Annotated in this window: 66 protein-coding genes and 1 pseudogene (2 of these 67 cut by a window edge); 43 read left to right on the top strand and 24 right to left on the bottom strand. The window is 40.4% G+C overall.

What is annotated here, in order from left to right:
- Window positions 1–847, bottom strand: partial view of an amino acid permease gene (locus tag ACKA06_RS08390; protein ID WP_411159424.1) — the 5' portion only. Its footprint begins 518 nt before the window's first position; the window shows 847 of its 1,365 coding nt (coding positions 1–847); it begins with the start codon at window positions 845–847; the stop codon falls past the left edge of the window.
- A 21-nt stretch (window positions 848–868) separates the two neighbouring features.
- Entirely contained in the window at window positions 869–2,113 is a 1,245-nt protein-coding gene (locus ACKA06_RS08385) for an MFS transporter (RefSeq protein ID WP_318293691.1), read from the bottom strand.
- A 205-nt stretch (window positions 2,114–2,318) separates the two neighbouring features.
- On the opposite strand from ACKA06_RS08385, the gene ACKA06_RS08380 reads away from it, so the two are divergent.
- On the top strand, window positions 2,319–3,608 hold the full coding sequence (locus ACKA06_RS08380; RefSeq protein WP_411159450.1) for a hemolysin family protein: 1,290 nt from the start codon (window positions 2,319–2,321) through the stop codon (window positions 3,606–3,608).
- A gap of 83 nt (window positions 3,609–3,691) precedes the next feature.
- On the opposite strand, the gene ACKA06_RS08375 is transcribed toward ACKA06_RS08380, so the two are convergent.
- Window positions 3,692–3,871, bottom strand: coding sequence for a hypothetical protein (locus ACKA06_RS08375; protein WP_032088619.1), 180 nt, complete (start codon window positions 3,869–3,871; stop codon window positions 3,692–3,694).
- Window positions 3,872–4,235: 364 nt separating this feature from the next.
- On the opposite strand from ACKA06_RS08375, the gene ACKA06_RS08370 reads away from it, so the two are divergent.
- The 9 genes from ACKA06_RS08370 to ACKA06_RS08330 all read left to right on the top strand — a co-directional run bounded on the left by ACKA06_RS08370 (window position 4,236) and on the right by ACKA06_RS08330 (window position 9,956).
- Window positions 4,236–5,264, top strand: a complete 1,029-nt coding sequence (locus tag ACKA06_RS08370; protein ID WP_214874099.1) for a serine hydrolase domain-containing protein — start codon at window positions 4,236–4,238, stop codon at window positions 5,262–5,264.
- Window positions 5,265–5,266: 2 nt separating this feature from the next.
- A complete protein-coding gene (locus ACKA06_RS08365) occupies window positions 5,267–5,809 on the top strand; it encodes a GNAT family N-acetyltransferase (RefSeq protein WP_411159423.1) in 543 nt (180 codons plus the stop codon).
- A gap of 54 nt (window positions 5,810–5,863) precedes the next feature.
- The gene (locus tag ACKA06_RS08360; RefSeq protein WP_214874101.1) at window positions 5,864–6,403 is read left to right on the top strand and encodes a histidine phosphatase family protein; all 540 of its coding nucleotides are present in this window, start codon (window positions 5,864–5,866) and stop codon (window positions 6,401–6,403) included.
- A gap of 86 nt (window positions 6,404–6,489) precedes the next feature.
- On the top strand, window positions 6,490–6,906 hold the full coding sequence (locus ACKA06_RS08355) for a VOC family protein (RefSeq protein WP_032088615.1): 417 nt from the start codon (window positions 6,490–6,492) through the stop codon (window positions 6,904–6,906).
- Between the two features lie 101 nt (window positions 6,907–7,007).
- Window positions 7,008–7,268 (top strand): hypothetical protein, encoded by a 261-nt coding sequence (locus tag ACKA06_RS08350; RefSeq protein ID WP_411159422.1) that lies wholly within the window; start codon window positions 7,008–7,010, stop codon window positions 7,266–7,268.
- Window positions 7,178–7,510 carry a GNAT family N-acetyltransferase gene (locus ACKA06_RS08345; protein WP_411159449.1) on the top strand — a complete coding sequence of 111 codons (333 nt, stop codon included), beginning with the start codon at window positions 7,178–7,180 and terminating at the stop codon, window positions 7,508–7,510. Before ACKA06_RS08350 ends, ACKA06_RS08345 begins: the two co-directional genes overlap by 91 nt.
- 49 nt (window positions 7,511–7,559) lie before the next feature.
- Complete coding sequence (locus ACKA06_RS08340) at window positions 7,560–8,387, top strand: nucleotidyltransferase domain-containing protein (RefSeq protein WP_232353647.1); 828 nt, start codon at window positions 7,560–7,562, stop codon at window positions 8,385–8,387.
- Window positions 8,388–8,674: 287 nt separating this feature from the next.
- Window positions 8,675–9,514 (top strand): STAS domain-containing protein, encoded by an 840-nt coding sequence (locus ACKA06_RS08335; RefSeq protein WP_198257647.1) that lies wholly within the window; start codon window positions 8,675–8,677, stop codon window positions 9,512–9,514.
- 127 nt (window positions 9,515–9,641) lie between these two features.
- Entirely contained in the window at window positions 9,642–9,956 is a 315-nt protein-coding gene (locus tag ACKA06_RS08330; RefSeq protein WP_058298541.1) for a DUF3892 domain-containing protein, read from the top strand.
- An 86-nt stretch (window positions 9,957–10,042) separates the two neighbouring features.
- On the opposite strand, the gene ACKA06_RS08325 is transcribed toward ACKA06_RS08330, so the two are convergent.
- On the bottom strand, window positions 10,043–10,567 hold the full coding sequence (locus ACKA06_RS08325) for a GNAT family N-acetyltransferase (RefSeq protein WP_214874102.1): 525 nt from the start codon (window positions 10,565–10,567) through the stop codon (window positions 10,043–10,045).
- Window positions 10,568–10,761: 194 nt separating this feature from the next.
- Here ACKA06_RS08325 and ACKA06_RS08320 point away from each other — a divergent pair, with 194 nt between their 5' ends.
- Entirely contained in the window at window positions 10,762–11,424 is a 663-nt protein-coding gene (locus ACKA06_RS08320) for a tubby C-terminal domain-like protein (protein WP_032088609.1), read from the top strand.
- A gap of 44 nt (window positions 11,425–11,468) precedes the next feature.
- Here ACKA06_RS08320 and ACKA06_RS08315 read toward each other — a convergent pair whose 3' ends face one another.
- Together ACKA06_RS08315 and ACKA06_RS08310 are read right to left on the bottom strand one after the other, a co-directional pair.
- Entirely contained in the window at window positions 11,469–12,293 is an 825-nt protein-coding gene (locus ACKA06_RS08315) for an STAS domain-containing protein (RefSeq protein ID WP_052011616.1), read from the bottom strand.
- 109 nt (window positions 12,294–12,402) lie between these two features.
- Window positions 12,403–12,834 carry a hypothetical protein gene (locus ACKA06_RS08310; RefSeq protein WP_032088608.1) on the bottom strand — a complete coding sequence of 144 codons (432 nt, stop codon included), beginning with the start codon at window positions 12,832–12,834 and terminating at the stop codon, window positions 12,403–12,405.
- 222 nt (window positions 12,835–13,056) lie between these two features.
- On the opposite strand from ACKA06_RS08310, the gene ACKA06_RS08305 reads away from it, so the two are divergent.
- From ACKA06_RS08305 to ACKA06_RS08290, 4 genes are all read left to right on the top strand, one after another.
- Window positions 13,057–13,482 (top strand): VOC family protein, encoded by a 426-nt coding sequence (locus tag ACKA06_RS08305; RefSeq protein WP_032088607.1) that lies wholly within the window; start codon window positions 13,057–13,059, stop codon window positions 13,480–13,482.
- 189 nt (window positions 13,483–13,671) lie between these two features.
- Entirely contained in the window at window positions 13,672–16,842 is a 3,171-nt protein-coding gene (locus ACKA06_RS08300) for a DEAD/DEAH box helicase (RefSeq protein ID WP_032088606.1), read from the top strand.
- 162 nt (window positions 16,843–17,004) lie between these two features.
- On the top strand, window positions 17,005–18,177 hold the full coding sequence (locus tag ACKA06_RS08295) for a TraB/GumN family protein (RefSeq protein WP_032088726.1): 1,173 nt from the start codon (window positions 17,005–17,007) through the stop codon (window positions 18,175–18,177).
- A 36-nt stretch (window positions 18,178–18,213) separates the two neighbouring features.
- Entirely contained in the window at window positions 18,214–18,756 is a 543-nt protein-coding gene (locus tag ACKA06_RS08290) for a GNAT family N-acetyltransferase (protein WP_032088605.1), read from the top strand.
- 60 nt (window positions 18,757–18,816) lie between these two features.
- On the opposite strand, the gene ACKA06_RS08285 is transcribed toward ACKA06_RS08290, so the two are convergent.
- Both ACKA06_RS08285 and ACKA06_RS08280 read right to left on the bottom strand, forming a co-directional pair.
- On the bottom strand, window positions 18,817–20,079 hold the full coding sequence (locus ACKA06_RS08285; RefSeq protein WP_411159421.1) for a cytochrome P450: 1,263 nt from the start codon (window positions 20,077–20,079) through the stop codon (window positions 18,817–18,819).
- A 92-nt stretch (window positions 20,080–20,171) separates the two neighbouring features.
- The gene (locus tag ACKA06_RS08280) at window positions 20,172–21,119 is read right to left on the bottom strand and encodes a nucleoside hydrolase (protein ID WP_032088603.1); all 948 of its coding nucleotides are present in this window, start codon (window positions 21,117–21,119) and stop codon (window positions 20,172–20,174) included.
- A 274-nt stretch (window positions 21,120–21,393) separates the two neighbouring features.
- Between ACKA06_RS08280 and ACKA06_RS08275 the strand changes: the two genes are divergently transcribed.
- The 4 genes from ACKA06_RS08275 to ACKA06_RS08260 all read left to right on the top strand — a co-directional run bounded on the left by ACKA06_RS08275 (window position 21,394) and on the right by ACKA06_RS08260 (window position 24,811).
- A complete protein-coding gene (locus ACKA06_RS08275; RefSeq protein WP_214874104.1) occupies window positions 21,394–23,076 on the top strand; it encodes an acyl-CoA dehydrogenase family protein in 1,683 nt (560 codons plus the stop codon).
- Window positions 23,077–23,385: 309 nt separating this feature from the next.
- On the top strand, window positions 23,386–23,526 hold the full coding sequence (locus tag ACKA06_RS08270; protein WP_156416141.1) for a hypothetical protein: 141 nt from the start codon (window positions 23,386–23,388) through the stop codon (window positions 23,524–23,526).
- A 184-nt stretch (window positions 23,527–23,710) separates the two neighbouring features.
- Window positions 23,711–24,382 (top strand): DsbA family protein, encoded by a 672-nt coding sequence (locus ACKA06_RS08265; protein ID WP_411159420.1) that lies wholly within the window; start codon window positions 23,711–23,713, stop codon window positions 24,380–24,382.
- A complete protein-coding gene (locus ACKA06_RS08260) occupies window positions 24,383–24,811 on the top strand; it encodes a disulfide oxidoreductase (protein ID WP_032088600.1) in 429 nt (142 codons plus the stop codon).
- Between the two features lie 35 nt (window positions 24,812–24,846).
- Here ACKA06_RS08260 and ACKA06_RS08255 read toward each other — a convergent pair whose 3' ends face one another.
- Genes ACKA06_RS08255 through ACKA06_RS08240 form a run of 4 tightly spaced genes read right to left on the bottom strand, consistent with a single transcriptional unit; the run spans window position 24,847 to window position 27,567 of the window.
- Window positions 24,847–25,170 carry a YnfA family protein gene (locus ACKA06_RS08255; RefSeq protein WP_032088725.1) on the bottom strand — a complete coding sequence of 108 codons (324 nt, stop codon included), beginning with the start codon at window positions 25,168–25,170 and terminating at the stop codon, window positions 24,847–24,849.
- 56 nt (window positions 25,171–25,226) lie between these two features.
- Window positions 25,227–26,624, bottom strand: a complete 1,398-nt coding sequence (locus ACKA06_RS08250) for a ferrous iron transporter B (protein ID WP_197670876.1) — start codon at window positions 26,622–26,624, stop codon at window positions 25,227–25,229.
- Window positions 26,599–27,327, bottom strand: a complete 729-nt coding sequence (locus ACKA06_RS08245; RefSeq protein ID WP_032088598.1) for a FeoB small GTPase domain-containing protein — start codon at window positions 27,325–27,327, stop codon at window positions 26,599–26,601. The genes ACKA06_RS08250 and ACKA06_RS08245 overlap by 26 nt, the downstream gene beginning before the upstream one ends.
- Entirely contained in the window at window positions 27,328–27,567 is a 240-nt protein-coding gene (locus ACKA06_RS08240) for a FeoA family protein (protein ID WP_032088597.1), read from the bottom strand.
- Window positions 27,568–28,087: 520 nt separating this feature from the next.
- On the opposite strand from ACKA06_RS08240, the gene ACKA06_RS08235 reads away from it, so the two are divergent.
- Window positions 28,088–28,579, top strand: a complete 492-nt coding sequence (locus ACKA06_RS08235) for a GyrI-like domain-containing protein (RefSeq protein WP_214874107.1) — start codon at window positions 28,088–28,090, stop codon at window positions 28,577–28,579.
- A gap of 106 nt (window positions 28,580–28,685) precedes the next feature.
- Here the strand turns inward: ACKA06_RS08235 and ACKA06_RS08230 are convergent, their stop codons facing one another.
- Window positions 28,686–28,880: a hypothetical protein gene (locus ACKA06_RS08230; protein WP_032088595.1), complete on the bottom strand. Its 195-nt coding sequence runs from the start codon at window positions 28,878–28,880 to the stop codon at window positions 28,686–28,688.
- Between the two features lie 242 nt (window positions 28,881–29,122).
- On the bottom strand, window positions 29,123–29,671 hold the full coding sequence (locus tag ACKA06_RS08225) for a GNAT family N-acetyltransferase (RefSeq protein WP_064565672.1): 549 nt from the start codon (window positions 29,669–29,671) through the stop codon (window positions 29,123–29,125).
- A gap of 104 nt (window positions 29,672–29,775) precedes the next feature.
- On the opposite strand from ACKA06_RS08225, the gene ACKA06_RS08220 reads away from it, so the two are divergent.
- The 6 genes from ACKA06_RS08220 (at window position 29,776) to ACKA06_RS08195 (ending at window position 33,424) form a co-directional block, all read left to right on the top strand.
- Window positions 29,776–30,234, top strand: coding sequence for a GNAT family N-acetyltransferase (locus tag ACKA06_RS08220; protein ID WP_411159419.1), 459 nt, complete (start codon window positions 29,776–29,778; stop codon window positions 30,232–30,234).
- 40 nt (window positions 30,235–30,274) lie between these two features.
- On the top strand, window positions 30,275–30,706 hold the full coding sequence (locus tag ACKA06_RS08215) for a GNAT family N-acetyltransferase (RefSeq protein ID WP_411159418.1): 432 nt from the start codon (window positions 30,275–30,277) through the stop codon (window positions 30,704–30,706).
- Complete coding sequence (locus ACKA06_RS08210) at window positions 30,703–31,158, top strand: GNAT family N-acetyltransferase (RefSeq protein ID WP_411159417.1); 456 nt, start codon at window positions 30,703–30,705, stop codon at window positions 31,156–31,158. The genes ACKA06_RS08215 and ACKA06_RS08210 overlap by 4 nt, the downstream gene beginning before the upstream one ends.
- A gap of 15 nt (window positions 31,159–31,173) precedes the next feature.
- Window positions 31,174–31,791, top strand: a complete 618-nt coding sequence (locus ACKA06_RS08205; RefSeq protein WP_411159416.1) for an HAD family hydrolase — start codon at window positions 31,174–31,176, stop codon at window positions 31,789–31,791.
- Between the two features lie 78 nt (window positions 31,792–31,869).
- Window positions 31,870–32,823 (top strand): glutaminase A, encoded by a 954-nt coding sequence (gene glsA, locus ACKA06_RS08200; RefSeq protein ID WP_058298561.1) that lies wholly within the window; start codon window positions 31,870–31,872, stop codon window positions 32,821–32,823.
- Between the two features lie 67 nt (window positions 32,824–32,890).
- Window positions 32,891–33,424: an AAA family ATPase gene (locus ACKA06_RS08195; protein ID WP_321203340.1), complete on the top strand. Its 534-nt coding sequence runs from the start codon at window positions 32,891–32,893 to the stop codon at window positions 33,422–33,424.
- A gap of 42 nt (window positions 33,425–33,466) precedes the next feature.
- Here ACKA06_RS08195 and ACKA06_RS08190 read toward each other — a convergent pair whose 3' ends face one another.
- Together ACKA06_RS08190 and ACKA06_RS08185 are read right to left on the bottom strand one after the other, a co-directional pair.
- A complete protein-coding gene (locus tag ACKA06_RS08190) occupies window positions 33,467–33,853 on the bottom strand; it encodes a sporulation protein (protein ID WP_032088568.1) in 387 nt (128 codons plus the stop codon).
- A complete protein-coding gene (locus ACKA06_RS08185) occupies window positions 33,854–33,985 on the bottom strand; it encodes an FbpB family small basic protein (RefSeq protein WP_411159415.1) in 132 nt (43 codons plus the stop codon).
- Between the two features lie 381 nt (window positions 33,986–34,366).
- Between ACKA06_RS08185 and ACKA06_RS08180 the strand changes: the two genes are divergently transcribed.
- On the top strand, window positions 34,367–34,993 hold the full coding sequence (locus ACKA06_RS08180; RefSeq protein ID WP_411159414.1) for an ArsR/SmtB family transcription factor: 627 nt from the start codon (window positions 34,367–34,369) through the stop codon (window positions 34,991–34,993).
- Window positions 34,994–35,110: 117 nt separating this feature from the next.
- Window positions 35,111–36,138 (top strand): annotated as a pseudogene (locus ACKA06_RS08175) (MFS transporter).
- 19 nt (window positions 36,139–36,157) lie between these two features.
- Here the strand turns inward: ACKA06_RS08175 and ACKA06_RS08170 are convergent.
- Complete coding sequence (locus ACKA06_RS08170) at window positions 36,158–36,484, bottom strand: YqzG/YhdC family protein (protein ID WP_052011615.1); 327 nt, start codon at window positions 36,482–36,484, stop codon at window positions 36,158–36,160.
- 152 nt (window positions 36,485–36,636) lie between these two features.
- Between ACKA06_RS08170 and ACKA06_RS08165 the strand changes: the two genes are divergently transcribed.
- The 3 genes from ACKA06_RS08165 (at window position 36,637) to ACKA06_RS08155 (ending at window position 39,574) form a co-directional block, all read left to right on the top strand.
- Entirely contained in the window at window positions 36,637–37,329 is a 693-nt protein-coding gene (locus ACKA06_RS08165) for a Dph6-related ATP pyrophosphatase (protein WP_198257637.1), read from the top strand.
- Between the two features lie 161 nt (window positions 37,330–37,490).
- Complete coding sequence (locus tag ACKA06_RS08160; protein ID WP_032088565.1) at window positions 37,491–38,108, top strand: TetR/AcrR family transcriptional regulator; 618 nt, start codon at window positions 37,491–37,493, stop codon at window positions 38,106–38,108.
- Between the two features lie 44 nt (window positions 38,109–38,152).
- Window positions 38,153–39,574 (top strand): MDR family MFS transporter, encoded by a 1,422-nt coding sequence (locus ACKA06_RS08155; RefSeq protein WP_411159413.1) that lies wholly within the window; start codon window positions 38,153–38,155, stop codon window positions 39,572–39,574.
- 87 nt (window positions 39,575–39,661) lie between these two features.
- On the opposite strand, the gene ACKA06_RS08150 is transcribed toward ACKA06_RS08155, so the two are convergent.
- A complete protein-coding gene (locus tag ACKA06_RS08150) occupies window positions 39,662–41,098 on the bottom strand; it encodes an MDR family MFS transporter (protein WP_197670891.1) in 1,437 nt (478 codons plus the stop codon).
- Window positions 41,099–41,151: 53 nt separating this feature from the next.
- Window positions 41,152–41,340, bottom strand: a complete 189-nt coding sequence (locus ACKA06_RS08145; protein ID WP_411159412.1) for a DUF4083 domain-containing protein — start codon at window positions 41,338–41,340, stop codon at window positions 41,152–41,154.
- 105 nt (window positions 41,341–41,445) lie between these two features.
- Between ACKA06_RS08145 and ACKA06_RS08140 the strand changes: the two genes are divergently transcribed.
- The 5 genes from ACKA06_RS08140 (at window position 41,446) to ACKA06_RS08120 (ending at window position 45,900) form a co-directional block, all read left to right on the top strand.
- The gene (locus ACKA06_RS08140; protein WP_411159411.1) at window positions 41,446–42,177 is read left to right on the top strand and encodes a class I SAM-dependent methyltransferase; all 732 of its coding nucleotides are present in this window, start codon (window positions 41,446–41,448) and stop codon (window positions 42,175–42,177) included.
- Window positions 42,178–42,421: 244 nt separating this feature from the next.
- A complete protein-coding gene (locus ACKA06_RS08135) occupies window positions 42,422–43,057 on the top strand; it encodes an FMN-dependent NADH-azoreductase (RefSeq protein WP_198257633.1) in 636 nt (211 codons plus the stop codon).
- Window positions 43,058–43,162: 105 nt separating this feature from the next.
- Window positions 43,163–43,825, top strand: coding sequence for an O-methyltransferase (locus ACKA06_RS08130; RefSeq protein WP_411159410.1), 663 nt, complete (start codon window positions 43,163–43,165; stop codon window positions 43,823–43,825).
- 149 nt (window positions 43,826–43,974) lie between these two features.
- Window positions 43,975–44,619: an SDR family oxidoreductase gene (locus ACKA06_RS08125; RefSeq protein ID WP_411159409.1), complete on the top strand. Its 645-nt coding sequence runs from the start codon at window positions 43,975–43,977 to the stop codon at window positions 44,617–44,619.
- A 261-nt stretch (window positions 44,620–44,880) separates the two neighbouring features.
- The gene (locus ACKA06_RS08120; RefSeq protein ID WP_141687707.1) at window positions 44,881–45,900 is read left to right on the top strand and encodes an STAS domain-containing protein; all 1,020 of its coding nucleotides are present in this window, start codon (window positions 44,881–44,883) and stop codon (window positions 45,898–45,900) included.
- Window positions 45,901–45,991: 91 nt separating this feature from the next.
- Here ACKA06_RS08120 and safA read toward each other — a convergent pair whose 3' ends face one another.
- Entirely contained in the window at window positions 45,992–46,621 is a 630-nt protein-coding gene (safA, locus tag ACKA06_RS08115; RefSeq protein ID WP_081941160.1) for a SafA/ExsA family spore coat assembly protein, read from the bottom strand.
- 189 nt (window positions 46,622–46,810) lie between these two features.
- Here safA and ACKA06_RS08110 point away from each other — a divergent pair, with 189 nt between their 5' ends.
- Complete coding sequence (locus ACKA06_RS08110; protein ID WP_411159408.1) at window positions 46,811–47,575, top strand: class I SAM-dependent methyltransferase; 765 nt, start codon at window positions 46,811–46,813, stop codon at window positions 47,573–47,575.
- A gap of 31 nt (window positions 47,576–47,606) precedes the next feature.
- Window positions 47,607–48,317, top strand: a complete 711-nt coding sequence (locus ACKA06_RS08105; RefSeq protein WP_032088555.1) for an HAD family hydrolase — start codon at window positions 47,607–47,609, stop codon at window positions 48,315–48,317.
- A gap of 45 nt (window positions 48,318–48,362) precedes the next feature.
- Here the strand turns inward: ACKA06_RS08105 and ACKA06_RS08100 are convergent, their stop codons facing one another.
- Window positions 48,363–48,830, bottom strand: coding sequence for a hypothetical protein (locus tag ACKA06_RS08100; RefSeq protein WP_411159407.1), 468 nt, complete (start codon window positions 48,828–48,830; stop codon window positions 48,363–48,365).
- Between the two features lie 134 nt (window positions 48,831–48,964).
- Between ACKA06_RS08100 and ACKA06_RS08095 the strand changes: the two genes are divergently transcribed.
- Both ACKA06_RS08095 and ACKA06_RS08090 read left to right on the top strand, forming a co-directional pair.
- Window positions 48,965–49,714 (top strand): nucleotidyltransferase domain-containing protein, encoded by a 750-nt coding sequence (locus tag ACKA06_RS08095; protein ID WP_411159406.1) that lies wholly within the window; start codon window positions 48,965–48,967, stop codon window positions 49,712–49,714.
- Between the two features lie 366 nt (window positions 49,715–50,080).
- Window positions 50,081–50,785, top strand: a complete 705-nt coding sequence (locus ACKA06_RS08090; RefSeq protein WP_411159448.1) for a class I SAM-dependent methyltransferase — start codon at window positions 50,081–50,083, stop codon at window positions 50,783–50,785.
- Window positions 50,786–50,835: 50 nt separating this feature from the next.
- On the opposite strand, the gene ACKA06_RS08085 is transcribed toward ACKA06_RS08090, so the two are convergent.
- Window positions 50,836–51,222, bottom strand: coding sequence for a sporulation protein (locus ACKA06_RS08085; protein WP_032088552.1), 387 nt, complete (start codon window positions 51,220–51,222; stop codon window positions 50,836–50,838).
- A 381-nt stretch (window positions 51,223–51,603) separates the two neighbouring features.
- Between ACKA06_RS08085 and ACKA06_RS08080 the strand changes: the two genes are divergently transcribed.
- From ACKA06_RS08080 to ACKA06_RS08070, 3 genes are all read left to right on the top strand, one after another.
- Window positions 51,604–53,715 carry a peptidoglycan D,D-transpeptidase FtsI family protein gene (locus ACKA06_RS08080; protein WP_081941162.1) on the top strand — a complete coding sequence of 704 codons (2,112 nt, stop codon included), beginning with the start codon at window positions 51,604–51,606 and terminating at the stop codon, window positions 53,713–53,715.
- Between the two features lie 434 nt (window positions 53,716–54,149).
- The gene (locus ACKA06_RS08075; protein WP_214874119.1) at window positions 54,150–54,311 is read left to right on the top strand and encodes a hypothetical protein; all 162 of its coding nucleotides are present in this window, start codon (window positions 54,150–54,152) and stop codon (window positions 54,309–54,311) included.
- A 124-nt stretch (window positions 54,312–54,435) separates the two neighbouring features.
- A complete protein-coding gene (locus ACKA06_RS08070; protein ID WP_058298577.1) occupies window positions 54,436–55,248 on the top strand; it encodes an EcsC family protein in 813 nt (270 codons plus the stop codon).
- A 48-nt stretch (window positions 55,249–55,296) separates the two neighbouring features.
- On the opposite strand, the gene ACKA06_RS08065 is transcribed toward ACKA06_RS08070, so the two are convergent.
- Window positions 55,297–55,689: an SET domain-containing protein gene (locus tag ACKA06_RS08065; RefSeq protein WP_032088549.1), complete on the bottom strand. Its 393-nt coding sequence runs from the start codon at window positions 55,687–55,689 to the stop codon at window positions 55,297–55,299.
- Window positions 55,690–55,787: 98 nt separating this feature from the next.
- Window positions 55,788–56,342, bottom strand: the 3' portion of a protein-coding gene (locus ACKA06_RS08060; protein ID WP_411159404.1) for a D-alanyl-D-alanine carboxypeptidase family protein. 753 nt of this gene lie beyond the right edge of the window; the window shows 555 of its 1,308 coding nt (coding positions 754–1,308); its start codon lies beyond the right edge, outside the window; its stop codon occupies window positions 55,788–55,790.

Genomic DNA, 56,342 nt, shown 5'->3' with positions numbered 1-56,342 from the left:
TCAATGCTGTAACAAAAGGACTTTCTTTGTCGTTGAAAGCATCAGTTGCTATGAGTAAAACTGCAAATGTCAACGAAGTAACATAAATGATTGTCAAAATAATCAACATGACATTTCCCGCTTTTACGATATCCTTCTTTTTCTTCAACTGGAGAGCCATCAATCCTATGACTTCAATTCCCCCATATGCATAAAAAGCATAAATCAAGGAGGACCATAACCCCTTGAACCCCTCTGGCAGCAAAGTTGAACTTCGATATGTAAAATTCGGTATTTTCCCATCGCCTTCCATTACACCAAAGAGAGCAAGGGCTGCAATAACAATGAACATGATGATTGCCGAGGTTTTGATTACTGCAAATAAATTTTCTGCTTTATCAAAACTCTTGGTTCCCAACAGCATTATCAATAAGGATAGTATGCCGTATCCACCTGCAAGCAGCCATAGAGGGATCCAGGGGAACCAAAATTGAGAAAGAAGGGCCAGCGCTGTAAGCTGACTGCCCATAATTAATATATTCGACCACCAATACATCCAACCGCAGCAAAATCCTGCCCATTTACCAAATGCTTTCGCAGCATAATAGCAAAAAGAACCTTCTTGAGGATCTTCTGCCGTCATTTTTGCGAGATGATAATAAACAATATACGTCCCTGCTCCAGCTGCAATGAATGAGATGACAAAAGAGGGACCGGCATACTTTATCCCGATTGCAGAACCTAAAAAATATCCAGTCCCGATTGTACAGCCTGCTCCGATCAGTGTAAGGTGCCACCAGCTCATGGTGCCTGTACCTGTGGATTCAGAATTAGTTACATCTTTACATCCTCCAGTTTGTTCTGCCATCAAGACTCTCCTTTCAAAATGCTAAACGGTTGCTTCTTTTAAGCGGGGCTTTTCCTCTGTCTTGATGAAAAAGTAAACCAAGGCAGCAACCGCAAATGAAATGATCCCTGCCACAATGAAACTTCCATTAAGAAAATCCCTCATGAAAATCGACATCAGTGGAGGGCCTGCAGCTACACCAATAAAACGAGATGAACTATAAAAGGAAGAAATCGTACCGCGTTCTTCTTTCTCAATATTCTCCGTTATGATTGCATCAAGTGTAGGAAGAAGTGATCCTATAGCAAGGCCAAGAAAACTCGTGACTGCAAGGAGAATGATCAGACGGTCATTTACAAAGCCAACAAAGGAAACACTCAATGCTATGGCAGTCAGGCTAACCAACATGATTTTTCTCATCATTTTAAGATCACCCTTTATTTTCCTCCCAGTTATGAAAGATGAAAAACATAAGGCGAGTAGTGGTATCGAAAGGACGAAACCCTTTTTTACCCCATATAAATTATGCGTTTTTTCAAGAATGTCGGACAGGAAGAATAAAACAGCAAAAAGTACATACATAACAAAAATCCCTATGACAAAAATGGTGAATATCCATTTTCCTTCATGTTTAAAGATTTTCTTGGTGTTTTTCATAAACTCTTTTAAAGCAGGCGGTTCTTCTTTTTTCTTTGGTATTTTAATGAAAAAAATGACCAGTAAGATAGAAATCAGGCTGAAAAATGAAATCGAAAAAAATGGAAGATACCATAAAAAAGCGGCAAACGCCGCCCCGAGTATTGGGCTGAGTACTTTTCCGAAGGTATTTGACGTTTCTATGATCCCAAGGCATGAACTTGTCTTTTCATCATCATCTTTATAAAGGTCCCCGACCAAAGGCAGGATGATTGGCGCAGCACCTGCAGCTCCGATTCCCTGAAGTACACGGCCAATGATAATCCAGGTAAATGGCTCATTTATTTTCCATGAAGCATATCCGGCTATAAGTCCCCCAATAAGAGCAAAAATCAAACTCGGCAAAATCACTATTTTTCTTCCGTAGCGGTCAGATAAATATCCGGCGATGGGGATGAGGAAGATGGAAGCTATTGAATAAGAAGTAATGATCATACTAGTTTGAAAAGATGAAATACCCACTTTCTTTTCGAATATGGGCAGTACAGGAATCAGCATAGAATTGCCCAGTGTCATGACTAATGGGATTGAAGCCATACTGACGACACACCAATTACTGACTTTGTTTGTTTCCTTGGTTTTAACGTCCATGGTGCCACCTCTGAATGATTAAATTTACAACTAAAGTATTTGGTCAAAGACAATAATTCATACACTTGCTGCTTGGCTAATTAATTCCATTTGAGGATGTTCCTTGAGGACAGGGAAAGGTATTAAAACAAACATTTAGTGGAATGAATAAGTGCGGGTGGCAAGCAGTAAATATCATATTTAATATACAGGAGGTGGACTTTACATAATGGCACTAAATCTGTTTCTGCTTTTTTTATTGATAGCACTGACTGCTTTCTTTGTTGCGACAGAATTTGCAATAGTCAAAGTAAGGACGTCGAAAATTGATCAGCTTATAACCGAAGGAAAGAAAGGAGCAGTTTCCGCTAAGAAGGTAGTCTCGCATCTTGATGAATATCTATCTGCATGTCAGCTCGGGATAACTGTAACTGCATTGGGTCTTGGCTGGCTTGGGGAACCCACTATTGAGGCTATGATGCATCCTATATTTAACTATTTTTCATTAAATGAGTCATTAACTGAAATATTATCGTTCGGGATAGCATTTTCACTGGTTACATTTCTTCATGTGGTGATCGGTGAACTTGCTCCGAAGACTGTAGCCATTCAAAAAGCGGAAACAATTACTCTGCTTTTTTCGGGTCCGATCATCCTCTTTTATAAGATCATGTTTCCGTTTATCTGGCTGTTGAATGGTTCAGCAAGAACGGTGGTACGTGTATTTGGCATAGAACAGGCATCTGAAAATGAATTGGCTCACTCCGAGGAGGAACTCCGGATACTGCTGTCAGAAAGTTACGAGAGTGGAGAAATCAACAAATCAGAACTTAAGTATGTAAATAATATTTTTGAGTTTGATGAACGCATTGCACGTGAAATCATGGTTCCGCGCACAGAGATGGTGACCATCTCAAAAGATGCTACATTTGAAGATGTAAAAGGCATTATTTCTTCCGAACATTATACCCGTTATCCCGTTGTAGAGGATGGGGACAAAGATCGTGTATACGGATTTATCAATGTTAAAGAATTTTTAACGGCAAACATGATGAAAAATTTTGAAGAGGACAGTCTTGTACCATTCATAAATCCCCTTATAAGGGTTATTGAAACCATACCCATTCACGACCTCCTGGTCAAAATGCAAAAAGAACGGATCCATATTGCACTTCTGCTCGATGAATATGGCGGTACTTCAGGATTAGTGACCGTCGAGGACATTATTGAAGAAATCGTCCGTGAGATAAGAGATGAATTTGACGAGGATGAAATCCCTGAAATTCAGAAAATAGATGAAAACCACTACATCATTGATGCAAAATTGCTGCTACACGAAGTGAATGGTCTGCTTGATACGAATATTCATCATGACAGCATCGACACAATCGGAGGATGGTATCTTGAGGAATGCATGAATCAGCAGAATAAAGAAGTCAAAACAGATAACGGCTATTTGTTTTCGGTACACGAAGGCGACGGTCATCACATTCATTATCTAGATGTAAAAAAATAGCATGACAGCAAAAAAGGCTTGAGCAGTGACTCAAGCCTTCTTTGCATTTTCTGAATAATTTATATGTTTGTAGACGTATTTGATCAGATTGTTTTATCTATGAGCATTTCATAATGAGGGGAATTCATGTCTTTCATGAACGTATGCAATTCCTCTTTTGTTTTCTCATCGAGCCCTTTATAAATCAGGAAGGCCTTCGTCTTTTCAGAAGTAATCATCTTTCTGTAAAGTTTAGAAATTTTTTTACTCCTGTGGGTGTCCATTCAATCCATCCACTCCTTGAATATTGATTAAGATTATTATAATCATTATAAGCATGTTTTTTCAAGTTATTACACTTTGATGTTATAAAATTTTAATATTTTTGACAATTTAAGCTGCATCAGTTGTAACAGTAAAAATAATATGACAAGACTTACGTGAATATTTGTATTAATCGGGCAATTACATACAAGAATATGGTAAAATTTAGTTTAGAAATCCATGACACTGTGTGTTCAATAAAAGGATCAAGAGGAGAGGTTAACATGAATTATTGGTCTTGGATCATTATATGCAATCAAATCATTGCCGATATTGCTTCAGGCAATTCAGGCAAAAAAATAAATCTTCGGGTGAGATGGGAAAATGAATAAGGTCCAAGAACAGCTGATCAGCAAAGAATGTAATGAAATGCAAAGCCTCTACAGATACGTTAAGAAGGTGAAGGATCAAATCTTTGCCACCGCAAGCTCAGTTTACATAATTCAGGGGAATGAAGTAATCGGGGAATGGTATGAAGGGAAGGATCCATCTTCATATAGAAAAATTGATGAAAATACACGGTTTAACGTTTTTTCCGTGCGTAAAAGCTATATAGGACTTGCAACAGCCATCATGTTGCATGAAGGGAAAATTAAAGATATAGATGATGCGGTATCTGCTTATCTAGGGGACAATGACCTCTGGGAAGGAATAACGATCCGGCATCTTGTCACACACACACATGGTCTGAATGATGATTTCCCGGATGTGATTAAATCAGCCGGTCCAGGTACAGTCTGGGAATACAACGGGGCAGGTCTTTCGCTGTTGTATAAAATATTAATGAAGGTATCGGGTACCACAGTAAGTGAAATTCTCAAGGCATATGTGTTCAACCCTCTTCAATTAAGAGAAACAGGATGGGAATCGGAACCTTCCCTGCATCTCACGGCTGATGTGAATGAACAAAATCAACCAAGTATCCGGCTCGAAGATCCCACCGGATTTGAAAAAAATTTATTTGTCAGTACAAGAGAGCTCGCACATTGGGGGTATTTCCATTTACATAATGGTCGAATCGGCCAAAAACAAGTTCTTCCCGCAGCCCTTTTCGAGATGACAACTTCGATTCAAACACCTGTCAAGCTGAAGAACACCCCGGAGAATGGATTCTTTTGGTTCCGTAATGAGAATCAATATGAAAAAAGTGAGCTTGGTGAGGAAGTACCGCAAGGCTCTTACCAGATTCTTGGGGCGTCAGGCTGTACGTGCCTGGTCATCCCGAAGTATGACGCCGTGGCTGTAAGAATGTATAACAAGCGTGGAAACCCTCCCGGATATGATTACCTAAGGGACATTAAAAATTTCGGGAATATAGTAAATTCCATTTTAATGAAGCGAATGGGGGAATGATGATGATTCCAAATCATAAGTTCTCAACCGGGCGATTGATATTCCGTGAGTTGGTGGAAAGTGATTGGAGAATGATTCACGATTACGCGTCACAAGAAGTCGTTTGCAGGTATCAGCCCTGGGGACCGAACACCGTCGAGGAAACGAAAACGTTTGTGAGTGAAGTCCTTACTGATCATAAAAAAAATCCTCGAACAAGGTTTATGTTTGCAGTTGTGAGTAAGGAAGATGACCGGTTAATTGGAGCAATAGAACTGAAAATCGGTGATTTCCAAAACGGTGAAATTGGATACATCATCCATCCGGATTATTGGGGGATAGGCATAGCCACTGAGGCAGCTGAACAGGTGCTCAACATAGGATTTGAACACTTCCATTTACATCGGATACAAGCCACCTGTGATCCCAATAATATTGCCTCTTCCAAAGTCTTAGAGAAAATCGGCATGAGAAAAGAGGGGATTCTGCGCGAAAACCTTTTGATTAAAAGCGGATGGCGGGATTCTGCTGTTTATAGTGTATTGGAAACCGAGAATAAACTTTAAAATGTATAGAGGCTTTTTTAAAAACAAAATTTCTATTAAAGGTGGCGGATGGGCTTGCTATATGTTGTAAGGCACGGACAAACAGACCTAAACAAAGAAGACCGGCTGCAGGGGAGGAACGGATTGTCATTAAACACAGATGGAATTAAGCAGGCAAAATCACTAAGAGAACATTTCAAGGAAGTTAAATTCGACTATGTTTTTTCTTCACCTCAGGAAAGAGCCATACAGACCGCGGAGATTTCTACAAGTGTTCAGCCAATTATCGAGGAGCGTCTGAATGTATTCGATTTAGGTGAAGCAGATGGACTCAGAAAGCACGAAGTCAAGCTGAATGGGATACTGCCAGACAGAACTATATATAGAGGAATGGAGGATATTCATGACTTCATAAGGAGAATCTTCAGTTTTATGGGGGAGCTTCAGGAAAAGCACGCTGATGAAAGGGTAAATATCCTCTTATCTGGTCACAGGTGTACCACTGGAGGCATAGGGGCTTATTTCGAGGGCGTGCCTGAAGATCAAAATATTTTGAGGTATTCATCTGATAATGGCAGTTTCAAAACATATAAGTTCGTTAATTATCAACAATAGTTTTCAATTTGCCTTTTATATGTTTAATTCGTAATTTGTAATTTGTAATGATAGAAACATTATATTATGAATGAGGGGGTAACGGGATGAAAAATAAGTTAATGAGGGTGGGAACCACCTATATACCCGTTAGTGACGTGGAAAAAGCTGCATCGTGGTACTCAGCTAACCTGGAGGCGGTCTTGAACTATAAAGATGGAGAAAAAGCCATTCTTGAGTTGGCAAATCATAGTCTGTTCCTTGTAAAAGCAAAGGAAGGAGAAACGGCGAACTTTCAAGATCATAATGGAAGAATAAGATTTTCAATGACGTTTGAGGTAGAGGGTATGGATGCATTGAATTCGCTTCATAGTGAATTGAATCGGAAAGGGATCATGGTGGGGGACATAGAGAACAGAGGACATGCAGGCAGAAATTTCGTCTTTACCGATCCTGATGGAAACAGATTTGACGTGTGGAGCGAGTTGAGCCCGTTTTTTAAAGAAATGATGATCAAGAAATAACTGTCACAAGGATTAGGAATCTCTGGAAGTGTTTAAACCTTCATAGGGATGTTAGATAAATAGTCTAAGAATTTTTATAGAAAGATAGATGGAGTGTTCACATGAATATTAGACCAGTCAAAAAGGAAGAAGCAGAAGAGTTATTACATTTAATCATGAATGTTGAGAATCAGTCCGAATTCATGCTGATGGCGCCCGGGGAACGTCAAATGACTTTGGAGAAGCAAACAACGATGATAGAAAAAGTTGAAAAGCAGGAGAATGCTGTGATATTAATTGCAGAGAAAGAAGGCGTCATGATTGGATACCTTTTTGCGCTTGGAGGTTCTGCTCAAAGGAAGAAACATTCGGCTATCTGGTAGCCGGTATTTTAAAGGAGTATAGAGGTCAGGGTGCGGGAACACTGCTTTTTCAGGCTGTTGAGGAATGGGCGGTAATACACGGCATCTCAAGGTTGGAGCTGACCGCCGTTACCCGTAATACACCTGGCATAGCACTCTACAAAAAGTGCGGGTTCCAAGTGGAAGGTACAAAGAGGAACTCTCTTATAATAAATGGTGATTATCATGATGAGTATTATATGTCTAAACTTTTAATCCGCTGATATCGAAACACATTATTGAACGAACAACTATGAAACGAGGTAAGTCATCATGGACAAATTAAAAATTAAATCCCTTGAAATGGCAGAAATCTATAAACAAAATCCAAAGGTAGAAGCAATTCTGCTTGCTGGGTCTGTGTCGAGGGGCTGGCAAGACGAGCATTCGGATATTGAATTGCATATTTTATGGAATGAGCCTCCGAGCAACGAAGATAGGCTTGCCCCAATAGAGAAAGCAGAAGGTGAAATTCTTTCCTTTCATCCATACGAAGATGAGGAATGGTCAGAAGCGTATCTGACAAATGATGGTGTAAAACTCGAAATCAGCAGTTTCCTTACCTCATCCGTAGATAAGATGATTAATGATATAGTAATCAGGAGTGAGACAGATTATGATAAACAATGCATTGCGGCTTCGGTTTATTATGGCCAGTCATTGTTTGGGAAAGAGAAAATCACTCAATTGAAAAATACCGTCCATACATATCCGGAAGAGTTAACGAAAGAAATGATCCTGGAAAACCTGGACTTTGGAAATCGATGGCATAATCGGGAAGCGCTTCTGGATCGTCAAGACTGGCTTATGCTGTATAGTGTTATTTGCGATGTTGAGAAAAAACTTTTAGGTCTATTATTTGGCCTTAATAAAATATATGTTCATCATCCGGCATTTAAATGGTTGGAGAAAAGTATTGAGCTTATGGATGATAGACCAAGTAATTTGTACGAGAGATTGTCTGATATCCTATCAGGGAGAATTGAGAAAAGTTTAGAGGACCTTAATACGTTAGTTGAGGAAACAATAACTCTGGTGGAAATGCAGTATCCTCATTTGATAAACAGTGAAATAAAGAAAAAGCTAAAATATATCAAGTAAAAGGAAATTGAATCCTCTATCAAGGTAGAGGAAATCATTCATGATAAGAAAACTATTGAAAAGGCATTATTATTATGCCGAAAAATCAGGAAGAAAAGCGATTTTGCTTAAGCTTCCTTTTTTTGTGTGACTTAAAACAACCTTAAGATATTGACGAGACTTTTTATCATTCATCAAACAAATCAGCAAATTTTATGGCTTAGTATTATTTTTGAATCGATGGAAGGGTTTTCAGTTTATTTTGTCGAATGAAAAATATATAACCATAATTTAAAGGGGAGTTTTTTATGGGAACCACTTTCGAAGACAAGAAAGAAATTTCGGCCTTTATAGTGGCAAATCGGAAAAATTTTCAGGATAAACTGCTTTCCGAAGCAGTGAATGTAGGGAGCAAGATCGATGATATATTAAAGAAAGGAAATATCGACCTTCTTAAAAATGCAGAAAAATTGGTCGTATATATCGCAGAGAGTCATGAGAAAGAATTGGAGGAATTCGCCAAAATCGAAGGCGTAGCCTGGGCGGAACATTCACTTACCCTTGCATTTAAGCTTGAATGGGTGCAGGCAATAAGACGTACATTATGGCACTTTCTTTATGAATATGACAAAATGTATGAAACCCAAACAGACCGGGAAGAATTTTACGAATTGGAAAAAAGGATCAATGATAATGTTGATCGTTTCTTGAACAACTTTTTTATCAGTTATTCTGATTTTAAGGATCAGCAGCTCTTATCACAAAGAAAGCTTGTTGAGCATTTATCGGTTCCGATCATTCCGATCAGTTCTATGATTGCAGTACTTCCCCTGATTGGAACAATCGATTCCTACAGAATTCAGACTATCGAAGAGAAAATATTAATGAATATCGCTTCATTGAAAATTCAAACCTTAATCATAGACATGTCGGGGGTAGCAGAGATGGAAATTGACATTATTGTCCATCTTCAAAGGTTATTAGGAGGCATCAATATGATGGGCTGCGAAGCGGTCATGACCGGTTTGCGGGTTGATCTAGTAAGAAAGATGATTCATTCAGGAGTCAGTTTTGAGAAGGATGCACTGACCAAAGGAACATTACAGCAGACATTAAGGGAGTATCTGGTGCTTGAACCATGTAAGTAGTCTCCGAAATCCTAAATTATCATAACTTTATTATGTAAACCCTATAAAGCTATTGTGCATTTTTTTATTCATTCATAAAAGCAGCACCTCCCGCCCATACTAAACGTATGTTCGGGAGGTGTTATTGTTGGAAAAAGAAAATTTTGAACAAATTTATGAACAGTACAAGCAGGAAGGCGCAAATCATCTTCAACAAGAATCAGCACAACCTGGTCAGCCAGGTGCTGAAAAGATCGTAGCCATACGTAAAAATGGGGACGATGATATTATCGCTTTTAAAACAGAAAGCGGACGGGAACTTGATTACCTGACTGCTCTGGAGGAAGCAAAGACAGGGAAGCTTGCCCATCTAGATGTCTTTCACAGGTACGGAAGGGATATCATCCGTAGTGAACCGGATGGAATTGAAGAAAATAATCTAAATAATCTTCCACATTTTTAACATGAGAAGTGGAGTCTTGTAAATAAGGCTCCACTTTCATTAATTATCATGTCCAGATTGGGAAAGTAAATGTTGTTTAAGATAGATTAATTTCTCAGCACTGTAATGAATCCTCCGAGGATTTCGTGGCTGACTGTAAATCCTTTTCTTTTATAAAACTCAAGTGCATCCACATTTCCGTTAGAAACAAAGATGAAAACATCATTAACTTCATTGAATTGATTCAGCCAATCCATTGACATACCAAATAGCTTCGAGTCGATGCCATATTTTCTATATTCTTCTTTAATATAAAACTGCGATAGGCATCCTACATTAGGTTTTCTGACAGTTGCCATATCAAAGAAAGTGGCAAATTCGTTGGAGTAGGTTTCCTTCGGTGAGATATTGGAATAAACATATCCTACAATACGGTCTGCATCTTTAACGACTACGATGAAATTATGTATGGCTTTTTCAATAGATGGAATCAGTCGCGTCTCAAAACTCATTTCATTGAATAGCTCAGGTCTGATTGAAGCGGCTGATTGTTGGAATTTCATCAGTTCATTGCAGCTCTCCCGCAGGCAGTCAACATTATCCTCCGGCAAAACTTCATAGATTAAGTTCACTTTTCTCACTCCTTACATTAACATGTTGGAATAGTATAAGATTATTTTATACGAGATTTATTTTAATTGGTATCAATTTAAAAGTACCACTTAAATACTTCACTCAGGCTTTTAAAATCATCCAATACATTATCAAGTTTTTTATCGATGTAAAGAGAGGGCCGCCTTGATAGAAAGAGAGGGAGGATTCATCAATGTACTCATCAGGATTTGTACCATCATGGTTTTACCTCATGGTCATTATTGTATTTATAGTATTTGTAGCAATAGGATATTGGGTGACAAGGGCAGAGAAAGGCTTAAAAACAGGGGGAGACGGGAAGATTGCGGATAAGGCCATTTTCTATGAAAATCGTTTCAGGAATTCGAAAAAACCTGCTGAAATCATTGATGTCAAAACGAATTATGCAGGATCCGTACAACGGATCTTCAGCACCAGGCTTCAGCAGATATTTGCCTTTTTTTCACCTCGGCATCATATTAAACTGATTGGCAAGAATCATGATGAGAGGCTTGTAATAACCGTCAAAAACATAAAAAGCGGTGAGAAATTCCTTCAGAGCAGCTGGGAAGCTGAAGTCATAAAAGATGGAGTCAAGGATAGATTTAAAATAAGTAATTATTCAAAAAGAAGAAGGCACATTGACTTGTCATTCCCTATTAAAGGTGAATTAATCACAGTCTCAAGTGACCTCAAAGACGGGGTGATAAGGTTTCATAATGAAAACAGAGAGTGTGCTTTAATCACTTTCCAACGAAAGTTTCCGCCTAGAAAAGTATTTATCGACTCAAAAGAGGGCGGGCTGCCACTCACAATGCTTGCAGTCATGTTTGAGATCATAAAGTATTATGATTAATAAAAGAGTGAGAACCACTCTGCTGGCTCTCACTCTATCAGTCACTATTCCTGCAATTCCTTCATAGCGATGTGAAGACTTGAATAGATTGGTATTGTTGAAATGTTAATCCCCAGATTGATCATAGTTTGGGCAATTTCGGGGCGGATGCCTGTCAAAATCGCATTGATGCCGGAAAGACCCAGGGCGTCGATCACTTTGAAAATCCGGTCTGCAACCATTGTATCAATGATCGGTACTCCTGATAAATCCAGGATGATATGATCAAGTCCAAGTTCGGACCCTTTTATAAGGGCCTTGTCCATTAATTCGTGAGCCCGTTTTGTATCAATGTCACCGACCAAAGGAAGGATCCCGATTGTATCGGTGACCTTGATTACAGGCACCGAAAGTTCCAACGCAACTGATTCGGCTGCATAGATTCTTGAATAGTATTTTTTGCTAAAAGAAATGCTGAGCCAGTGAACTGCCCGATCGACAACAGAATTAAAACGCGAAAGGACATTATAAAATTCATTATACGAGAGCTGCTTTTTTTCAGCTTCTTCGCTGATGATTTTCCCTATTCTATCTCTGTAATTCCTGATTTCTTCTATTGCAATATCCAAAGGAAGATCTAAATCTATTAAAAGATTCACTGCCTGTTCTCCCCATTCATTTAAATGCTCATAGGATTCATCAAGAGACTCAGTGATTGATTTTGCATATATATTGATAAGGTTATGACGCCATTCTGTCATTTCCCTGCTGATAGCATTTGAGTAGTTATCCTTATTATCAATCGCTCTCTGACCCACCATTTCATCTTTAAGTTTAAGGATGGATTGGGCGATATCATTCATTTTTGTATTCTCCATATTTACTGACACAAAAGCATTCCTCCTGCCGGCTTTTTAAAATATGGTAACACAAAATGATCATTTCGTCTTTAGTCAGCACTTCTTTACCAGGCAGATAGGTTAATATACAGCTGACAGCTTATGAATTAACTGTATTCCACTTCTTCAATGTTTTTTCAGGGATACCGTAATAAACTGTTTCTGTCCGGTCCCTTGCTCCGTAACTGACAATATACTGACCTCCATTCCAATTGATTTCGATGGAAACAACTTCTGCATTCCGCTTCAAACCTGCGATTTCTATCTGGACATCATCTTCTAAATCAAACATCGTATCATAAAACAGGCACTGCCTTTCAATGGATGTAAGGGACGCACAGTCCTCTACATTTACATATGTCTTGAATCCTCCATCAATATCATATGTGATGGCAGAGGAATGCTTATTTAACAAAAAGCTGATTTTAATTACTTTTCCTGCCTTCAGACGGCTGGAAGTATGAGAAGCACTAAGTACATCTTCATTGCTGACTATAATATTTAATGGAATCACTTCGACAGATCCAAACATGAACCAGACCCCCAGGTATAGATTGACTTAGTTATACCTATTAAGAAGGGACTATTGATAGAACATTGTAACAATATAGAATATTGTAAAATAATTGCATAATCTTATTGCGAACATTTGTTCTGTCTGCTATGATTATCATGTAATGGGTGATGTCACGAATGAGCACAGTACTTTAATGGAGTACAGGAATAAAAATATTTTAAATTAGGAGATGTTAAAATGAATGTACAAGTTTTTCCATACTTGGTGATGGACGGAGACGCCGGCGAAGCAATCAATTTTTATAAAGAAGCTTTGGATGCTGAAATTCTTTACTCCCAGACCTTCGGTGAGAGCCCTGAAGATCCTGAACATCCACTTCCAGCAGAGGCAAAAGTCCGTATCATGCACGCGACAATCAAGATCGGGGAATCGGAGATCATGTTGAGCGATACGTTCCCGGGGCAGCCTCATTCAATGGGAAGCCAAGTGACTTTGTGTATTACTACGAGTAATGCTGAAATTTCACAAAAAATATTTGAGGGGTTAAAGCATGAAGGCGAAGTAACAATGCCGCTTCAAAAGACATTTTTCAGCCCGCTATATGGGTCCGTGATTGACAAATTCGGAGTTCCCTTCCAAATTTATACTGGTGAAGAAAAATAATCTTTAATCGTCACCCTTACAAGGATCCTCCTTAGAGCCATACATAATCCTGAAAGGGCCATTCTCTGTTCACCATGGAGGCTGGCTCTTTCGTTTACTATTCTCTGTTCCCCAAACTGCTTAATTCCTCAAATATGTTACAATCAACCTATCCAATACCCGTAATTCAGCATTTAGAAGGAGATTACTATGAATTTCAAGCTTAATCCCAAAATCATTCAGGATATGTGCGGGACTGTGTCTTATAAAAGTGGAGAAGCTTACGTCCGTACCAATAAGGTTACCATCTTAAAACATGAATCAAATCTTTGCAAAGCTATAGTAAAAGGTGCCGAAACGTTCGAAGTAACCATATTCAAAGACGCTGTGGGTGAATTGGCAACTGATTGCAGCTGCCCGAAACTTGCATCCTATAATCTTTCATGTCAGCATACCGCAGCTGTATTGATAGCAATTCACGACTCCCAGGCTTCATCCGGGAAGGAATTAACTGATGACTTTTTGTCTCTTTTTAACGGTCAGAAAGAAAGTCGTTCAAGAGCTGAAATGCTTCACTTTGAAACAAGAGAGGCAACAAATATGGATTTCATTCTTCTGCCTGTTTCAATGGTGGAAGGGCAGAGTTTGTTGGGTGCGAAAATTGTAATGAACCAACATCCTGTCGATGACATCAGGGGATTCTTAAAAGCTTTGAAAGAAGGCATCTCGTTTAAAATAAACAACAACTTCACTTATTCACCTCATAATCACTGTTTGCCAAGAGAAGCAGATGCAGTTGTAAGCGAATTAATTAAAACTCTGGATGATGAGCGAATATATAGAGACAAACTCAAGGGTGAGGTTGAGATTGTCAAAGAGATATTGATCCTTCCTCCCTCTTCATTCGAAAAAATTCTTACCGTTTTGGACAAAGTGACAGTGACCATCGAACATCGGGAAAAGGAGTTTTTCAGGTTTCAAAAATCCACCTCACCGCTGCCTTTGATTTTTGTCTTTGATGTATGGCAGGAAGATCGGTACACATTAAGTATCACCGGGCTTAAAGGTATAATCTTATTATCCCCGTACAATTCGGTACTGTATGATGGGATACTCTACCCCCTGAATGATACTGACTTCAGAAGGCTTACTGAATTGCAAACAATGTTGAATGCGTCAGGCCAAAAGGAAATAAACATCCCGAAAGACAAAATCGGTTTTTTCTTGGAAAAAGTGGCACCGCATCTGAAAAACCTTGGTCAAGTAAGGATATCCAAATCTCTGACTGAACAGTACTTTAAAACTCCCCTGACAGCAAAACTCTATCTGGACAGGGTGCATAATAAACTGCTTGCCGGTCTTGAATTTCAATATGATCATATCATTATTAATCCTTTAGAAGAAAAAGACCTTGCAACCGGTTCACTGGTCATCCGGGACACCGAGAAGGAAAAGAGGATTTTGGCTATCATGGAGGAAAGTTCATTTGCACAGACGGATGGCGGCTATCTTATTCAAAATGAAGAACTGGAATTTGATTTTCTGTACTATCAACTGCCAAAGCTACAAAGACTCACGAGTGTGTATGCCACCACGGCTGTCAGGAATAGGATTTTCCGGGGGAACATGAAGCCGCAAATCAGGATTAGGGTAAGTAAAGAGCGGACTAACTGGCTTGAATTCAAATTCCAAATGGATGGTATACCCGAAACTGATATACGTGACTTGCTATCCTCCCTGGAAGAAAAAAGGAAATATTTTCGTCTGCGTGACGGCAGATTAATGTCCTTGGACACAAAAGAAACTCAGGAAATCCGTCGTTTCCTGGAAAGAGCAGAAATACATCCTGCTTCTTTGTCAGATGGACTGGAACTTCCAATGGCTCAGTGCATTGAGTTGATTGATACTGTAGATGGAAGTGAAGGGTTCAAGATGGAGAAATCATTCCGTGAGTTCCTTGATACTCTGCATAAACCCGGAAGCTTGGAGTTTGATGTACCTGAAACCCTGAATGATGTACTCAGAGATTACCAGAAGAAAGGATACACATGGATGAAAACCCTTGCTCATTTTGGGTTTGGGGGCATCCTTGCTGACGATATGGGGCTCGGGAAGACGATCCAGAGCATTGCATTCATTCAATCAATTTTAGAAGAATCCAGAAAGGATGAAGTACCCGCACTGATTGTTTGTCCTTCATCGCTCACATATAATTGGCTGAGTGAGATGATGAAATTTTCTCCCGAAACAAATACATTGGTTTTAGACGGAAGCAAAAACAACAGAAAGAAATTACAGTCAACCATTCAAGAGGTGGATGTCGTCATTACCTCCTATTCAATTCTGCGGAGGGATATCCGATGGTTTGAAGAACAGAAATTTTCAGTTGTGTTTTATGATGAAGCACAAGCTTTTAAAAACCCTCTGACTCAAACAGCCCGGGCTGTCAAGAAAGTCCAGGCCGTTCATCGATTCGCCCTTACCGGGACTCCGGTCGAGAATTCAATTGAAGATCTATGGTCGATTTTCCATGTAGTGTTTCCGCAACTGTTCCTGGGTTTGAAGGATTACAGCCAGCTCACTAATAAAACGATTGCACGCAGGGTCCAGCCTTTCATGCTTCGTAGAATGAAAGAAGAAGTTCTGGAGGAGCTTCCAGATAAACTAGAAACAAGAGAAACAGTCGAATTACTTCCCGAGCAGAAGAAACTATATGCTGCATACTTGGCAAAACTCCGTCATGACACACTCAAACATCTGGATAAAGATACTTTTAGAAAAAATAAGATTAAAATCCTTGCTGGAATCACACGATTGAGACAGATATGCTGCCATCCTGCATTGTTTGTCGATGGATATGAAGGAAGTTCTGCTAAAATGGAGATGCTTATGGAATTATTGGATGAGTCTATGGAATCAGGCAGAAGGGTGCTGATTTTTTCTCAATTCACCAAAATGCTTCAATTGATTGGCAGGAAACTCGCGGAAAGAAGCACACCATTTTTTTATCTTGATGGTGAAACTCCTTCTGAAGAACGCCTGAACTTATGTAATCGTTACAATATCGGGGAAAGGGATATATTCCTTGTCTCCTTAAAAGCAGGAGGTACCGGACTTAACCTTCATAGTGCCGACACTGTAATCCTTTACGATACTTGGTGGAACCCCGCAGTAGAAGAGCAGGCCGCAGACCGTGCTCACCGTATGGGGCAGGAGAATGTGGTCCAAGTAATCAAACTGGTTGCAAGGGGGACAATTGAAGAGAAGATGAATGAATTGCAGGACATGAAGCGGAATCTTATAGAAGAAGTCATCGATCCTGCAGAGAAAAAAGGAAATCTGCTGAGTGAACGTGATATCAGAGAGATATTGATGATTTAATAAGGATCGCAGCTGTTGAAAAGGGGGACAGGTTCGTGATGGGCAAAGCCTTTCATGGAGATCAACAGCTGCACATAAAATATTTCTAACGTTTACAGGCAAATACATAGTAAAATGGTAAAATAATGATTATTATCCTGTAAAGGAAGGGACCCGATGGCTATGGAAGTTGAAGAAAAGAATATTACAAGATTAAACATAGACGGTAAAGAATACATATTGATCGGTACAGCGCACGTTTCAAAAAAAAGTGCTGAACAAGTAAAGGAAGTCATTGAACGGGAACAGCCCGATTCTGTGTGTGTTGAATTGGATGAACAAAGATATCAATCGATCATGGAAGGCGATAAGTGGAAAGAAACAGATATTTTCAAAGTGATTAAGGACCGGAAAGCGACATTTTTATTAATGAACCTTGCGATATCTTCTTTTCAAAAAAGGATGGCTAAGCAGCTGGGAATTCAAGCCGGGCAGGAAATGATCCAGGGAATCCAATCAGCCAAGGAGACCGGTGCGGAGCTTGTTCTTGCAGATAGGAATATCCAAGTGACGTTTTCCCGGATATGGAGCAATGTCGGGTTTACCGGAAAATCAAAATTACTCATGCAGATCATTTACAGCATATTCAGCAATGACAGTATTTCAGAGGAAGAGCTTGAAAAGCTTAAATCGAAAGATATGCTGGAAGGGATGCTGAACGAATTTACAGAAACATTCCCCCGTTTAAAGAAACCTTTAATTGATGAACGAGATCAATACCTGTCTCAAAAGATAAAAGATGCGCCGGGCGAGAAAATAGTGGCGGTTTTAGGGGCAGCACATGTCCCGGGGATTAAAGAGGAAATCAAGAAAGAGCATGATCTTGAACAACTTAATGAACGGCCGCCAAAATCCAAGCTTCCCAAAATCATAGGGTGGGGGATTCCAATTTTTATACTTGCACTGATTGCTTACACCTTCATCTCCAATCCCGATGCAGGTTTACAGCAATCGATAAGCTGGATTTTATGGAATGGAGGTTTCTCTGCACTTGGGGTGGCAATAGCTTTCGGTCATCCACTGGCGATATTGACCGCTTTTGTCGCGGCTCCGATCACCTCGCTGAACCCTTTGCTTGCTGCAGGCTGGTTTGCAGGGGCGGTACAGGCTTACTTCAAACGCCCGAATGTGGCGGATTTTGACCGGTTGTCGGAAGATGTCTTGAGTATAAAGGGATTCTGGTCAAATAAAGTGACCCGTGTATTATTGATTGTAGTACTAGCTAACCTCGGCAGTTCATTGGGGACCTTTATCGGAGGAGCGGACGTCATTCGATTATTTTTTGAAAACCTATGATTTCATTATAAAATACATGTTTAAAGGGGGATAGCGATGATACAGACCCTTCATTCACAACGACTCGTGCTACGGCCCTTTTCAAAAGCGGACGCAGCAGCAATACAAAATCTTGCCAACAATAAAGAGGTTGCAGGCATCATCGGGCTTCCTCAACCATATTTGCAAGAACATGCTATTGACTGGATTGAAATTCAGCCGGAGTTGATTCAGCTTGGGACCGAATATCCACTTGCAATCGTAGAGAAAAAGTCAAACGACTTAATCGGAACGATTACTCTCCGGGTGAATAAAGAACATTTCAAGGGAGAGCTTGGTTATTGGATAGGCAGGCCCTATTGGGGTAGGGGATTTGCGACTGAAGCCGTGAAGAGGATGATCTCGTTTGGATTTGAGGACCTTGAATTAAATAAGGTCTGGGCGTCAGTCCTTTTAAGGAATAAAGGTTCCATTGCTGTATTGAAGAAAGCAGGGTTATTTAAAGAGGGTATCTTAAAACAAGACCGGCTCATATCCGGAAAATATGAGGATATAAATCTATTTGGGATTTTGAGGGAAGACTGCTCTCGCAATAGATAAAATAGTATTGGGCAGTCTCTAAAAGGTCTGTTTCGACCGGGCCATCAGAGACTACTCTGTTTACTTTACAGGAGACTTGTTAATTCGGATGTTTTTCATCACAAATCCACTTTTAGGGAGGGAGGGTATTTCCCGTAGGCTGTATGATATATCTTGTTTAGGAAATGAATACGAAATACCACTTGCCAGGAATTTAAAGCTTGCATTCATTACTTCTATCGTGGGCCATTCTCCCGGACAGCGATGGTTTTTATAATGGTCCCCGCCTCCTTGTGGAATGAGGTCATATTGACTGCCTACATAGTTAATGAAACGGTCAGGCATAAATTTATCCGGACTTTCCCAAAGCCTGGGGTCATGATTCGTTCCGTAAAGATCAAGCATGACCAGCTGCCCTTCCTTGAATGAATATCCCTGCCAGGTAAAGTCATTTTTCGCTCTTGCAGCCAAAAATGGAAAGAAAGGGTAGAAACGGCGGACTTCTTGAATGAAATTTTCAAGATAGCCTTCATTTTCGGAGATCTTTATCTTGGACTCAGGGTGTTCCTGCATTGCACACGCTCCAAAAACAATGTACCTGGAAACGGCGACTAATGGGCGAATGATGTTCAAAAGTTCTACTGCAGCCGTTTTTGCCTGAAGTGGAGGCCCGTTGATGTCATGATGAGTGGCAATTTCGTGTAGAGCCCTTCCTTCAGCTGCCAACTGATTCCCTGCACGCACGTTTTCAATCATCTTCATCAGCCATTCTTCAAGGTGTTTACGTGCAGAAACACTTGATAAATACTTTGGTCCCACTTTTGAAGCACCCTCGATTAATAAATTCAGTTCTTTTGCACGTTTAGGTGCCTCCTTGTCTGAAAGAGGGATGCCCGCCCATTCACACCCTGCTCTTGTAAGGAGTAAGAGTGTTTCATCAAAGAGAACAATCTTTCGTTTGCTTACCCAATTATCGGCTGTGTGTTTCCACAGCTTGGTGGTAATGGTATGTAAATCGTGCAGCCTTGAAGGAGTCATTAAGTTCATGAACAGCAGTTTTCGGTGCTCATGAACTGCACCGTCCAAACCTTGAACACCCCCTTCTCCAAACAGACTTTTAAGGATATGGGAAGGCATGGCCCCGCTCCGTTTCATTCGTTCCCGGTCATAAAAGAGCCTTGCACCTTCCTCCCCGCTTAAAAGGGCAGTTTTTTTTCCTAGTACGCGGGTTTCAAATACATCCAGATGATGATTCTGTACTCGTTTTTGAATAAACTCATAACCATCCTTAAAAATGGAAAGCGTCCTGTCCATTCCCCGATCCTTCGGTATTTTAATGTTCATCGAAACGTCCTCCTTCCAATCAGTTAATATATAACATTCCCGGAAATCGGAGAGTAGAAACCCATATGGAGAAGATGTGTTGGGTGCATGAATCATTCAAACACTTCACCAGTCATTACGGACATAAACCTGCTGTAAAATTTTTTATAATCAAATCCAAATGCGATTCGATGCTTTTTGGCATCTTCCCCGAATTTTATATAAGGTCTTATGTCTGTGATACTTTGTCCTTGATTTACACGCCCCTCAGTCGTCACGATGAATACAGGAAGTTCTTTGAAGGTGAACATGTCTTCGAATAAAGGGGCCATCAAAGTGATGGCATCGTGTACGGGACTACCCTGAATGTCCGGATTCCGTTTCTTGTAGAAAGCGTAGTAGTAGTCGAGCAAAGGTTTTAAAAGTTCTGTCCGGCCTTTGGAGTCGATATAATCCACCATTTCCGGTGTCACAATTGAATAGTCGGTCACGTTAAGGGGGATGATCGTTAAATTATTGCCATAGTTCATGACAAGTCTTGCAGCTACCGGGTCCGAATAAAAGTTTGCTTCAGAGACAGCTGTTACATTCCCTGGCACCCAGAAAGCCCCGCCCATTACATAGACATCTTTCACTGTATCCATAAGGCCCGGATACAGAATATACATTGTAGCAAGTGAGGTCAATCTGCCGACGTTTACTATCGTGAGCTCTCCATCATATTGCTGGATGATGTTCACAATTTCAAAAAAATTCTCAGTCGTGTCCACCAATTTGTCAGGAATGATCGGACCGAGTCCGTACTCCCCATGGATTTCAGGATAATAAGTCGGTTCCTGCGCGGTCATCGGTATTTCCGCTCCTCCTATTATCGGGAATTTTTTATCTTCCGGTACATACGTCATCAAGTAATTCGCCGTCTGGATGGCGCGTGTTCTGGGCACGTTGCCATAATCTGCGACCACTCCTACAAGTTCGATATCATCACTTAAGTATCCATAAATAAGCGCAACTATGTCATCGACCCCAACATCTGCAAAAAGCAGGATTTTCTTTTTCATAAAGACGCACCCCACAGTTTTTCACATTATATGGAAGCCGGATGTTGTCCCGTGCGTTCAGGTATCAAGTGTTTAAGATATGAAAATGAAAAATAAAAGTTTTTAAAAGAAATTCAACTTTCAATCATCATGAGTGTTAAAATATAACTATCTAAAAATTCTAAAAAATAGGGTAAAATATAGCATGAAGATCAATCCGCATTCCTGTCTGCAAAGTCTTCCTGAAAGAAGGATTCCCCATGATACTGTGTGAAGAATTAAGTGAGGTGAAACCATGAAGAAAATTGAAAATTTTTATCTTGAAGATCCCCATTTTCAGCAATTGATCCGCCGCTCCCTTAAAGGAGACTTCCTTCAATGGGCAGAAAAAGAGCTGTCTGATTTCGGGGAAATGTGTGCAGATGAAATTGATGAACGTGCCGTTCATACGGACCGGGAAGGACAGCCAAAGCTGATTAAATATAATCGCTTTGGTGAAGAAGTATCTGAGGTCTGGGTAAATGAAGGGTATAAAAAAACGGTCCGGGATACGTACAATAAAGGGATTGTGGCGTATATCCACAAAGAGATCCCTGCTCTCGGGAGAAAAGGGAATTTTCTCTATTCATTTGCACAGGGATATCTTCTATCTCAATCAGAACCGGGGTTTTATTGTCCCGTCACATTAACGATGGCCACGGCACTTCTTCTTGATAAATACGCCTCTGAAGATGTGAAAGGGATATTCATGAAGCATGTACTTTCAACCGGGGAAGTGGAGCTTTATGAAGGTGCGACGTTCCTGACAGAGAGGCAGGGGGGATCTGATGTAGGAGCTAATGCCGTTCGTGCTGTTAAAAATGGATCTGATTTTGAACTGTTTGGAGAAAAGTATTTTGCCTCCAATTCAGGCATGTGCGGAGTCGCGATGGTTCTTGCAAGGATAGATGGTGCCGGAAAAGGCACCAAAGGACTCAGTTTGTTCGCCGTTCCATGGAGAAATACAGACGGGACTTTAAATGGTATCCATGTCCGCCGACTGAAAGACAAATTAGGGGTTCGTGCAGTTCCTTCTGCAGAAATTGAATTCGACGGGGCAAAGGCATTCCTTGTGGGAGAACCAAACAAAGGAATTTATTATATGATGGAAGCTTTAAATCTATCAAGAGTCTGCAACGCGGTTGCATCAATCGGGATCATGAGAAGAGGATATATGGAAGCGAGAAATTATGCATTTCACCGCGAAGCGTTCGGAGAGAAGCTTTCCCAATATCCAATGATCAGGGAGACACTTGTAAACCTTGCCGCTAAACAGGAAGTTGAAACAAGTGCAGTTTTCAGACTGATTGAAATGTATGACCGGGTCTCAAGTGAAGAAATACCAACTACAGAGAATGAGGCTGCCCTTACAAGGCTGTACATTGCTATTTTGAAAAAAGAAACTGCCGAGCAGGCAATTCACTTTTCACATGAAGCGATTGAAATGCATGGAGGAAATGGATATATTGAAGATTTCGTTCTTCCGCGTTTGTTGAGGGATGCCCAAGTACTTACCGTCTGGGAAGGGACGGCAAATATACTCGGCCTTGAAGTCCTTCGCTTGATGAAGAAAAACCGTGTACATGAACTATTTGTAAACCAAATGAAACAGGAGCTTGATCGACTTCCCAAGAAGTACAGTGCGTCAATCGAAAAGGTCCTCAACGGGTTGACTATATTGGAGTCGTTGGCGGCCAAAGTAGCTGGTTCCGATGATGAAACCCAAACCTATCATAGTAAGCGGATAGCTGAATTGATGGTCAAAATTTTTGAAAGCGTTGTGGCCCTTGGGGATGCAGCTCTATATGGTGATGGCCGAAGGAGAATGATTGCGGAGGTATTCATTGATCATACGTGGAAAACCAATGAGTGGCTTGACTCAGAAATGAAATCACTTAAATACTTTGAAGAAATAATAGGTATGAACGTGAAAGTATAAAATAAAAAATTCCCGTGTAGACCGGGAATTTTTTATTTCTCACAACAGCATGGGCAGTCACATTCTTTTTTTGTCTGACATTTGCATCGTTCACATGTGCAGCTTTTATTTATCATGGGCTCACCTCCAGGGAATTTTATCCTATTTAAAGGGTTACCAATTCATGCGGTTTCATACTTGAATGGACGATAGAGTGTGATTATGACCGGAGTAATTTAAGAATCACCATATAAAAACAAATAAAAGTGGATGTTTTAATGATTCCCTGCACATATTATTCCTAGCATAGTGGAAAGGAGATGCACCCTCATGAAAGAAGAAAAGCAAAATAAAGACCTGCCCTTAAAAGAAAAAGGCGATATGCAGACAATTGAAAATATCTCCAATAACGAGGATATCCAACAGGCCGCGCAGCCCCAGCCGAAAGATTACGATGAAATTGAATATTGAATAGCAAGATCAAGGCCCGTCTCCCAGAAAATATGTGGGGGCGGGCCTTGTTGTGAGTTTTCCCTAAATACATGATGAAAAGTGGCCGTTTTGTCGAATTTCTGTGCATTTTTCAGCCTGATACATCACTAAAACATGTTATGATAGTGTAAATTAAATTGAAAATCAAATGGGGGAAAACATAATGAGTAACAAAAAAGCATCGCCAATGAAATACTTGGTCATCATTACATTATTGGTTGCCGTTCTGTTGGCAGCTATAGTTATGTTGAACAATAAAGCGCAGCCTAAGGATGAAGCTCTTGAATCTCATCCGCCGACTGAAGGGCAGCCGACACTTGGTGAAGAAGATGCCCCGGTATCGATTGTGGAGTTCGGGGATTTCAAATGCCCTGCCTGCAAAGCATGGGGCGATCAAATTTATCCAAAGGTGAAAAGCGATTTCATTGATACGGGTAAGGCAAATTTAACTTATGTGAATGTACTATTCCATGGTGAAGAATCGATACTTGCAGCACTGGCTGCAGAATCAGTATTCAAAAACGATCCTGAATCTTATTGGGATTTCCAGAAGGAATTGTATAAAGAACAGCCTGAGGGCGATAATCACGACGCAGCATGGGTAACGGTGGACAAGCTGACCGAGGTTGCAGAAAAAACAACAAATATGGATATTGGACAATTGAAAAAGGATATTGAAAATGAAGCAAATGAAGAAGAGCTAAATATTGATAAAAATCTGGTACAGGAATTTAACATTGAACAAACCCCGACGATCATAATCAATGGTACAAAACTAGAGGATCCATATGACTATGAACGGATTAAAACACTTATCGAAGAAGGTCAGAAGTAAATGGACAGGAATAAAACTGATAAAACCCAGCTGTTCATGTATGCTGCCTGGCTTGTGTCCATCATTGCAACGTTGGGGAGTCTTTATTTCAGTGAAGTGAAGGGTTTCATACCGTGTGAACTATGCTGGTATCAGCGGATCTTTATGTATCCGTTGACGTTGATACTCGGGGTAGCGACTTTTAAAAATGACGCAGCATTAAAACAGATAGTACTCCCGATGTCAATCACTGGAGGAATCATTTCAGTCTTTCATTATATGGAGCAGAAAATACCAGGATTTGGCGGAATCAAGCCATGTGCAAGCGGAGTTCCATGCAATTCGGAATATATCAATTGGCTGGGATTTATCACAATACCATTCCTGGCAATGACCGCGTTCACTTTGATTACGATCGTAACGTTATGCTGGACGAATAACAAAAAATAAAGAAAAGCTGAAGTTTACTAAACTTCAGCTTTTCTTTATCGGGGAGCCCATAAGATGATGGATACTCCGATCATGCAAATCGCTGCACCTATGAAATCATACATATCAGGTGTGTTTTTATCAACCCACCATCCCCATAGAATTGCAAGGACGATGAACACCCCGCCGTAGGCTGCATACACTCTTCCGAAAGTAGGGAAGTTCTGAAGGGTGGGTATGACGCCGTAAAGCACCAGAATCAAACTGCCAAATACACCATACCATGGTGATGCACTCTCTCTAAGCCACAGCCAGACCAGATAACCGCCGCCAATTTCTGCGAGACCTGCAATGATGAATAATACAATTGCGGATATCATTTTTTCACTTCCTTTCAATGCAGAAGGGGGAAGGCAGTGAAATGTCCCCGTTTAAGTCAGCCCCACCCGAACACTTTTGCCAGCTGGGCAATGGTAAAGGTAATGGCAATCGCCAAACCAGTAGGGATGGCAAAAGCAAGGAAAGTCCATTTCTTACTTTTTGTTTCCTTGAATATGTTGATAAGTGTCGTACCGCAAGGAAAATGAAGAAGTGAAAATAGCATCATATTTAATGCAGTGATCCAAGTCCATCCTTGATCGATAAAGATTTGCTTTAATGAATCCAGGTCTTCTACTTCGATCATGGCCCCCGTTGATAGGTAACCCATCAATAAAATGGGAAGGACGATTTCATTTGCAGGTAATCCAAGTATGAAAGCCATCAAAATGAAACCATCCAGCCCCAGCTGTTGTGCAAACGGATCTAAAAAGTTGACAATGTGCATCAATATACTTGTATCACCAATTATGATATTTGCAAGTACCCACGTCAAGACACCTGCAGGGGCAGCGATCACAATCGCCCTTTTTAGAACGAAAACCGATTTATCCAATGTTGCCCTGACGATTGTATTAATGAAGTCCGGTCTCCGGTAAGGAGGGAGTTCAAGCGTATAATGAGTAGGAACTCCTTTCAAGGCCGTCTTCGACAGGGTCCAGGAAACAGCCAGGGTGACTATGATGCCGAAAACAACCATGCCTACAACGACTGCAGCCGTTACCAGCGTACCGGCTGCCCCCGTAAATCCTGCAGCCATGAAGATCGATGCGAGCAGTATAAGCGTCGGCCACCTGCCGTTGCATGGGACAAAATTATTGGTCAGAATCGCAAGCATCCTTTCACGGGGAGATTCTATGATTCTAGTTGACATGATCGCGGCAGCATTACATCCGAATCCCATCGCCATTGTCAGGGATTGTTTACCATGAGCCCCGGATCTCTTAAATAACCGATCCATGTTGAACGCTACCCTCGGCAAGTAGCCGTAATTCTCTAAGATAGCAAACATAGGGAAGAAGATTGCCATTGGCGGAAGCATGACGCTGATTACCCAGGAAGTTCCCCTGTAAAGGCCGAGCACCAAGATACCATGCAGCCAATCCGGTGCATGGATGGCGTTAAACCCAAGTGTCAGATACCCTTCAAGCCAGCCAAAAAAAGACGCCAGCATGGAAGAAGGGATGTTTGCACCCGCTATCGTTAAGTAAATGACGACAGCAAGCATGGAAAGCATGATCGGGAATCCCCATATTTTAGATGTGAATATTTTATCAAGTTTTTCAGTTTGTAATAACTTGTTCTGATCCTTTATAGAAACAGTTTCATTGCAGAGTGTTTTTGACTGAGAGAATGCACTGGTCACAATGTCATCCCGCAGTGAAGCAGTGGAAAGTTCAATTGCTTTTTTTCTTAAGAATTGACTTCGATCAGTATTCCCCGGAAGCGAACTCATAACTTTGACCCCCTTTTTTTTCATTTAACAGTTTGACATTTAACTCATCGATGATCCGCTCATCACCTTCCAGTAAACGCAATGCAATCCATCTGGCCGGCAGATGAGAACCATATATGGATTGAATGTCCGGAATAAGTGCTTCTATCCTTTCTTCAATTTCAGAACTATACTCCAGTTTGTAAGGGGAAAGAGGCAATAAGCCTTTAACCACACTAAGAACAGCATCTAATAAGCTGCTTATTCCGACTTTGTTCCGTGCAGAGATTTTCACAACAGGCACGCCCAGCTTTTTTTGCAGCTTCGCTTCGCTGATTTCAATCCCTTTTTTGGCAGCTTCATCAATGAGGTTCAGACATATTACTGCTTTATCTGTTATTTCCAGCACCTGAAGGGCAATATTCAAGTTTCTCTCTAAAGAAGTGGCATCCAGAACGACGACTGTCACATCAGGCTGCTCAAAGGCTATATAGTTCCTGGCTATTTCTTCATCCATAGAGTTGGCAATGAGTGAATACGTACCAGGCAAATCAATGATTTCGAACTCTTCATTTTTATGTTCAAAGTATCCCTTTGATTGAGCCACGGTTTTCCCAGGCCAATTTCCTGTATGTTGTCTAAGTCCTGTGAGTTGATTGAATAATGTGGACTTCCCGGTGTTTGGATTTCCTGCTAATGCAATCCGGTATTTTTTCCCGTTCATTTATACCATCTCCCCATATATATTCGAGCTCTCTTCTTTTCGCAAAGCTATTACTGTGCCACTGACCCTGAATGCAATCGGATCACCTAAAGGGCTCTTGTTTACAACCGTCACAACATTACCGGGGACAAAGCCTAAATCCAGCAGGCGCCTTCTCATGATCCCGGTCAAATCCATAGATATGATCTGTACGGACATGCCTTCTTGGAGCTGGCATAATTTGTATTTGTGTGCAGACATTATTTTTCCGCTCCCTCACATATTTTTTATAAGGTTATGATTGTTTCCTTTGTGCAACTTTTTCTTTATCGTATGTCTCTAGAAAGGTTTTGTCAATGGATATTTGGAAGACTGCTTGTACTTTTTTAATATCGACTTGTTTATCATTACGATGAAACTGCTTAAACACGGTTGTATCTGCGAACACAGAACTTCCTATTTGAAATGAAGGCGGAAAGGGTTACAATGGTTATAAAAAAGGGGAGGTCGAGGGGGATTTTAAATCTGCTATTGGGATACGTCATATTATCCGTACCTGCATTATTCGTTGTTTTCTTCTTCAAACATAAATCAAAAAAGGAATTGGAAAAATTGAATGAAAATGAGTTTTCTCAAAAACATTGAAAAAGAAAGCCCTCTGCTATGGGCTTTCTTTTTCAATCGCGCTTGGATGTAGGAAGAAGAATAAAATCATAGATTAAAGGAATTAGCTTCATGCTGTAGAATTTATTATACTGACACTTTATAAGGAGGGGGATATATGGAGAAGTTAGATTACAAAGTCACAGATCTGCCTGGGTATCGGGCCATCGGACTAAAATGGGAAGGCGCTTACTCAGAAGTGGCTGGTTTGAAGGAAATGATCCAAAAAATGAGCAATAGGGTTTCTGAGTTGGAGCATGCGGTAAATCCAAAGGAACAATTAGGTTTGTCATATCACTTGCGCCCCGATGGATTCGTACATTATTCTGTGTATGAAGTTAGTCCTGAGCAAGAGATTCCAGCAGGGATGGAAGAGATCAACGTCAGTCCCATGACTTATTTTTGCGTCCATCATCCAAAAGGCAAAGACATCGGTCATACATACACTGCAATCTATCATTGGATGAAAGAGAACGGCGAATATACTCCTTTTACTGAAGCCGGGACGAAGTACTATGATGATTTGCCGATCAAACATGAACGATATCCGTATAAAAGGGACTTAAAGGATCCACACTTTGATATATTAATACCTTTAACGAAAAAATAAGCATCAAAAAACCCATCCTTTCCGGATGGGTTTTTTGATCATCTGCCGCAGCTGCATTTCTTACCGTGATGTTCATGTTGTTTATGACAATTACATTTGCGAGACTTCATACATCCACAGCTGTCGTGATGGTGATCTTTTTTGCATTCACATTTATGGTGATCTTTTTTACATCCGCATTTCTTCCATTCATGTTGATCGCTATTTTTATGACAGCTGCAGGAATGTGCATCTTTGATTTTAAAACATTTTTGTTCCACGGCTTCTTTTCTTCTGGAGTCTCTGCAGTCATCATGGTCATAATCGTCCTCATAGCAAGTGCAATGAATGAACATCAAATTGTCCCAGAAATTGCAGAATTTATGCTTTCTTCTGCCTCTTTCACAGCCCTGAGAATACGGAAACCACATATTATTTCCCCCTAACTCCATGTATTTGCCCAAGGTAATACCCCGACTTAATACATTCTATGTATCTTTGTCCAATTGGTATGGACGAGCGCCCTTTTTTACAGGGGGAATATGCAGCATCTGTTTACTTTAGTTAGCTGCAGCCTTTCCATTCATCTTTAAGCATTCCGTACACGACGTGATCCACGTAGTGATCATACAGCCATTCCGCCTGTCTGATGGTTCCTTCTTCTGCAAAACCCAATCTCTCAGGGATGCTTCTGCTTTTCTTATTTTCTGCAGCAGCCCTGATATCGACTTTATTTAATTTGTGATAGTCAAAAGCATAATCCGTTAATGCTTTTGCAACTCTGGTCATGATTCCTTTTCCTTGATAGTCCTGGTGGAGCCAGTATCCAATATAGGCTGTTCTATTGGACCAATCAATTGAATTGTAGCCAGCGGTCCCGACCATTTTCCCATTATATAAAATCACAGTGTTCATGCTCTTATTTTCTGCATAGCTTCTCATGCAGCCTTGAATGAACTCCTTTGTATCCTCTGCTTTTTTGGTGTAATCCAGCCAGCCAAGCCACTCCTTCAAGTGTTCTCTTGCTGTGTCCACCAATTGAAACATTTCTTCTGCATCATTCATGTCCACTAATTTCAATGCCAATTCTTCGTCAATTTTATGTAAGAACATTTTCTTCACCCCTATTAATTAATATTGTATAATTTTACTATATGAATTGAAAAAATTCTCGGATAATTATAAAAATAGAAGATTTGGTAAAAGAGGGGTCAAGCGTGCATATTTTTGAATTGAGTAAACGGAAAGATTTATTTGAAGAAGCTGTAGACGCTTTCTGGAAGCAGTGGGGAAGTGAAGAGAGCTACCTTTTTTATAAAGACTGTATGCATCGATCATGTGAAACAGATGAAGAGGTTCCAAGGTTTTATATTGCGCTGGAAGATGAAACAATAATAGGTACGTTCGCTATCCTTCGAAACGATATCAATAGCCGGCAGGACTTATCTCCTTGGATTGCCTGTTTATATGTCGATCCGGAATGGCGGGGCAGGGGACTCGGGGCACAATTCCTTCAATATGCTTTGAAGGAAGCGGGCAGAAAAGGCTACAAAAAACTCTATCTGGCCACAGATCATGATGGTTATTATAAAAGATATAACTGGCTTCATTCATCAGAAGCCTATGGACTCGGCGGAAACTTTATTAAAGTGTATGAAAAGTCTACTGGTCTATGAAATGAACTGTTACATACCAAAATGACCAAGGAGGAATCCTTTGAATATAGAGTTGGCTAATAAAAGTGATTTACTTGATTTAATACATATTGATCAAGCAGTGATTGGAAACGATCATCGATCGGCTTTGATAGATAAATCCATTCATGACCGCTGTTGCCTTGTTTGCAAAATAGAAGGAAAGTCTGCAGGGTTTCTTTTATCCAATAACCAATTTTTTGAACATTGGTTTATCTCATTGGTCATTGTCCATCCAGATTGCCGGAAGAGAGGTATCGCCCGTGAACTTTTCACCGCATTTGAAGAAATGGCTGATGGAAATAAAATCTTTTCTTCCACAAATAAGTCACACAGCATCATGCATCATCTATTCCTATCACTCGGCTATGAAAAAAGCGGGTTTATCGATAACCTTGACAAAGGTGACCCCGAAATTATATATGTCAAAAAGCGGAAAGAGAAAGACTTGTGATCGTCAAAATAGATATCACTATACCTTCACTTGCTAAAGAGGTACTGGATCTTCAATATGAATCTTATCAAATAGAAGCAGACATAATCGGTTATGGTGAACTGCCTCCGCTTAAAGATAACGTGAACTCGCTCAAGAAGTGCGGAGAAGTCTTCTTTGGTTTCTATGAAAAAAATCAGTTATGCGGAGCCGCATCTTTCAAATGCGAGGAAAATATTGTTGATATTCACAGAATGATGGTCCATCCCAGCCATTTCAGGAAAGGAATTTCAAAAGCCTTGCTGAATCATCTGGAAGAGGAATGCAAGGGATTGGACGCCATGGTTGTATCAACAGGCACAAAAAACAGACCAGCCATTCATTTATATAAAAATGCCGGGTTTAAAGAGGTCGCTGAAAAGGAAATAACAAAAGGGCTGCGAATTACTACTTTCAAAAAGAGGCTGAAGTGAATTGGAGGATGAAAAATGGACAGTATCATATTCGATTTGGACGGAACGTTATGGGACCCCCGCGAGACGGTGGTTGAGTCTTGGAATAGAGTCATTAAAGAACATGATAAAGTAGACAATGAACTGACTTCACAGCATTTGAAGGAAACAATGGGAATGCAGATGCATGAAATAGGGAAGAAGTTGTTTCCCGAGCTGGAAGAAGAAGAAAGAGACCGATTCATGAAGACCTGCTCTGGTGTAGAAATCGGCCATCTGCGTGACAAAGGGGGCATCCTCTATGACGAAGTGGAAGAAGTCCTGGAAGAGCTTGCTAAGACATACAAGCTTTATATCGTTAGTAATTGCCAGGATGGTTATATTGAAGCATTTTATGACTATCACAAATTAGGAAAGCACTTTATCGATTATGAAAATCCGGGAAGGACAGGTCTTTCAAAAGGTGAGAATATTAAACTGATCATTGAGCGCAATCACTTGAAACATCCCCTTTATGTGGGGGATACGGAAGGAGACAGGAATGCTGCAATGCATGCAGGCATACCTTTTGTATACGCCAGGTACGGTTTCGGCAATGTAGACCATTATGATTATGTGATCGATACATTCGGAGAATTGCTTGAAATCTTTTAATTCCGGATACTTCCTGGGCTATTCACAGGAACTCCATTAATAGATGAAATGAGAACAGCAAAGGAAGGAGGAGTGACATTGGATAAGTTATCGAATGGGTTTATGGAAGAAGTTGTGAAGGCTTGCAGACCATATACTGCTCAAGGAGAAGTTATCGATCATATCCCAGGGCTGGATCAGTCACATGCAACCGATCTCGGGGTTACCATCATTACGAAAGAAGGAGACGTTTATTCAGCCGGAGAGGATGATTGCAACTTTTCACTTCAAAGCATTTCCAAGGTCATCATCTTATTGATGGCACTGGAAGACTTCGGGAAGGAAGTTGTCTTTCAAAAGGTTGACATGGAACCGACCGATGATTTCTTCAATTCAATATCCAATCTTGAAAATTATGAGGGTCACCGGCCGTATAATCCATTCATTAATTCAGGAGCCATAGCCACAGCGAGCCTTGTCAACGGCTCAACGGTTGAGGAGCGCTTTCAGAGGATACTATCGTTTCTGCAAACGATTACTGGGGATGATGAAAAAGTAAAACTCAACGAAGAAGTGTACCGCTCAGAAATAAAAAACGGTGCAAGGAATCGGTCACTTGCTTATTTCATGGAAAGTACAGGAGTTCTTTCAAATAGAGAAGCCGAAGAAGCGCTGGATCTTTATTACAGAGTGAACTCAATCGACGTAAATTCGCTTGCGTTGGCAAAGCTTGGTTTTTTCCTTGCTAATCACGGTAAAATCAGTGCAACAGGTTCTCAGCTGATACAATCCAGACATGTCCGAACGGTGAAAGCGATCATGCTTACTTCGGGGATGTATAATGAGTCGGGAACCTATGCAGTTGATGTTGGATTCCCATTAAAGAGCGGAGTGTCAGGAAGTATCGTTGGAGCAGTTCCAGGGAGAATGGGGATTGGGATCATCGGCCCTTCCATAAACAAAAAAGGAAACAGTGTAGCAGGCGGACAAGTACTGAGGATGCTGTCAGAAAAACTCAGACTGAATATATTTCACGATAGTACCATCGTATAAAGGCAAAGTTAAGGTTCTATTTATAAATGACAGTCTTTTCTTAATAGGGGGTATGAAGTTGATCATCATGCTGAATGGTGCGTTTGGTGCAGGAAAGACAACCGTTGCCGAGGGTTTATTAGAAAAAATTGATGATAGTATGTTATTCGATCCGGAAATAGTCGGATATATGTTAAGGTCCATGCTGCCGGAAGATATCAAACGTAATGAGTCTAAAAGCGGGGACTTCCAAAACTATGAACTTTGGAGAGTATTAACTGTGGATACAGCCAAGAGGTTGAAAGATAAATATGGTAAGCATCTCATTGTCCCGATGACACTGAGAGTCCCAGCGTACTTTACATATATCTTTAATGGCTTTAAAGAAATCGATGATGAAACACAGCACTTTTGTCTGCAAGCAAGCAGGAAGACAATATTTAAAAGGCTCAGGGACAGGGGGGAAGAAGAAGGGAACTGGTGCTTCCAGCAAACCGAAAAATGCCTGCATGCATATGAAGAATATGATTTTGGTGAGTATATTCAGACGGATGATGTTGAAATCAATGAAGTAATCAGCAGCATAATGAAAAAATTGAACACAACAAGTTTTCAAAAGTAAGAAGAGGACAACCTTGACTTCAAGGTATCCTCTTCTTTTTAGCTAGGTGACAACTACGATCCAATCCTCGTCAAGGCTTTCAACCCCTTTATCAAACGTCAGCTTTGTTTTGAAAAGATAACGAATTCCGTTCTTTCCTGTTTGCAGCGTCTTAGGAATTCTATAGACAAAGTTAAGCCTGTTTGTTTCGTCTGGTGCCAAATCTTCTGATCTGTAAATCGTTGTTGAGTCGATGACCTTTTCTGTCGACTGTTTATCTACCATGATAAGATCACAGTCGATCCTCCGTACTTTTTGTTTTACAATCCCGCCCTTTAAAATGAAATACCCGTGAAGCAGCTCGCCGGGATAGAATTCTGTTTTGGGTAAGATTAAATCAATCTTGGCTGAACCAACACCAAGCATGGAAGCATATTTTCTCAGTAACATTCAGGCATCCCCCTTTTGTGAGTCTGTGTGCTTTTGTTCCAAATTCCTTTCAATTACTCCCAGCAGTTTTTTATCGCGCATGATGTTTTCTTTATTATCCTGAATCAATTGTTGTAAACTTTTCTTAATCAAGGTTTTCCACCCTTTCGCATTTGAGGTTGAGTATATAAAAAGGACCTTTACCGGAAAGGTAAAGGTCCACTTAATGCATGTATCAACCTTCACCGGACGGTAAAGGTCTCGCTAACAACGGTGTTGTCAATAAAGCCGAGAGCCAGGGCTCCGTATTGACGACTTTATTGTAAAAGCTACTCCCCTTTAGGAGAATATGAAATTATGACTCTATAGTACGAGCTCAGCGGCGAATTGTCAATTGAAATCCTCCCGCGCGCAAAGTTTGTCGAGAGAAAAAGAGTAGAAGCCTATTGTATTGAAGTGATCCAACATGATAAAATTCAGCTACACGGTAAAATAAAATTTACCGAGTTAATTTTATTACATGGGGATGTCTAAATGAAATCAATGTTCATCATCAAGGAATATGATCAGTTAAAAGCGTTAAGTGATCCGTTTCGTATCAAGCTTATGATGCGCCTTGTAGAAAAGCCATATACAGGACAGCAGCTTTCTGAGTTGTTTGAAATGTCCCGCGCAAGAATTCATTATCACTTGAAGGAATTAGAGAAACTGGGATTGATCGAAATCGTTAAGACCGAAGAAAAGAACGGAATAATACAAAAATTCTTTCAGTCGGTATCTAGCGGTTTTTATCCTGATGCAAGCCTGCTGCCTCATAGAGAAGAAATAAGTGAAACGAAAAGACTGATGATGTACGGTATGCTCGAGAGGACGATGAGCCGGATACTTGAAGCACCAAGTTCAGCATTTGAAGAGGCTGGAGATAAAGATCCATCTGATTGGAATATACTTGCATCATCCTGGGAAACCACAAGTTCAGAGGATAACTTTAAATGGTTTGTTAAAGCATACTTCGAACTTGTCGGTGAATTTCAAAAAAGAGCAAGAGAAGAAAAAGGGGTTGAACAAAATGTCTATTATATGACCGGGATTGGTTTCGAGGTGGAAGAATCTAAATTTGCAGAAAGGCTTTTGGATGTGGAAAAAGAAGAAGACCGTTGATCGGTTTTTTTTAGACAATCAGTAAAAAAAAACTTACTGTATAAAAGTATTTTTTGATGTCACGGTAAAATTATTTTTACCGAGTAAAATAATCACACTGATTTAGGAGGGGAAAGCATGAAAGAATTATTATTTCATAACAGAAATTTTGCTTGGTTATTTTTTGGGAGACTGGTCACGAATATGGGTGACAGTATTTACTATGTTGCAGCAATGTGGCTTGTATATGAAATGGGGGGGAATGCATTTTACACGGGTCTGGCCGGATTAAAGGCAACTCTTTGTTTTCTTTTGCTTTTCAAGGGGTCGATCTTGCCTTCAACGCCATAGCCGGTATTCTCCTGACTATGATCGGAGCAATTACCCTCTATTTAATTGATGCGGTTACCTTTATTGCTGCGTGCATACTTTTCAGCCTGTTAAATATTCCTGAAAAAGAATCAGTTAAAGAAAAACAAAAGATTAAACAAACGATACACCAATACAAAACTGATCTTATTGAAGGTTTTTCAATAGTATTCCGTTCCCATCTGGCCAAATTCCTCCTGGGATCAATCGTTGCAAACTTTGCTATTGGATCTGTGTATGCAATCTTACCTGCTTTTGCAGATGGCAGGGCTGGTTCCGGGCTTTACGGACTTTATTTGGCGGCAATTTCAGGTGGAGCGCTTATAGGTGCGCTTTCCGCTTCTTGGCTAGGGCGCTTCCCGGTCGGCAAGCTTACCATTCTATCATTTATGATTGGAGGAACGATGTGGCTAAGTTCGGGTTTCATATCCAGCAACAGTATAAGTATTCTTTTATTTGGTATTTCATGGATACCCATTGGGGCGACAAATGTCATATTTGGATCTGCGATTCAGTCAATGGTCCCATCAAGGTTACTGGGCAGGATATTTTCTGTAACAGCATCATTGGGAGCGGTGGCAATGCCGCTCGGCTCTCTTCTTGGAGGGCTGCTGGCCAGCCAGTTCGGACCGGAAGCAGTATATATATCGAGCTCAGGAGGGATTTTGTTTATAGCCCTGGTATGGACTATAAACAAAACACTCCGCTCCCTTCCGGAAACTTCTAAACTAAAACCTGGAGAAATGGGCCTGCCTGAAGGAGACCCTGCTGTATCCGGGGAAGTAATCTCCGGATAATGAATCAGCGTGTTTGTTATTAACGTGACACCTCGCTAAAAGAAATCTGCTTCAACTGTTCGGTTTTAGTGTCAAATCTTATGTTTACAAGCACTCCGAATTCTTTATCTTTTCCCTTTAGCCATAGTTTGAATTTTTCTGTGCTGATGCCTCCACTGTCTTCACGGCCAATATGAAGATAGTCGATGATCTGAGCCTGGGGATAACGTTCTTTTGTTTTTTTCATTGCAAGACGGCCCCATTTCGCATAAGAAGGAATGGTCACGTTTATGCTTTCCAAGTACTTTGCTTCGCAGACCGTCCCGTGCAATCCAAGCGTCATCAATGGAATCAGGAACATACACATCATTATTTTTTTCAAAATAGAGGTCCTCCTGTTTTAGTATTATCATCTGTTGATTTTTCCTTCTTATTCCCTTCATGCAAAACCAAATCGTTTTTTATTGTGCTACTATTGAGAAGATAACAGGGAAAGTATGGTGGAAGGCAGGGAACTATATGGATATTAGGAAGAAACGAAAGACAGCAGTCTGCTGGAGCAGCGGTAAGGATTGCAGTCTCGCATTGTATCGCCTCTTGAAGGATAATGAAGAAATCGCTTGTCTTGTTTCGATGGTTTCCAGTAAAGACGAACGAAACCATGCACACGGAATTAAATTAAAGATCCTCAAATACCAGGCGGAGGCGTTGGGACTGCCGCTAGTGCTTATTGATTCAGAAGGAAATTATGAAGCTTCGCTTGTGGCTGCACTTAAGGGTTTGAAAGCCGAGCTGGGTATTGAACAAGTGGCGTTTGGAAGTTTGTATGCAAAAGAAGATAGGAAATGGAATGAGGAAATTTCACATAAAGCCGGAGTCGAACCCATTTTCCCTGCTTGGATATCTCCGGAAGACTCGAATGAACTCATGCAGGAATTCTTGTCTCTCGGTTTCACCGCTTACATTTGCAGGGCCTCAAGCGAACACTTCGATCAAACCTGTCCGGGCAGGATCCTTGATTTTCAGTTTTATGAAGAAATTCGGCAGAAAGCGATCTGTGTGATGGGTGAGGCGGGTGAATATCATACATTCGTGACAGATGGACCTATATTCAATAAGCGGATAGAGCTGCTGAAATCCGGTGTTGTGATGAATTCCGGATTGTGGTCACTGGATATACAAGATTGTCGATTGATTGCAAAAAACGAATAATGGAAGAATCTTTGATGTTGAAAAGCGCTCGATATCGGGCGCTTTTTCATATGAAAGAAAACACATCGAGCTAAGTTTATCCTTTGACATATGACATCGTGTCATCTATAGTAAGGAAGGTCTTGAAAATGACACTGTGTCACTTAGGAAGGGGGATGTATATGCCAAAGCCGACTTTTTATAATTTAAATGAAGAAAAAAGGCATATCCTGATTGAGGCGGCAAAAAAGGAGTTCTCCCGCGTATCTCTCTATGAAGCCTCTATTTCAAACATCTTGAAATCAGCCGGGATACCGAGAGGAAGCTTTTATCAATACTTTGAAGATAAAGAAGATGCATTTTTTTATCTGCTGAATGAACATACACAGGAAAGACATGAAGAATTCTTATTCAACTTAAAGAAATATCAAGGAGATCTCTTTCAAGCATTCATTGAAGTATTCTCCCACACATTAAAACGTTCACATAGTGAAGGTCAGAGCAATTTCATAAAAAACGTCCTCTTAAATATGAATTATAAGATTGAAAAAGCATTCACCAAATTCATCAGTAAAGAAGAATTGAGCAAAAGGTATGATGAAGTATTTCACCTTGTGGATTGGGACAGCCTTAATATCTCGGAAGAAAATCAGGTATATCATATCCTGCAGATATTATCAGCGGTAACGTTCCATAATCTTGTCCACAGCATCTCAAACGATTTAACGTTTGAAGAAGCAGTGACCAAGTATAAAGTTGAAATACAGCTTCTTCAAACTGGCATGACTAAAACAAGCTAACAAAAAGATTAAACATTTAATTTATATAAGAAAGAAGGGAGAAAATGAAGCCAAAATCACACGATGTAACGCAATCACCCGATTCCATTAATAAATTCCCATTATTGCTGGTGTTAATTTCCGGGGCATTTGCGGCCATATTGAATCAGACTCTGCTTGCAACTGCTCTCCCGCATATCATGGAAGACCTGCACCTGGAAGCCAGTACAGCTCAATGGCTGACTTCCATTTTCATGCTGGTGAACGGGGTCATGATCCCCATCACAGCATTTTTGATTGAACGATTTACAACACGCTCACTTTTCCTGACGGCCCTGGGTCTTTTTGCTGCAGGAACGCTAATCTGTGCTGTTGCACCAAATTTTGGCATCCTGATGGTGGGAAGGGTCATTCAGGCGTCCGGCGCTGGTATCATTATGCCGCTGATGCAGACGATTCTATTTCTGATTTTCCCTGTGGAAAAGCGGGGGAGTGCCATGGGAATGTTCGGACTGGTCATTTCCTTTGCCCCGGCCATCGGTCCGACTCTGTCAGGCTGGCTGGTGGATCAGTTCCCTTGGAGGAGCTTATTCTATGTCATTCTTCCAATCGTCATCATTGACCTGATTGTCGCCTATTTCATTCTCGTCAATGTTACGAAACAGACGTTCCCTAAAGTAGATATCCTATCTATCATTTTATCTTCGTTCGGTTTCGGAGGACTGTTGTATGGTTTCAGTACTGCAGGAACAGAGGGATGGAGCAGTGTGCACGTGATTGTGTCGATGATTATAGGTTCAATTACACTGACCCTGTTCATATTGAGGCAATTTAAATTAAAACAGCCTATCCTTGAGTTCAGGGTATTCAAGATAAAATTATTCACGATTACCACAATACTTGGAATGCTCGTATTTATCGCCATGATCGGGGGTGCGACAATCCTGCCGATATTGATGCAGAACATGCTTGGCTATTCAGCCTTTGAATCAGGTCTGATGCTGCTTCCCGGAGCCCTCATAATGGGCTTCATGAACCCGATTACGGGAAGGATATTTGATAAATTCGGGGCAAAGTGGCTTGCGGTTACGGGATTGATCCTGATTTCAGTTACAACATTCATGTTCTCGAATCTTACACCTCAGACTTCCTTCATGTATCTGACTGTCGTAAATGCTTTCAGGATGCTGGGGGTGGCAATGGTGATGATGCCCGTCACCACCGCAGGTTTAAATCAGCTGCCTAACCATTTAATCCCCCACGGTACGGCTATGAACAATACGATGAGGCAAGTTTCCGGTGCTGTCGGTACTGCTTTACTCGTGACGGTCATGACTACCGCGGCACAGCCCGCCAGAGGAGTGGAAGGTCTGGTACATGGGGTCAATGTTTCATTTATTGTTGCAGGAATATCTGCTATCATTGGTCTTTTCCTTGCATTTTTTGTGAAGGATAAGAGTCCTAAAAGAGTAAAAACTACAACTTAATTTGAAATCCTATTCCCATTTTTAAGGAAACAGGCTCTTTTTTATAGAGTAAAAAAACCTCGTCATACCAGACGAGGTTTTTCTACTTTATTCACTCGTAGTTTCATTAAAATCAGGGGCAGCTGCTTTTCGAATGAATAAGGAAATGATGACCGCTGATAAAGCCAGAGCAAGGGCGAACCAGTATGCATGGTGGACACCATATGTCATCGCATCATTCATTACATCCCGTGTTACTTTTCCGTTATAGCTGTTCATGAAGTTTTCCCTGCTTTGGGTCATGATGCTCACGAATATTGAAACACCCAAAGCACCGGAAACAGGCTGTAATGTGTTTGCAATAGCTGTACCATGTGGATACAAGTTCTTAGGCAGCTCATTCAATGCATTCGTTTGTGCAGGCATCATGATCGCCGAGATCGACAGCATCAATAATACGTATACGACGATGAAAAGCCAAATAGGGGTGGCTTCGTTAATATTGCTGAAGAAAAAGATGACACCTGTCAGCACAATAGTACCGGGAATGATCAATTTTCTAGGCCCGAATTTATCGAATAATGACCCCATGACCGGTGACATCAATCCATTCAACAATGCTCCGGGCAGCAAAAGCAGTCCGGCTATCTTGGCAGAATAACCAAGAGGACCCTGCAGATACATTGGCATGACAATTTCAGAGGCGAACATGGCCATGATCACAATGATGAATAGAATGACACCCCGGGCGTAACTTTTGTATTTGAATACGCGAACATCAAGCAGGGGCTCATCCAGTTTCAACTGTCTTAAAACAAACCAGATGAGACTGACTGCACTGATCAGGATGATTAAAATGATTTTGGAAGAGGTGAATCCTTCCCCATTTTCTCCGGCAGAGCTGAAACCATAAACGATCCCGGCAATCCCAATAGAAGAAAGGATGATTGACCACACGTCCACTCCGGGACGTGTCACTTCACCTACGTTCTGCAAGTATTTCCAAGCAAAAAGGATAGAAAAAATTGAAAATGGGATGACCGTGATAAACAACCATCTCCATCCGAGCATATCAACGATTACACCGGATAATGTCGGGCCGATCGCCGGCGCAAACATGATCACGAGTCCAAAGGTACCCATTATTTTCCCGCGGACTTCCGGCTTATAGATAAGTAACAATGCGTTCATGATGACCGGTATCAACAACCCGGTACCCACTGCCTGAATCATCCGTCCTGCTAAAAGCATCGGGAAATTCATTGCACCTGCAGCGATTGTCGTTCCAATCAAGAATATCGTCATGACACCGATAAACATTTGTCGGGTCGTGAACCATTGAATCAATAGTGCTGATATCGGCATCAATACTCCCATCACAAGCATGAAGCCTGTAGCGAGCCATTGAACTGTGGGGGCATTGACCCCGAATACTTCCATTAATTCAGTCAAAGCTATATTAAGTAAGGTTTCATTGAGAATAGCGAAAAAAGCCCCGATCATGAAAGTAATCAGTATTGCTTTTGAGTTTATTTTTGTTTCCATTAGTTCCCCCTGTTAAAGTTGAATGAAGCATTTCCCTGTTGGGATGCTTATTGTTATAAATTCTTTTTTTCCAAAAGCTCAATAATCCGGTCAAGTTTCTTGTTCAAATCAACTGCAGAATGAGATTGGACCTTTGAATTGATGATCAGCCTGCGAATGAAAAGGGTGAATGAAACCACACCAATAATGATTAAGCTGAATACAATCAGCTGGAATAGAATATCCCCAAGATTATACCCCATATTTTCCTCCCTGAATAAAGTTAATAATGACCATTCTAGTTTATAGGAAGAAATGGTAAACTACAATTATGAAAAATTGAAAAAAGTGAAAGGAAGGGCCATCAAATGTCTGACTCCATTCAACATACATATAATCGATTAGCTGAGACTTACCAACATGATATCGATAAAGCAAGTCCATACAATGCTTATTATGAGCGGCCTGCTATGATTGCTGAGCTGCCCGGTAAGTTAGAAGGAAATTCCATTTTGGATGCAGGTTGTGCAGCAGGCTGGTACACACAGTATTTTGCCTCGCAAGGAGCAAAGGTCACAGGAATTGATATAAGTCCGGAGATGGTTAAAGCTGCCAAAGTGAGGGTGGGGGACTCGGCACAGGTATTATGCCAAGACCTTCAAAAGCCGCTTCCATTTGAAGCCGACTCATTTGATATCATCGTCAGTTCTCTAACGCTTCACTATTTTGAGAACTGGGATGACACTTTTAAGGAATTTAACCGTGTATTGAAACCGGGCGGTACCTTCCTCTTTTCCATTCATCATCCCTTTATGGACTTTACACGAAATAACTGCGAAGACTATTTTACTTCAGAAACCATCACGGAAACATGGGAAAAGCCGCATATTACAATCGATGTCACTTTTTTCAGAAAGCCATTGGGCAGAGTCCTTAATGACACCACCCATTATTTTCATCTTGAACGGTTTGTCGAACCCCAACCAACAGAAAAAATGAAATCAATTAAAGAAAAATCCTATCGATATCTCATGACACATCCGCATTTTCTCATCGTAAAAGCTAAGTCGAAAAAGGCAAGTATAAAAGAAGTGTTTTAAATTTGTTCGAATCACATTTAGATTCCAGCCCCTTTCTAGTGGTTTATTGAGTGTACCCCGCAGGGAGGCACGACCGTGGAGGCTCAGGAGTTATCTTTTTAGTCCAACGAGTAATCTCACGAGCATATTTCTTGATAAAAAATTTTGCATGTCTTACAATAATCTCGAATTAATAATATATCTTATTGAGATATGTTGTAATCATTATATATTACTTAAACAAAAAGAAAGGAAGATTTAAGAAATGACCAAGGTATTATACATCACGGCTCATCCGCACGATGACTCACAATCATTCAGCATGGCTGCTGGAAAGGCATTTATTGACAAATACAAGGACGTAAATCCGGCACACGAAGTTGTCGCGATTGATTTATACAAAGAAGATATCCCGCAAATTGATGCTGATGTGTTCAGCGGATGGGGTAAACTCCAGACAGGTAAAGGATTTGAAGAGCTATCAGACAGCGAGAAAGCAAAAGTCGGCCGCTTGACTGAACTCGTCGATCAATTTGTAGAAGCTGATAAATATGTATTTGTCACTCCGTTCTGGAATTTCTCATTCCCGCCAGTAATGAAAGCATATATCGATGCCGTATCAGTTGCAGGAAAAACATTCAAATATACAGAACATGGTCCAATCGGTCTTCTTACCGATAAAAAAGCCCTTCATATCCAAGCACGTGGAGGCGTTTATTCAGAGGGACCTGCAGCACAAATGGAAATGGGGCACCGCTACCTTGACATCATGATGCAATTCTACGGAGTTCCATCCTTCGAAGGACTGTTCATAGAAGGTCATGCCGCCATGCCGGAAAAAGCTCAAGAAATCAAAGAAAACGGCATTGAACGTGCAAAAGATCTTGCACATACATTTTAAGTAATAAAGACCGGCGAGATGCCGGTCTTTTTCAATGACTCCTTTAACAAATTATGGTAGTATTATTCAGAAAAGTTAAACTTCCATTTAAAGGAGCCAGAATTGATGAATGAAAAAACTTGGAAAGAAGTAGACCAATATTTCACTGCTAAATTACATAAAAAAGACCAATTGATGAATGAAGTCATGAAAGCGAACGAAGAAGCTGAAATGCCTTCGATTGATGTGTCTCCCTCTCAAGGAAAGATGCTGCATATGCTGGTTAAGATGAAAGGTGCAAAACGAATCCTTGAAATCGGCACGCTTGGAGGATACAGCAGTATATGGATGGCGAGGGCACTCCCTGAGAATGGTTCTTTAATTACATTAGAGTACAGTGAAAAACATGCTGAAGTGGCACGGGGAAATATTAGAAAAGCAGGCCTTGAAAATAAAGTGAAAATCCTGACAGGTGCCGCTTTGGACACTCTGCCTTCCTTAAAAGGGCAAAAATTCGATTTTATCTTTATTGATGCAGACAAAAAAAATAACCCTCACTATATTAAATGGGCAATTGAGCTTTCGGAGCCGGGAACGGTTATTATTACGGATAATGTGGTCCGCGGGGGAAGGGTAATTGACGCCAAGAGTCCTGATGAAAATATTAAAGGGGTGCGGACATTTATAGACATTTTATCAGACAGTGAATTAATCGATTCTACAGCAATTCAAACAGTAGGCACGAAAGGCTACGATGGATTTGTGATCGGTATAGTAAAAGAAGGATAATAAATTAAATCACAAGGATGATAAGAAAGAAGGATCTTGTCCCCGGACATTTATTCAAATTTCCTTGACTCATGCAGATTATTTGTAAAGGATGCGCAAACATGTAATCATTAATTCATACCAATTCAATCGGAAAAGGAGATGGAAATATGAAAGTAGCAGTAGTAGGCGCTAATGGTCGGATAGGCAGACATCTGATTAAATTGCTGGATGACAGTGAGCAATTTAATCCAAACGCCATTGTCAGAAAAGAAGATCAGGCTCGATCTTTTAAAGAAGAAGGCATAGCGGCATCTCTCGTGGATTTAGAAGCAAGCGTTGAGCAAATCTCCGAAGGACTGAGGGGCGCGGATGCGGTAGTGTTCACAGCAGGTTCAGGAGGGGCAACAGATTCAGATAAGACACTGCTTGTCGATTTGGATGGCGCTGTAAAGACGATGGAAGCTGCAAAGCAGGTTGACATTAAACGTTTTATCATCGTAAGTGCACTTCAGGCACATCACCGTGAAAATTGGAATGAATCTTTACTGCCTTATTATGCAGCAAAACATTATGCCGATAAAGAACTGGAAAGAAGTGGACTGACTTACACCATTATTCGTCCGGGAGGGTTATTGAATGAAAACGGGACTGGTAAAGTATCGGCAGCCGAAAATTTATCAAGAGGATCCATCCCGCGGGAGGATGTAGCAAAAGCCATCTATGCTTCTCTTACCGAAGAACATACTTATAATCGAGGGTTCGACCTTATTTCCGGAACCAAACCAATCGAAGAGGCTATAAAAGAAATTTAGTATACAGGCGTGATGATTGAATCATCACGCCTTATTAATTTTAGTTCTCCATCATGAATGACCTTTATTTTCAAATTATATAGGGATTTTTTTGTGAAATAGTTGTATTTAGCAATTTTTATAATTAATCTATGCTAAAATTAAATATAAGAGATGAATGATTTTGAAATACAGGCATTACGCTGGATCATACATACTAGTTATTCACTAATACAATGAGATACATTTTACAGAGTTATTTATTATTTAGGAGGGGCTGTCGTGCAAACTCAGACCAATATGAATGTAGAAGGAATCAGTTTCGATTGGAATATGGACACGGGGCAATTTTCGTACGAAGGGCAGGATGCAGTACTATTCTGGATTTCCAGTGCAATGAAAATGTTTTTTGATACGATAGAAGAAGTCTCAGGGGTAGAGGCCGCTAACCTGGTGCTTGAGACGACAGGCTACCGCCAGGGTCTTGTAGTTGGAGAATATTTCGAGAACCTGAAGCATGTCGGACCGGAAGAAGCATCAGAATTGATCGGGCATACATATGCTTCAGCCGGCTGGGGACGAATATCCACTGAAAAGCTTGATATTAAGGAAAAGACAGCAACAATCTATTTGAAAGACAGCTGGGAGCATAAAATCAATGTCGCCCAGGAAAAAAATGAGGGAGGTAAATTTCTGCCTGCCCATTTTGCAGGTATTTTTACCGGTTTGTTTAAAACGAATATCTGGTACAATGTCATCCAATACCAGCTTAATGGATATGATTGCTCGAAGGTTGAATATTATCCATCTGACATTACAATAAACAATAACATCCATGAACTCGCACGGAAAAAAGAGACAGAACATATCAGACAATTAGAAGCCGTGGTGGAAGATAAAACAAGAGACCTGAAGGAGCTTGTAAAGGCCCTTTCCTCACCAATCATTCCCGTTCTAGAAGGGGTGGTCGTAGTGCCGCTTCTTGGAAAATATGATGGCGAACGTGCGGAAGAACTGGTTTCCAAGACCTTACATAATCTTCCATCGTACAAAGCAAATTATTTAATCCTTGACCTCACGGCACTGGACGAAGACATTGATGACCTTTCAGCCAGCTTGATTGAAAAAATCGGTGCCGCTGCATCATTAATTGGAACAAATACAATACTGGTAGGTATTTCCGCTAAACTTGGTGCTCATATTGCACATACAGGGGTAGATTTTTCAAGATTCGAGTGTTTCAAAACACTGCAGCATGGGATACATTTTGCCTTGGCACAGGCAGGCAGGAAAATCGTATAGACTTCCCACTGTCACTGATAGTAAAAAGGGACAAATCACATATTCTGTGATTTGTCCCTTTTTGATTAACCTCCTGAATTTTATTTTGGTTTTACTTTTTGATGAACATTTGGGTCCAGTAATGCCCGTAAGAACCGCCTTTTACATATCCTACACCTATTTCGGTATAAGACGGAGAAAGAATGTTTTTTCTGTGACCTTCGCTGTTCATCCATGCTTGTACTACTTCAGACGGCGTTCTTTGACCTGCTGCAATGTTTTCACCTGCAGCTTGGTAAGAGATACCGAAGTCCTTCATCATTTGGAAAGGAGAGCCGTAAGTCGGGGAGGTATGACTGAAGTAATTCTTGTCAATCATATCCTGGGACTTGTAACGAGCGACTCTTGATAGTTCCCAATTCTCTTTAAGTGGCTGCAGTCCTGCTTTTGCCCGTTCTGCATTCACTAATTTAACCACTTCGTATGTATAACTTTGGGCTGTTTGATCTTCGCCCGGTATAGAGATACTTTGCCCGGGATAAATGACATCCGGGTTTTTTAATTGGGGGTTGGCTTCAATCAGTTCGGATATGCCTACCTGATTTTTCACTGCTATCTTCCACATTGTATCTCCATATTTCACAGTGTATGTACCTGCAGCAGATACTTCAGAATCTTTCCCAAATCCAGCGACCAGAGTGACGGACAACATAAGAATAAAGAATAGTTTAATTGTTTTCATAGTTCTATTGAAGTATAATTCTGCAAACGTTTAAACAGGTAGTTGTTACCATGACCTGAGAACTGCTTATTTATCAGCATATAGTAAAATTTACTAGAATTTCATCAATTAAATTAAAGGAATATACATCCAATATCTGGCTGTTATTGGTATAATAATATTATAGAAGAAATTGGGAGGTTTTCCGGTATGAATGAATTATTTGAACATCATCTACACGATATAGAAGAACATTTCTCAGGTTGGGATTTTTCATATATTACGGAATCAGGAAGGATGGATAACGGGATGCTGAGCTGGTCTTATGGGAGCATCGTCATTCCATACATACGTAAGGTTACATCTATGTTGGATATGGGAACAGGGGGAGGGGAATTGCTCACAAAATTTCAGCCGCTGCCTTCTGTAACTTATGCAACTGAAGGGTATGCTCCGAATTTACCTATAGCGAAACAGCGTCTTCAACCATTAGGGGTCGCAGTAAAAGAGGTTAAAGAAGATAATTTGCTTCCATTTGGAGATGGTGCATTTGACCTTATCATTAATAAACATGAAGAATATTCACCAGCTGAAGTAAGACGGGTACTTACTTCTGACGGGATTTTCGTCACTCAGCAGGTGGGAGGGAACGACTGCGCTCGAATCAATCAAGCACTGGGTGCCCCGGTAAATAAGGAGTACCTTCATTGGAATCTTCAAAATGCAAGTGAGGAATTGAGACGGGAAGGGTTCGATGTATTTGAATGTAAGGAAGAAGAACCATATCAGCGATTTTATGATATCGGTGCGCTCGTTTACTACTTAAAAGCAATTCCTTGGCAAGTCCCGGATTTTTCAATTGAACGTTATAAGGATGCACTTTATTCTATACATGAAACGATTCAGTCAGTTGGCTTTTTCGAAGTGAAAACCCACAGGTTCGTGATGAAGGCGAAATTACAGAAGGATTGTTAATAAATATAAAATCTTCAAGGAGTTCGTTCATTTGCTGAAAGAAAAATACGATGCCTTGTTATTTGATCTTGATGATACATTATTTAATCACTCATACTGTTACAAGCAAGCCATCAGAGATATTGTGAAATGTCATAACGGTCTGGGACATGTTGATGAAGAATCATTTATAAGTACTTTCTTGAAAATTAATCAGGAGCTTTGGAAAGACTTCCAGTCTAACAAAATAAGTTTTAGAGAATTAAGTTTAAAAAGATTAAGAATGACTTTCAATCAATTTTCTGTTAATGCCGGAAAGGAAGAAATTGAAACCATCAATGAAATCTATCATGGGAATTATCTTAAGAATATTGTTCCCGATCTTCAGATTAAGCAGCTTATAGAACAGATTAAAGGTTCATTCAAAGTAGGAATTGTGACGAATGGTACAAGCTATAATGCTTATAAAAAAGTACAACGGCTTGAATTAAATAACATTTTTAATGACGAGCAAATCATTGTATCTGAAGAAATAGGATACAGCAAACCACAGCCTCAAATATTCCGCCATGCTCTTGAACGGTTCAGGATTTCGCCTGAGAGAACTCTTTTTATAGGTGATAATTATTATACTGATATGTGCGGGGCTAATCGTGCAGGCATGGATACGTTATGGATAAACCCTGATGAATTGAATCCTCCTTTGGATTTTAATCCTGCTTACATAGTGAAAAGTGTTCTTGATATTGAGCGTTTAAAATAAAAAAACGCAGCAAGATTATCTTATTCCTTGCTGCGGCCTGATTAATTATTGATTTTTAACTTTTTCCAGAAACTCATTCATTTTATTCATTGTATCTTCTGTCAAGTTCTTTAGATTTTCGGCATCAGGTGTATCTTTTTTTGCTTCTTCAATTAAAGGGTATAGGCTTTTCTCAATGTTCTCATAATCGTCAGGATAGTTATCTTCTACCTGTTTTTCAATTTGGTCCCACTTTTCTTCTACTTTAGAACCTTGTTCATTTAATTTCTTTGCCTCTTCAGGAGTATTCGTCAGTGTCATCGATAATTCTTCCAGGGAGCCCTTGGTATCCTCCACACTTGCAGTCAGGTTTTTAGTATTGTCATCATTCGTTTTTTCATCACCGGTACCAGGGGTGGCTTCTTCTTTGTCAGGGGCAATCTCTTTCACTTCTTCAGCATTATCGTTTCCGCCGCATCCTCCAAGTAACAGACCAACAATTAACAGACTGCTGAACAGCTTAATGATTTTCATCGCGGGACCTCCTTTGTTGTTTACATCCATATTTCCCATTAAAAGAAAAAACAAACGAGGGAGTTAGGCTCAATATTGAGAGTGAGAGAAAATGACTATTTGTTAACTCGAATAAACCGAGAGGGGATGTTTAAATGAATAAAAATCGAATGGATCCGTGTAAAGCTGCAAAATTGTTCTGTGATGAAAACTTTTTTACTAGTGAAATCGTCTTATTAGGAGGAAGCGTCATCAGAGGGGAAGCGACAGACACTTCAGATCTGGATATTGTAATCATTGATGAAAGTATACATTCTGCTTATCGTGAGTCACTTTTTGCATACGACTGGCCGATAGAAGTTTTCGTCCATAATAAGAAAACGCTGATTGATTTTTTCAAGAGCGATTGCGAAAGGGCTAGGCCATCCCTGCCCAGAATGGTTGTTGAAGCAGTTGTCATAAAAGATAATGGTTACAGCAGCCGTCTGAAAGAACAAGCTGAGGGATTGTTAAATGAGCGGCCCCCTGAATGGGATTCATCTATGATAAGAATGAAAAGATATTTCCTTACCGATCTGCTTGATGACTTTATAGGCAGCACCAATCATGGTGAAACAATTTTCATTGCCGGAACGCTGGCTGAATCCCTGCACGAGTTTGTGTTAAGAACGAACAGGCATTGGATCGGTTCCTCAAAATGGATTATACGGGCATTGAATGCTTATAATCCTGTATTCGCAGAAAAATTCATAGAGAGCTTCTCCGCATTTTATCAAACAGGGGAAAAGGGACAGGTGATATCGCTGGTAGATTCAGTATTGAAGCCATATGGAGGCAGATTGTTCGAAGGATTTTCATTAGGTAAGCATTCCGTAGAAGTTGAATGTGGCGAGAATGAGAGGTGAATACTGTGACCACACTATTAGTTCTTATAGGCTGTATTTTCAGTGTGCTTGCTGTCAGTTTATTTGAGTAGTGACCTTTGTGATGTTAATGAAATATTTGTAATATTTGAGGTGTTTTGCTTCCAAAATGATGACTTTAAAAGTCTCTGAAAAGGCGTTGAAGAAGTTTGACGGTAATGACGGGGCTTACTATTCATTTATCCTTTGCCCCTGCCCCAGCCTATGAGAAAGCCCTTCTAACTATCGATTTTATTAAGAATGATCGAAACAATCATGTTTCTAATTAATCCAAATGTAAAGTCGCGGTAACCATAATATGTAACAATAGAGATAAAATGGGATTATACCAGTGAGGGGAGTGTCATGATGGAAGAAACGGTTTATAATCAAGAGGATTTATTTGAAATGCTTGATTCATTATTAAGAGAACCTGAAGGTTTTTGGACTGATTTTTACAAGGACAGGGATAGAGATATCCCATTTTTCAAGAATGTTCCGGATGAGAATCTAGTGTCTTATCACATTAATGGAATTCTTAAACCAGGTAAAGCCCTTGAATTAGGATGCGGTCCGGGAAGAAATGCTCTTTACCTTGCAAAGAATGGGTGGGAAGTGGATGCGGTCGATCTCTCAACCACATCGCTGCAGTGGGCAGAGGAACGTGCAGTTGAAAACGGTTTACACATTAACTTTATACATAACAATATCTTTAACCTGGAGATTGCAGAAGGAGCCTATGACTTTGTTTATGATTCAGGGTGTTTTCATCATATTGCACCCCATAGAAGATTGAGCTATACCAATGTAATCAACAAGGCATTGAAGACGGGCGGATACTTTGGACTTACCACTTTTTGCCCCGGCGGCAAATTTGGAGGGGCTGTCATTTCCGATTGGGAGGTTTACAGATTGGGATCCCTCCAAGGAGGGCTTGGGTATGACAAGGCTAGATTAGAACGTATATTTTCATGTTATGAACCTGTGGAAATAAGGAATATGATCGATCAGGATAACACTTCGGAAGTGTTTGGATTATCAGATTTAATGGCAGCTTTATTCAAGAAACTGTAAACAAAAAACCGTTCAGCATGCTGAACGGTTTTTCTGCAGGATTTAAACTGCTAAGCTATTATTCTGAAATCATCGTGGTCTACTTTATTTATGCCATCATCAAAAACGAAGCGGGTGACCAGCTTGTAAGAGATTGCTTCGCTGCTGGGCGGGTATGAATCCGCTAATCTGCATGAAAAACTGATTCTTTTTAGTTCGTTCGCTTTCATGGTGGAAGAACTTAAAATGGTGTTGTAGTGAAGGACTGATGAGCTTTCACTGTTGTGGTCAAACTGCAATAGCTCAGTTTCGATACGCTTCAGCTTCTGTTGGATCCTGCCCCCGATAATTTCATATTCTCCTTGGATCACTTCACCGGGGCGGTAATCTCTTTTAGTCAAAACCAAATCAAATTTTGTTGATCCGATACCGAATCTGCACATCAGTTTATTAAACATCGTTGCAATTCAACCTCTCAATCATCTAGTTACCAAGTCTGCTTGGAGAGTTTTGGCCCATTATTCTCTGTATCAATTCAAATTCAAATCCTATTGTAAGAGAAAGAAAACGCGCTGTCTACACCCCTTTGTCGACAAATTTTGCGGACAATCAAAATATAATTTTTATGAAAGTTTTTTATAATCACAATAATGAATAATGTACTTACTTATACTTACAGATATCCACTATTTCAACCATTAATGGAAAAACAAGGTAGATAATAAGCCGGTTTTTCGGTACAATGAAGGCAGGGATTTATAGATTACATACACAGAGGAGTTTGCATATTGAAGGGGAAAAAACAAAAAGATAAAAAAAGAAATCCACTGCCATTCAGAATGAACATTTTGTTCTTTGCTGTGTTTGTGTTATTTACATTATTGATCTTAAGGCTTGGAATCGTCCAGATTGTAAACGGCAATGACTATCTGAAAGAAGTTGAGCGCACTGAAAATGTAAAAGCGAATAACGGCAGTCCGCCCCGGGGGAAAATATATGACCGCTATAGGAATGTCATTGTCGACAATATCCCTATGAATGCGATCACCTATACACGGACTCAGTCGACGAAACCGGATGAAATGCTGAAAGTTGCAAGGAAGCTGGCACAGCTGATAAAGATGAATACAGAAAAAATCACCGATCGTGACAGACAGGATTACTGGCTTCTTACCCACCCTGAAGAAGCTGAAAAACTGGTATCAAAAGAAGAAATTAAGAGATTGGAAGATAACAAAGATTTAACCAAGGATGAAGTGTATAAAAATATCTATCAAATGCAGCTGGATCGAATCACCGAGGAAAATATCCAATCGTTTAACAAAGCCGAACTTGAAGTTCTGGCGATTTTCAGGGAGTTCAACACGGGCTATGCCCTTTCCCCTCAAATAATAAAAAATGAAGGGGTTACCACCGAGGAAATGGCAAGGGTAAGTGAGAATCTCGCTAAAATGCCGGGTGTCAATGTCACAACTGACTGGAAACGCACCTATGCAGTTGGAGATACCCTCCGGTCGATTCTTGGAAAAGTATCTTCTTCCAAAGAAGGCCTTCCAAGCGAATTAGTAAACTCCTACACTGCAAAAGGGTACGCACTGAATGACCGGGTGGGCACAAGCTATGTTGAGTCACAGTATGAAGATGTCTTAAAAGGACAAAAAGAAGAAATTGAATACATCACGAAAAAGGGAAGCGTCCTCGAAGAACAGCTTGTCAAAGAAGGCCACAGCGGCAAAGATGTCGTCCTGACGATCGATATGAAGCTGCAGAAGGAAGTTGAGAAGATCGTTGAGGAGGAGTTGGGGAAGCAGGTAGCTAAATATTGGGAATCCCCTTTTCTGGATCGGGCATTTGTCGTGATGATGGATCCTCATACGGGTGAAATCATGTCAATGGTAGGGAAGAGATATACTGAGAATACAGATGGTCAAAAGGAGATGCAGGATTACGCTCTCGGCACCTTCACTTCAGCGTATGAAGCTGGATCTGCAGTTAAAGGAGCAACGGTTTTGACCGGTTATATGACCGGGAAATTGAGTATCGGGGAAACTCAGTTTGATGCTCCCATGAACATCGGCGGTGAGAAGAAAAGTTCATGGTTTAATGCTTCACAAGGAAGTAAATATTTAAATGACATTCAAGCTTTGGAGATATCATCAAATGTTTACATGTTTAAAACCGCATTAAAAATAGCAAATGCATCTACATCTCATAACCAACCAACTGTAAGATATGATGAGAAAGCTTTTGACATTATGCGAAACCATTACAGCCAATTTGGGCTAGGTGTCAACACCGGGATTGACTTGCCTGGTGAAACCTATGGTCTCAAGGGACCGGAAAGAAAACCTGGTTTACTTCTGGATTTAGCAATCGGCCAATATGATTTATATACTCCTATGCAGCTGGCACAATATGTTTCTGCTATTGCAAATGGGGGATATCGAATAGAACCACATATCATGAAAGAAATACGCGACCCCAATCGTTCCGAAAACAGAATTGGACCAATCGTTTATGAGAACAAACCAAAGGTCTTAAACAGAATAAACGTTTCTCAAAGGGAGCTTCAACAGGTTCAAAATGGTTTCTACCAAGTTGCTCATGGATCTAGGGGAACTGCAAGAGATCAATTTAGGAATGCTTCATACAATGCGGCAGCCAAATCAGGAACTGCAGAAAAATATATTGGTGAAGTACTGACATATAACACTACACTAATTGGATATGCACCATTTGATAATCCGGAAATAGCCTACTCGGTAGTGGTGCCATGGTCCCATTTGAACAAAGATCCCATTGTCAATAAAACGATAGCAAAACGAATTATGGACAAATACTTTGAACTAAAAAAAGAAGCCGAAGAAAAGGGCCTGCTGGATACATCCATAGAAGGAGAAGTCCGTACAATGGATAATGAGGATGTAGAAACTAATGAAGCAACAGAGTAACATAAGAACCGAGACACAAGTTGTTAGTCTAATTAAAGAGGCTGGAATGAAAATTTTTTAGAATAAATAAGACTTGAACTAATTTGCTTTCTAAGTTAGTTCAGGTTTTTTTATTTATTATGATTGGCTATATCCAGCGATTAAATGGAGTGCAAAAAGAAGACTTCTGCGGGAGAAGCGTGTTAGGTGAGATGTGTCCAGCTCCAGGGCTTAGAGGTACATGTCATAACCGCCAGCGGAAAGCGACGTTTAGCACGGAAATCATTAACCTTTGCACCTTTAGGAGGGTGTCATTGTTTAATCCGAAGTTGTGTTTGAGGAAGCGTATATAATCTGAAATCTCGAAGTTCAAATCATCTTAATTGAAACTTTTCCACCCTCCATTCGTATATAAATAATAAGAAAGCTAAAAATGTACCAAGGGAGGTATTCACATGCTTTGGTTCATCATCGGAATCGCCATATTGTTTGGCGTCTTAAGCTCATTAATAAAACGCAGGACCTCAACCTTCCAAGACGATCCAACTGTCAATGAGCGGCAGATTCAAGAAGAGGAGCGAATAAAGGCAAGCAGCTGGTTCGGGGGCGGCCTATAAGGATAGGGAAGATGCATGTTCTTACTGACATGTATCTTTTTTTAAACTTAAATACATACATAAGAAATCACCTGCAGAAATGAGATACAATTACAAGATTACATAAGACTTAAGGAGACCACAAATGATCCAATATGAAACGAAGGAATATCTACTACAAGAACTTGAAACAGTGGCTAAATGGGAGAAAGACCAGAAAGGACTATGGTTCTGGGAAAAGATCGGAAGGGTGCCTTTCATGATTCTGGACCGGATAACGCCGAAGATGGTGCATAAAAAACTGGGACAGGCCCTGGATGAAATCGGGAGTTACATTCAAAAAGGAGGAAGTTATCTTACAAGTGAAAAAGAAGTGTTGAATAGAATAAAGAAACAAACCGGAAATGAAGAAATGGGAATTCATGCGGTGAAAGAGATGCCGCTCCAGGTGATGGATGATGTCAGTCAAGCGATTGTCGAAACCCGCAAGAAAGTTGCCATGACGCAAGGCGCTACTACAGGAATCGGAGGGTTTCTTACATTAAGCATTGATATCCCATTTATTTTGGGAATCTCGTTGAAAACGCTGCAGGAAATCGCTCTCAGTTATGGATACGATCCAAATGAGCCGAGTGAAAGGGTATTTATCATTAAATGCCTTCAATTCGTGTCATCCGACGTCGTTGGTAAACAGGCCATTCTACAGGAGCTGTCGGAATTCAACCAGGCTTCACCAAATAAGAGAGACCAGGCCATTTCTCAGCTGCAGGGCTGGAGGGAGGTAATGGTCAGCTTCAGAGATAATTTTGGATGGAAAAAGCTCTTTCAAATGATTCCGATAGCAGGAATCCTATTTGGATCTTTTATTAATAAATCGATGATGCATGATATAGGGGAAGCCGGGCGGATGCTCTATAGAAAACGGCGTATTCTCGAAAAACTTGAAATACAAGTATAACTCAAAGAGGGGGAAGGGCTTTTCAAAGCCCTTCCCCCTTAAAAGGAATCAATCTTCAGACTGATCCTCTTTATCAAACCAAAGCGGAGTATCATTTTCAACTTCCCCGTTATAATTGATAAGAAGTTCTTCACCTGCTTTGATGTCTTTATATGCGTAAAAATCAAATGTATGCTGATCAAAATTTATTTCATAGATTGTGTTTGGTGTGTACGAATGGTTAAACAGCATACCGTAGCCCAGCAAGAGAGCCGTATGATTAATGCCATATTCAAAAACATAATCTGCCAAGAACGTTTTTTCAATATGTTCATGTTCTTCGTTTGGGTACGGGAGCACAGGAGCCTCATGTACGAGCTCACCTTTTGATATATCCCTCTTGGCGAAAACCCCTCTATTCAAGTCCCCGTCACTAATCGAGGATAATTTAACTTCAATCATTATTTCACCTTCTTTATAGAATACTGACCTAGTAAGCTTGTCATGATTCACAGGAGAAAGCAACTGTTTTCTCTTAGACGCTTGATAGATTCAGCTTATTAGAATATATCTTTGAGAAATTCGCCAATATTTCTGGCACTTCTTACAAACCAATTTGCTTTTTCAACAGCGGAAGAAGCGTACACATTCACTTTCTGATCTTGTTGGAGCCCATCTAAAATATATTCAGCCTTTTTATCGTTCTTTAGCACCAGCTCTCCAATTTTTTCTCCTTTTTTAACAGGCGCCAGGAGTTTGCCATCTTCACCCATTTTGTCCTCATCCAATTTCAACTCAACGTCTGCCTGCTCAATTTCTTTTTTCGTCATGCGGACCTTTATTGGCTTGTCCACACTGATCTTAACCTCAGCATCTTTACCATCTTGAACGGGAAGTGCATCCTTGGTTTCTGTATCCTCAAGGGTGAATTGGGCTGTTTCATATTGAGTGAAACCGTAATCGAGCATCTTTGAAGCTTGTATGAATCGTTCAGCGCTGCTAGGCTGACCATATTGATCCTTGGCATCGAGAATGACGGTGATGTATCTCACTCCATCCCGTTCGGCGGTACCGGTAAATGTCGATCCCGCAAAAGGTGTCGTTCCAGTCTTAAG

The organism is Rossellomorea oryzaecorticis, from assembly GCF_045897515.1.
Taxonomy (GTDB): Bacteria; Bacillota; Bacilli; order Bacillales; family Bacillaceae_B; genus Rossellomorea; species Rossellomorea enclensis.
The sequence above is the reverse complement of the archived record's forward strand: the minus strand, read 5'-3'. Positions and strand labels throughout refer to the sequence as shown.

Excerpts from the sequence above, each read along its gene's own strand:
- ACKA06_RS08385 (WP_318293691.1), bottom strand. The coding sequence starts at position 2,113 with ATGGACGTTAAAACCAAGGAAACAAACAAAGTCAGTAATTGGTGTGTC.
- ACKA06_RS08375 (WP_032088619.1), bottom strand. The coding sequence starts at position 3,871 with ATGGACACCCACAGGAGTAAAAAAATTTCTAAACTTTACAGAAAGATG.
- ACKA06_RS08370 (WP_214874099.1), top strand. The coding sequence starts at position 4,236 with ATGAATAAGGTCCAAGAACAGCTGATCAGCAAAGAATGTAATGAAATG.
- ACKA06_RS08365 (WP_411159423.1), top strand. The coding sequence starts at position 5,267 with ATGATTCCAAATCATAAGTTCTCAACCGGGCGATTGATATTCCGTGAG.
- ACKA06_RS08355 (WP_032088615.1), top strand. The coding sequence starts at position 6,490 with ATGAAAAATAAGTTAATGAGGGTGGGAACCACCTATATACCCGTTAGT.
- ACKA06_RS08350 (WP_411159422.1), top strand. The coding sequence starts at position 7,008 with ATGAATATTAGACCAGTCAAAAAGGAAGAAGCAGAAGAGTTATTACAT.
- ACKA06_RS08340 (WP_232353647.1), top strand. The coding sequence starts at position 7,560 with ATGGACAAATTAAAAATTAAATCCCTTGAAATGGCAGAAATCTATAAA.
- ACKA06_RS08335 (WP_198257647.1), top strand. The coding sequence starts at position 8,675 with ATGGGAACCACTTTCGAAGACAAGAAAGAAATTTCGGCCTTTATAGTG.
- ACKA06_RS08320 (WP_032088609.1), top strand. The coding sequence starts at position 10,762 with ATGTACTCATCAGGATTTGTACCATCATGGTTTTACCTCATGGTCATT.
- ACKA06_RS08310 (WP_032088608.1), bottom strand. The coding sequence starts at position 12,834 with ATGTTTGGATCTGTCGAAGTGATTCCATTAAATATTATAGTCAGCAAT.
- ACKA06_RS08305 (WP_032088607.1), top strand. The coding sequence starts at position 13,057 with ATGAATGTACAAGTTTTTCCATACTTGGTGATGGACGGAGACGCCGGC.
- ACKA06_RS08300 (WP_032088606.1), top strand. The coding sequence starts at position 13,672 with ATGAATTTCAAGCTTAATCCCAAAATCATTCAGGATATGTGCGGGACT.
- ACKA06_RS08295 (WP_032088726.1), top strand. The coding sequence starts at position 17,005 with ATGGAAGTTGAAGAAAAGAATATTACAAGATTAAACATAGACGGTAAA.
- ACKA06_RS08290 (WP_032088605.1), top strand. The coding sequence starts at position 18,214 with ATGATACAGACCCTTCATTCACAACGACTCGTGCTACGGCCCTTTTCA.
- ACKA06_RS08285 (WP_411159421.1), bottom strand. The coding sequence starts at position 20,079 with ATGAACATTAAAATACCGAAGGATCGGGGAATGGACAGGACGCTTTCC.
- ACKA06_RS08280 (WP_032088603.1), bottom strand. The coding sequence starts at position 21,119 with ATGAAAAAGAAAATCCTGCTTTTTGCAGATGTTGGGGTCGATGACATA.
- ACKA06_RS08275 (WP_214874104.1), top strand. The coding sequence starts at position 21,394 with ATGAAGAAAATTGAAAATTTTTATCTTGAAGATCCCCATTTTCAGCAA.
- ACKA06_RS08270 (WP_156416141.1), top strand. The coding sequence starts at position 23,386 with ATGAAAGAAGAAAAGCAAAATAAAGACCTGCCCTTAAAAGAAAAAGGC.
- ACKA06_RS08265 (WP_411159420.1), top strand. The coding sequence starts at position 23,711 with ATGAGTAACAAAAAAGCATCGCCAATGAAATACTTGGTCATCATTACA.
- ACKA06_RS08260 (WP_032088600.1), top strand. The coding sequence starts at position 24,383 with ATGGACAGGAATAAAACTGATAAAACCCAGCTGTTCATGTATGCTGCC.
- ACKA06_RS08255 (WP_032088725.1), bottom strand. The coding sequence starts at position 25,170 with ATGATATCCGCAATTGTATTATTCATCATTGCAGGTCTCGCAGAAATT.
- ACKA06_RS08250 (WP_197670876.1), bottom strand. The coding sequence starts at position 26,624 with ATGAGTTCGCTTCCGGGGAATACTGATCGAAGTCAATTCTTAAGAAAA.
- ACKA06_RS08245 (WP_032088598.1), bottom strand. The coding sequence starts at position 27,327 with ATGAACGGGAAAAAATACCGGATTGCATTAGCAGGAAATCCAAACACC.
- ACKA06_RS08240 (WP_032088597.1), bottom strand. The coding sequence starts at position 27,567 with ATGTCTGCACACAAATACAAATTATGCCAGCTCCAAGAAGGCATGTCC.
- ACKA06_RS08235 (WP_214874107.1), top strand. The coding sequence starts at position 28,088 with ATGGAGAAGTTAGATTACAAAGTCACAGATCTGCCTGGGTATCGGGCC.
- ACKA06_RS08230 (WP_032088595.1), bottom strand. The coding sequence starts at position 28,880 with ATGACCATGATGACTGCAGAGACTCCAGAAGAAAAGAAGCCGTGGAAC.
- ACKA06_RS08225 (WP_064565672.1), bottom strand. The coding sequence starts at position 29,671 with ATGTTCTTACATAAAATTGACGAAGAATTGGCATTGAAATTAGTGGAC.
- ACKA06_RS08205 (WP_411159416.1), top strand. The coding sequence starts at position 31,174 with ATGGACAGTATCATATTCGATTTGGACGGAACGTTATGGGACCCCCGC.
- ACKA06_RS08195 (WP_321203340.1), top strand. The coding sequence starts at position 32,891 with ATGCTGAATGGTGCGTTTGGTGCAGGAAAGACAACCGTTGCCGAGGGT.
- ACKA06_RS08190 (WP_032088568.1), bottom strand. The coding sequence starts at position 33,853 with ATGTTACTGAGAAAATATGCTTCCATGCTTGGTGTTGGTTCAGCCAAG.
- ACKA06_RS08180 (WP_411159414.1), top strand. The coding sequence starts at position 34,367 with ATGAAATCAATGTTCATCATCAAGGAATATGATCAGTTAAAAGCGTTA.
- ACKA06_RS08170 (WP_052011615.1), bottom strand. The coding sequence starts at position 36,484 with ATGTGTATGTTCCTGATTCCATTGATGACGCTTGGATTGCACGGGACG.
- ACKA06_RS08165 (WP_198257637.1), top strand. The coding sequence starts at position 36,637 with ATGGATATTAGGAAGAAACGAAAGACAGCAGTCTGCTGGAGCAGCGGT.
- ACKA06_RS08160 (WP_032088565.1), top strand. The coding sequence starts at position 37,491 with ATGCCAAAGCCGACTTTTTATAATTTAAATGAAGAAAAAAGGCATATC.
- ACKA06_RS08155 (WP_411159413.1), top strand. The coding sequence starts at position 38,153 with ATGAAGCCAAAATCACACGATGTAACGCAATCACCCGATTCCATTAAT.
- ACKA06_RS08150 (WP_197670891.1), bottom strand. The coding sequence starts at position 41,098 with ATGGAAACAAAAATAAACTCAAAAGCAATACTGATTACTTTCATGATC.
- ACKA06_RS08145 (WP_411159412.1), bottom strand. The coding sequence starts at position 41,340 with ATGGGGTATAATCTTGGGGATATTCTATTCCAGCTGATTGTATTCAGC.
- ACKA06_RS08140 (WP_411159411.1), top strand. The coding sequence starts at position 41,446 with ATGTCTGACTCCATTCAACATACATATAATCGATTAGCTGAGACTTAC.
- ACKA06_RS08135 (WP_198257633.1), top strand. The coding sequence starts at position 42,422 with ATGACCAAGGTATTATACATCACGGCTCATCCGCACGATGACTCACAA.
- ACKA06_RS08130 (WP_411159410.1), top strand. The coding sequence starts at position 43,163 with ATGAATGAAAAAACTTGGAAAGAAGTAGACCAATATTTCACTGCTAAA.
- ACKA06_RS08125 (WP_411159409.1), top strand. The coding sequence starts at position 43,975 with ATGAAAGTAGCAGTAGTAGGCGCTAATGGTCGGATAGGCAGACATCTG.
- safA (WP_081941160.1), bottom strand. The coding sequence starts at position 46,621 with ATGAAAACAATTAAACTATTCTTTATTCTTATGTTGTCCGTCACTCTG.
- ACKA06_RS08110 (WP_411159408.1), top strand. The coding sequence starts at position 46,811 with ATGAATGAATTATTTGAACATCATCTACACGATATAGAAGAACATTTC.
- ACKA06_RS08100 (WP_411159407.1), bottom strand. The coding sequence starts at position 48,830 with ATGAAAATCATTAAGCTGTTCAGCAGTCTGTTAATTGTTGGTCTGTTA.
- ACKA06_RS08095 (WP_411159406.1), top strand. The coding sequence starts at position 48,965 with ATGAATAAAAATCGAATGGATCCGTGTAAAGCTGCAAAATTGTTCTGT.
- ACKA06_RS08090 (WP_411159448.1), top strand. The coding sequence starts at position 50,081 with ATGGAAGAAACGGTTTATAATCAAGAGGATTTATTTGAAATGCTTGAT.
- ACKA06_RS08085 (WP_032088552.1), bottom strand. The coding sequence starts at position 51,222 with ATGTTTAATAAACTGATGTGCAGATTCGGTATCGGATCAACAAAATTT.
- ACKA06_RS08080 (WP_081941162.1), top strand. The coding sequence starts at position 51,604 with ATGAACATTTTGTTCTTTGCTGTGTTTGTGTTATTTACATTATTGATC.
- ACKA06_RS08075 (WP_214874119.1), top strand. The coding sequence starts at position 54,150 with ATGCTTTGGTTCATCATCGGAATCGCCATATTGTTTGGCGTCTTAAGC.
- ACKA06_RS08070 (WP_058298577.1), top strand. The coding sequence starts at position 54,436 with ATGATCCAATATGAAACGAAGGAATATCTACTACAAGAACTTGAAACA.
- ACKA06_RS08065 (WP_032088549.1), bottom strand. The coding sequence starts at position 55,689 with ATGATTGAAGTTAAATTATCCTCGATTAGTGACGGGGACTTGAATAGA.